This is a genomic window from Marivivens donghaensis, assembly GCF_011806565.1.
GTDB lineage: Bacteria > Pseudomonadota > Alphaproteobacteria > Rhodobacterales > Rhodobacteraceae > Marivivens > Marivivens donghaensis_A.
In genome coordinates this window covers 113,353-168,458 of sequence record NZ_JAATOP010000006.1, presented here as the reverse complement: position 1 = coordinate 168,458, position 55,106 = coordinate 113,353, and the positions used below count along the sequence as shown (strand labels likewise).

The 55,106-nt window shown below is 61.4% G+C and carries 57 protein-coding genes, 1 tRNA gene and 1 pseudogene (2 of these 59 only partly in view); 22 read left to right on the top strand and 37 right to left on the bottom strand.

Annotation, left to right across the window (positions count from 1 at the left end; all coding sequences use genetic code 11):
* The 6 genes from HCZ30_RS10785 to HCZ30_RS10760 form a co-directional block, all read left to right on the top strand.
* Positions 1–1,015: the 3' portion of an OmpP1/FadL family transporter gene (locus HCZ30_RS10785; protein WP_167638297.1), read on the top strand. Its footprint begins 98 nt before the window's first position; 1,015 of the gene's 1,113 nt are visible here — the last part of the coding sequence; its start codon lies beyond the left edge, outside the window; the stop codon is at positions 1,013–1,015.
* A gap of 114 nt (positions 1,016–1,129) precedes the next feature.
* Entirely contained in the window at positions 1,130–1,993 is an 864-nt protein-coding gene (locus HCZ30_RS10780) for an ATPase (RefSeq protein WP_167638296.1), read from the top strand.
* Between the two features lie 43 nt (positions 1,994–2,036).
* On the top strand, positions 2,037–2,960 hold the full coding sequence (metA, locus tag HCZ30_RS10775) for a homoserine O-acetyltransferase MetA (RefSeq protein ID WP_167638295.1): 924 nt from the start codon (positions 2,037–2,039) through the stop codon (positions 2,958–2,960).
* The gene (locus HCZ30_RS10770) at positions 2,935–3,912 is read left to right on the top strand and encodes an alpha/beta fold hydrolase (RefSeq protein WP_167638294.1); all 978 of its coding nucleotides are present in this window, start codon (positions 2,935–2,937) and stop codon (positions 3,910–3,912) included. The genes metA and HCZ30_RS10770 overlap by 26 nt, the downstream gene beginning before the upstream one ends.
* Positions 3,913–3,953: 41 nt before the next feature.
* Complete coding sequence (gene ppk2, locus HCZ30_RS10765; RefSeq protein ID WP_167638293.1) at positions 3,954–4,826, top strand: polyphosphate kinase 2; 873 nt, start codon at positions 3,954–3,956, stop codon at positions 4,824–4,826.
* Entirely contained in the window at positions 4,819–5,436 is a 618-nt protein-coding gene (locus tag HCZ30_RS10760) for a TetR/AcrR family transcriptional regulator (protein ID WP_167638292.1), read from the top strand. Before ppk2 ends, HCZ30_RS10760 begins: the two co-directional genes overlap by 8 nt.
* Here the strand turns inward: HCZ30_RS10760 and HCZ30_RS10755 are convergent, their stop codons facing one another.
* The 4 genes from HCZ30_RS10755 to HCZ30_RS10740 form a co-directional block, all read right to left on the bottom strand.
* Positions 5,437–6,219: a calcium-binding protein gene (locus HCZ30_RS10755; RefSeq protein ID WP_167638291.1), complete on the bottom strand. Its 783-nt coding sequence runs from the start codon at positions 6,217–6,219 to the stop codon at positions 5,437–5,439. It lies immediately after the preceding gene.
* 156 nt (positions 6,220–6,375) lie between these two features.
* A complete protein-coding gene (rpsI, locus tag HCZ30_RS10750) occupies positions 6,376–6,858 on the bottom strand; it encodes a 30S ribosomal protein S9 (RefSeq protein ID WP_167638290.1) in 483 nt (160 codons plus the stop codon).
* Positions 6,859–6,860: 2 nt separating this feature from the next.
* The gene (rplM, locus tag HCZ30_RS10745; protein ID WP_167638289.1) at positions 6,861–7,319 is read right to left on the bottom strand and encodes a 50S ribosomal protein L13; all 459 of its coding nucleotides are present in this window, start codon (positions 7,317–7,319) and stop codon (positions 6,861–6,863) included.
* Positions 7,320–7,472: 153 nt separating this feature from the next.
* A complete protein-coding gene (locus HCZ30_RS10740) occupies positions 7,473–8,852 on the bottom strand; it encodes an aminotransferase class I/II-fold pyridoxal phosphate-dependent enzyme (RefSeq protein ID WP_167638288.1) in 1,380 nt (459 codons plus the stop codon).
* Between the two features lie 89 nt (positions 8,853–8,941).
* On the opposite strand from HCZ30_RS10740, the gene HCZ30_RS10735 reads away from it, so the two are divergent.
* Together HCZ30_RS10735 and HCZ30_RS10730 are read left to right on the top strand one after the other, a co-directional pair.
* Positions 8,942–9,172: a DUF1127 domain-containing protein gene (locus HCZ30_RS10735; RefSeq protein ID WP_167638287.1), complete on the top strand. Its 231-nt coding sequence runs from the start codon at positions 8,942–8,944 to the stop codon at positions 9,170–9,172.
* Between the two features lie 69 nt (positions 9,173–9,241).
* The gene (locus HCZ30_RS10730; RefSeq protein WP_167638286.1) at positions 9,242–9,676 is read left to right on the top strand and encodes a VOC family protein; all 435 of its coding nucleotides are present in this window, start codon (positions 9,242–9,244) and stop codon (positions 9,674–9,676) included.
* Here the strand turns inward: HCZ30_RS10730 and HCZ30_RS10725 are convergent.
* Positions 9,655–10,074, bottom strand: coding sequence for a PaaI family thioesterase (locus tag HCZ30_RS10725; protein WP_167638285.1), 420 nt, complete (start codon positions 10,072–10,074; stop codon positions 9,655–9,657). The genes HCZ30_RS10730 and HCZ30_RS10725 overlap by 22 nt on opposite strands.
* Before the next feature lie 57 nt (positions 10,075–10,131).
* Between HCZ30_RS10725 and HCZ30_RS10720 the strand changes: the two genes are divergently transcribed.
* On the top strand, positions 10,132–10,911 hold the full coding sequence (locus tag HCZ30_RS10720; protein ID WP_167638284.1) for an enoyl-CoA hydratase: 780 nt from the start codon (positions 10,132–10,134) through the stop codon (positions 10,909–10,911).
* Here the strand turns inward: HCZ30_RS10720 and HCZ30_RS10715 are convergent.
* The 3 genes from HCZ30_RS10715 to HCZ30_RS10705 form a co-directional block, all read right to left on the bottom strand.
* The gene (locus HCZ30_RS10715) at positions 10,908–12,377 is read right to left on the bottom strand and encodes a carboxypeptidase M32 (protein WP_167638283.1); all 1,470 of its coding nucleotides are present in this window, start codon (positions 12,375–12,377) and stop codon (positions 10,908–10,910) included. The genes HCZ30_RS10720 and HCZ30_RS10715 overlap by 4 nt on opposite strands.
* A gap of 1 nt (position 12,378) precedes the next feature.
* A complete protein-coding gene (ctaA, locus tag HCZ30_RS10710) occupies positions 12,379–13,539 on the bottom strand; it encodes a heme A synthase (protein ID WP_167638282.1) in 1,161 nt (386 codons plus the stop codon).
* Between the two features lie 66 nt (positions 13,540–13,605).
* Entirely contained in the window at positions 13,606–14,346 is a 741-nt protein-coding gene (locus HCZ30_RS10705) for an RNA methyltransferase (RefSeq protein ID WP_167638281.1), read from the bottom strand.
* A gap of 127 nt (positions 14,347–14,473) precedes the next feature.
* Here HCZ30_RS10705 and HCZ30_RS10700 point away from each other — a divergent pair, with 127 nt between their 5' ends.
* Entirely contained in the window at positions 14,474–15,097 is a 624-nt protein-coding gene (locus tag HCZ30_RS10700; protein ID WP_167638280.1) for a thiamine phosphate synthase, read from the top strand.
* Here HCZ30_RS10700 and HCZ30_RS10695 read toward each other — a convergent pair.
* The 3 genes from HCZ30_RS10695 to HCZ30_RS10685 all read right to left on the bottom strand — a co-directional run bounded on the left by HCZ30_RS10695 (position 15,094) and on the right by HCZ30_RS10685 (position 16,964).
* The gene (locus HCZ30_RS10695) at positions 15,094–15,921 is read right to left on the bottom strand and encodes a lysophospholipid acyltransferase family protein (protein WP_432442764.1); all 828 of its coding nucleotides are present in this window, start codon (positions 15,919–15,921) and stop codon (positions 15,094–15,096) included. The two genes, HCZ30_RS10700 and HCZ30_RS10695, sit on opposite strands and share 4 nt — an antisense overlap.
* A complete protein-coding gene (locus HCZ30_RS10690) occupies positions 15,918–16,676 on the bottom strand; it encodes a GNAT family N-acetyltransferase (RefSeq protein ID WP_167638279.1) in 759 nt (252 codons plus the stop codon). Before HCZ30_RS10690 ends, HCZ30_RS10695 begins: the two co-directional genes overlap by 4 nt.
* A gap of 102 nt (positions 16,677–16,778) precedes the next feature.
* Positions 16,779–16,964 carry a DUF3553 domain-containing protein gene (locus HCZ30_RS10685; protein ID WP_167638278.1) on the bottom strand — a complete coding sequence of 62 codons (186 nt, stop codon included), beginning with the start codon at positions 16,962–16,964 and terminating at the stop codon, positions 16,779–16,781.
* 24 nt (positions 16,965–16,988) lie between these two features.
* Between HCZ30_RS10685 and HCZ30_RS10680 the strand changes: the two genes are divergently transcribed.
* A complete protein-coding gene (locus HCZ30_RS10680) occupies positions 16,989–17,570 on the top strand; it encodes a histidine phosphotransferase family protein (protein ID WP_167638277.1) in 582 nt (193 codons plus the stop codon).
* Here HCZ30_RS10680 and HCZ30_RS10675 read toward each other — a convergent pair.
* The 7 genes and pseudogenes from HCZ30_RS10675 to HCZ30_RS10645 all read right to left on the bottom strand — a co-directional run bounded on the left by HCZ30_RS10675 (position 17,567) and on the right by HCZ30_RS10645 (position 23,359).
* Positions 17,567–18,823 carry a glutamate-5-semialdehyde dehydrogenase gene (locus HCZ30_RS10675; protein WP_167638276.1) on the bottom strand — a complete coding sequence of 419 codons (1,257 nt, stop codon included), beginning with the start codon at positions 18,821–18,823 and terminating at the stop codon, positions 17,567–17,569. The genes HCZ30_RS10680 and HCZ30_RS10675 overlap by 4 nt on opposite strands.
* Positions 18,824–18,840: 17 nt before the next feature.
* Complete coding sequence (gene proB, locus HCZ30_RS10670) at positions 18,841–19,947, bottom strand: glutamate 5-kinase (protein WP_167638275.1); 1,107 nt, start codon at positions 19,945–19,947, stop codon at positions 18,841–18,843.
* Positions 19,935–20,972 (bottom strand): GTPase ObgE, encoded by a 1,038-nt coding sequence (obgE, locus tag HCZ30_RS10665; protein WP_167638274.1) that lies wholly within the window; start codon positions 20,970–20,972, stop codon positions 19,935–19,937. Before obgE ends, proB begins: the two co-directional genes overlap by 13 nt.
* An 83-nt stretch (positions 20,973–21,055) precedes the next feature.
* On the bottom strand, positions 21,056–21,595 hold the full coding sequence (locus HCZ30_RS10660) for a GNAT family N-acetyltransferase (protein WP_167638273.1): 540 nt from the start codon (positions 21,593–21,595) through the stop codon (positions 21,056–21,058).
* A gap of 153 nt (positions 21,596–21,748) precedes the next feature.
* Positions 21,749–22,018, bottom strand: a complete 270-nt coding sequence (gene rpmA, locus HCZ30_RS10655) for a 50S ribosomal protein L27 (RefSeq protein ID WP_167638272.1) — start codon at positions 22,016–22,018, stop codon at positions 21,749–21,751.
* 30 nt (positions 22,019–22,048) lie between these two features.
* Positions 22,049–22,387: pseudogene (rplU, locus tag HCZ30_RS10650) on the bottom strand (50S ribosomal protein L21); the annotation flags it as partial.
* 162 nt (positions 22,388–22,549) lie between these two features.
* Positions 22,550–23,359 carry a hypothetical protein gene (locus HCZ30_RS10645; RefSeq protein WP_167638271.1) on the bottom strand — a complete coding sequence of 270 codons (810 nt, stop codon included), beginning with the start codon at positions 23,357–23,359 and terminating at the stop codon, positions 22,550–22,552.
* Positions 23,360–23,521: 162 nt separating this feature from the next.
* Here HCZ30_RS10645 and HCZ30_RS10640 point away from each other — a divergent pair.
* Positions 23,522–23,611, top strand: a tRNA-Ser gene (locus tag HCZ30_RS10640).
* A 64-nt stretch (positions 23,612–23,675) separates the two neighbouring features.
* Here HCZ30_RS10640 and HCZ30_RS10635 read toward each other — a convergent pair.
* The gene (locus HCZ30_RS10635) at positions 23,676–24,362 is read right to left on the bottom strand and encodes a DUF4336 domain-containing protein (RefSeq protein ID WP_167638270.1); all 687 of its coding nucleotides are present in this window, start codon (positions 24,360–24,362) and stop codon (positions 23,676–23,678) included.
* A 152-nt stretch (positions 24,363–24,514) separates the two neighbouring features.
* Here HCZ30_RS10635 and msrB point away from each other — a divergent pair, with 152 nt between their 5' ends.
* Complete coding sequence (msrB, locus tag HCZ30_RS10630) at positions 24,515–24,961, top strand: peptide-methionine (R)-S-oxide reductase MsrB (RefSeq protein WP_167638269.1); 447 nt, start codon at positions 24,515–24,517, stop codon at positions 24,959–24,961.
* Positions 24,961–25,455: a peptide-methionine (S)-S-oxide reductase MsrA gene (gene msrA, locus HCZ30_RS10625; protein ID WP_167638268.1), complete on the top strand. Its 495-nt coding sequence runs from the start codon at positions 24,961–24,963 to the stop codon at positions 25,453–25,455. The genes msrB and msrA overlap by 1 nt, the downstream gene beginning before the upstream one ends.
* Positions 25,456–25,494: 39 nt before the next feature.
* Here msrA and HCZ30_RS10620 read toward each other — a convergent pair whose 3' ends face one another.
* Positions 25,495–26,247 (bottom strand): RlmE family RNA methyltransferase, encoded by a 753-nt coding sequence (locus HCZ30_RS10620; RefSeq protein WP_167638267.1) that lies wholly within the window; start codon positions 26,245–26,247, stop codon positions 25,495–25,497.
* A 35-nt stretch (positions 26,248–26,282) separates the two neighbouring features.
* The gene (locus HCZ30_RS10615; protein ID WP_167638266.1) at positions 26,283–27,395 is read right to left on the bottom strand and encodes a Ppx/GppA phosphatase family protein; all 1,113 of its coding nucleotides are present in this window, start codon (positions 27,393–27,395) and stop codon (positions 26,283–26,285) included.
* 178 nt (positions 27,396–27,573) lie between these two features.
* Between HCZ30_RS10615 and HCZ30_RS10610 the strand changes: the two genes are divergently transcribed.
* The 3 genes from HCZ30_RS10610 to HCZ30_RS10600 are packed head-to-tail and all read left to right on the top strand — an operon-like array spanning position 27,574 to position 29,896.
* Positions 27,574–27,870, top strand: a complete 297-nt coding sequence (locus HCZ30_RS10610; protein ID WP_167638265.1) for a virulence factor — start codon at positions 27,574–27,576, stop codon at positions 27,868–27,870.
* Positions 27,871–27,901: 31 nt separating this feature from the next.
* On the top strand, positions 27,902–28,837 hold the full coding sequence (locus HCZ30_RS10605; RefSeq protein WP_167638264.1) for a methylenetetrahydrofolate reductase: 936 nt from the start codon (positions 27,902–27,904) through the stop codon (positions 28,835–28,837).
* 9 nt (positions 28,838–28,846) lie between these two features.
* Entirely contained in the window at positions 28,847–29,896 is a 1,050-nt protein-coding gene (locus HCZ30_RS10600; protein ID WP_167638263.1) for a methyltetrahydrofolate cobalamin methyltransferase, read from the top strand.
* Between the two features lie 128 nt (positions 29,897–30,024).
* Here HCZ30_RS10600 and HCZ30_RS10595 read toward each other — a convergent pair whose 3' ends face one another.
* The 5 genes from HCZ30_RS10595 to HCZ30_RS10575 all read right to left on the bottom strand — a co-directional run bounded on the left by HCZ30_RS10595 (position 30,025) and on the right by HCZ30_RS10575 (position 36,786).
* Positions 30,025–31,113, bottom strand: a complete 1,089-nt coding sequence (locus HCZ30_RS10595) for an ABC transporter ATP-binding protein (protein WP_167638262.1) — start codon at positions 31,111–31,113, stop codon at positions 30,025–30,027.
* A 14-nt stretch (positions 31,114–31,127) separates the two neighbouring features.
* Positions 31,128–32,771, bottom strand: coding sequence for an alpha-glucosidase (locus tag HCZ30_RS10590; protein ID WP_167638261.1), 1,644 nt, complete (start codon positions 32,769–32,771; stop codon positions 31,128–31,130).
* 12 nt (positions 32,772–32,783) lie between these two features.
* Positions 32,784–34,109, bottom strand: a complete 1,326-nt coding sequence (locus HCZ30_RS16635) for a carbohydrate ABC transporter permease (RefSeq protein WP_246212749.1) — start codon at positions 34,107–34,109, stop codon at positions 32,784–32,786.
* Positions 34,109–35,350, bottom strand: a complete 1,242-nt coding sequence (locus HCZ30_RS10580) for a carbohydrate ABC transporter permease (protein WP_167638260.1) — start codon at positions 35,348–35,350, stop codon at positions 34,109–34,111. Before HCZ30_RS10580 ends, HCZ30_RS16635 begins: the two co-directional genes overlap by 1 nt.
* An 86-nt stretch (positions 35,351–35,436) precedes the next feature.
* Complete coding sequence (locus tag HCZ30_RS10575) at positions 35,437–36,786, bottom strand: ABC transporter substrate-binding protein (RefSeq protein ID WP_167638259.1); 1,350 nt, start codon at positions 36,784–36,786, stop codon at positions 35,437–35,439.
* Positions 36,787–37,025: 239 nt separating this feature from the next.
* On the opposite strand from HCZ30_RS10575, the gene HCZ30_RS10570 reads away from it, so the two are divergent.
* Complete coding sequence (locus HCZ30_RS10570; protein WP_167638258.1) at positions 37,026–38,051, top strand: LacI family DNA-binding transcriptional regulator; 1,026 nt, start codon at positions 37,026–37,028, stop codon at positions 38,049–38,051.
* A 60-nt stretch (positions 38,052–38,111) separates the two neighbouring features.
* Positions 38,112–39,107, top strand: coding sequence for a glucokinase (locus HCZ30_RS10565; protein ID WP_167638257.1), 996 nt, complete (start codon positions 38,112–38,114; stop codon positions 39,105–39,107).
* Here HCZ30_RS10565 and HCZ30_RS10560 read toward each other — a convergent pair.
* The 3 genes from HCZ30_RS10560 to guaB all read right to left on the bottom strand — a co-directional run bounded on the left by HCZ30_RS10560 (position 39,032) and on the right by guaB (position 43,767).
* Complete coding sequence (locus HCZ30_RS10560) at positions 39,032–41,047, bottom strand: hybrid sensor histidine kinase/response regulator (RefSeq protein WP_167638256.1); 2,016 nt, start codon at positions 41,045–41,047, stop codon at positions 39,032–39,034. The genes HCZ30_RS10565 and HCZ30_RS10560 overlap by 76 nt on opposite strands.
* A gap of 87 nt (positions 41,048–41,134) precedes the next feature.
* Positions 41,135–42,283, bottom strand: coding sequence for an RsmB/NOP family class I SAM-dependent RNA methyltransferase (locus tag HCZ30_RS10555; RefSeq protein WP_167638255.1), 1,149 nt, complete (start codon positions 42,281–42,283; stop codon positions 41,135–41,137).
* A gap of 38 nt (positions 42,284–42,321) precedes the next feature.
* A complete protein-coding gene (gene guaB / locus HCZ30_RS10550; protein WP_167638254.1) occupies positions 42,322–43,767 on the bottom strand; it encodes an IMP dehydrogenase in 1,446 nt (481 codons plus the stop codon).
* Between the two features lie 181 nt (positions 43,768–43,948).
* Here guaB and HCZ30_RS10545 point away from each other — a divergent pair, with 181 nt between their 5' ends.
* Entirely contained in the window at positions 43,949–45,991 is a 2,043-nt protein-coding gene (locus tag HCZ30_RS10545; RefSeq protein ID WP_167638253.1) for an ASKHA domain-containing protein, read from the top strand.
* 320 nt (positions 45,992–46,311) lie between these two features.
* Positions 46,312–46,866 carry a fasciclin domain-containing protein gene (locus HCZ30_RS10540; RefSeq protein WP_167638252.1) on the top strand — a complete coding sequence of 185 codons (555 nt, stop codon included), beginning with the start codon at positions 46,312–46,314 and terminating at the stop codon, positions 46,864–46,866.
* A 68-nt stretch (positions 46,867–46,934) separates the two neighbouring features.
* On the opposite strand, the gene pgi is transcribed toward HCZ30_RS10540, so the two are convergent.
* From pgi to HCZ30_RS10500, 8 genes are all read right to left on the bottom strand, one after another.
* Positions 46,935–48,539, bottom strand: a complete 1,605-nt coding sequence (gene pgi / locus HCZ30_RS10535; RefSeq protein ID WP_175581019.1) for a glucose-6-phosphate isomerase — start codon at positions 48,537–48,539, stop codon at positions 46,935–46,937.
* Positions 48,536–49,207 carry a 6-phosphogluconolactonase gene (pgl, locus tag HCZ30_RS10530; RefSeq protein WP_167638251.1) on the bottom strand — a complete coding sequence of 224 codons (672 nt, stop codon included), beginning with the start codon at positions 49,205–49,207 and terminating at the stop codon, positions 48,536–48,538. Before pgl ends, pgi begins: the two co-directional genes overlap by 4 nt.
* Before the next feature lie 58 nt (positions 49,208–49,265).
* Entirely contained in the window at positions 49,266–50,720 is a 1,455-nt protein-coding gene (gene zwf / locus HCZ30_RS10525) for a glucose-6-phosphate dehydrogenase (RefSeq protein ID WP_167638250.1), read from the bottom strand.
* A gap of 113 nt (positions 50,721–50,833) precedes the next feature.
* On the bottom strand, positions 50,834–51,415 hold the full coding sequence (locus HCZ30_RS10520) for an HNH endonuclease (protein ID WP_167638249.1): 582 nt from the start codon (positions 51,413–51,415) through the stop codon (positions 50,834–50,836).
* 198 nt (positions 51,416–51,613) lie between these two features.
* Complete coding sequence (locus HCZ30_RS10515) at positions 51,614–52,279, bottom strand: alpha/beta hydrolase (protein WP_167638248.1); 666 nt, start codon at positions 52,277–52,279, stop codon at positions 51,614–51,616.
* Positions 52,276–52,899, bottom strand: coding sequence for a DNA-3-methyladenine glycosylase family protein (locus HCZ30_RS10510; protein WP_167638247.1), 624 nt, complete (start codon positions 52,897–52,899; stop codon positions 52,276–52,278). The genes HCZ30_RS10515 and HCZ30_RS10510 overlap by 4 nt, the downstream gene beginning before the upstream one ends.
* On the bottom strand, positions 52,896–53,606 hold the full coding sequence (cobK, locus tag HCZ30_RS10505) for a precorrin-6A reductase (protein WP_167638246.1): 711 nt from the start codon (positions 53,604–53,606) through the stop codon (positions 52,896–52,898). Before cobK ends, HCZ30_RS10510 begins: the two co-directional genes overlap by 4 nt.
* Positions 53,603–54,652: a cobalt-precorrin-5B (C(1))-methyltransferase gene (locus HCZ30_RS10500; RefSeq protein WP_167638245.1), complete on the bottom strand. Its 1,050-nt coding sequence runs from the start codon at positions 54,650–54,652 to the stop codon at positions 53,603–53,605. The genes cobK and HCZ30_RS10500 overlap by 4 nt, the downstream gene beginning before the upstream one ends.
* 97 nt (positions 54,653–54,749) lie before the next feature.
* Between HCZ30_RS10500 and cobA the strand changes: the two genes are divergently transcribed.
* Positions 54,750–55,106, top strand: the 5' portion of a protein-coding gene (gene cobA, locus HCZ30_RS10495) for a uroporphyrinogen-III C-methyltransferase (protein ID WP_167638244.1). The gene runs 495 nt beyond the window's last position; 357 of the gene's 852 nt are visible here — the first part of the coding sequence; the start codon lies at positions 54,750–54,752; its stop codon lies beyond the right edge, outside the window.

The following is a 55,106-nucleotide window of genomic DNA, read 5'->3' as shown; positions in this document are numbered from 1 at the left end:
GTGGGAGGAAGGCGATGCGTTCGAACTGTCGTTCGGCGCCGTAGATCCGAGCATTTCGGGCACCGTCGCCATTCCGGGCGTTGGCGTTCTGGGTTCGGGCGACATGGCCGAAAGCTACAACCAGATTGGTCTGGGCTTTAAAAAGCAGCTGAACGACCAGTGGTCGGTCACCGTCATGTACGACCAGCCGTTCGGCGCTGACGTCGCCTACCCGACCGGCACCAACTACCCGCTTGCAGGCACCACCGCTGACCTGAACAGCGACGGCATCACCGGTGTCGCGAAGTACCAGATCAACGACAACTTCAGCGTCTACGGCGGCGCGCGCATGGTATCGGTCGGCGGTGACGTCGAGATCTACCAGAACGGCGCACTGACCTACACCGGCGAATTCGCCAACACCAGCGGCACGGGCTACGTTGCCGGTGCTGCTTACGAGCGCAAGGACATCGCGCTGCGCGTCGCTCTGACCTATTCGTCGGAAATCGACCTGTCGATCCCGACCATGGAGAACGGCAACCCGAGCCTGAACACCGAAGTCACCCTGCCGGATTCGTGGAACCTCGATTTCCAGAGCGGTATTATGGCCGACACCCTCCTGTTCGGTAGCGTCCGCTACGTGGACTGGAGCGAGTTCGACATCACCCCGTTCGGCTACAACCTCGCCACCGGCGACTCGCTGGTCGACTATGCCAACGACGGCATGACCTACTCGCTGGGTGTTGGTCGCCGCTTCACCGACGACTGGTCGGCAGCGATCACCCTGTCCTACGAAGAATCGAACGGCGGTCTGGTATCGAACCTCGGCCCGACCGACGGCAACTTCGGCGTTGGCCTCGGCGCGACCTATCAGGTTCAGGACAACGCCAAGATCACTTTCGGCATGAAGTGGGTCGACATCGGCGACGCAAGCACCGACCTGACCCCGACGGGCCTGCCGGCTGGCGCCATCCAGGGCAAGTTCACCGACAACTCGGCAACTGCCTTCGGCGTGAAGCTCGTCACCACCTTCTGATCCTTCCCGTGGATCGCGCGAAAGGCCCTGCAACTTGCGGGGCCTTTTTCGTTGGGCAAGCGGGGTAAAAATAAGCTAGATCAAACGCATCACCGCCGTTACTGACGAAGCATCATGATCTACCAGACCGCACAAGACTGGCGCGACGCGCCGCAAAAGCATGTCCTCCTGTTCGGGATGTCCGGACTGGGCAAGACCTATATTTCCAACCTGATGCGCGATCACGGCGACTGGTTCCACTACTCGGTCGATTACCGCATCGGCACCCGCTACATGGGCGAATACATCGCCGATAACGCGAAGGCCGAGGCGATGAAGGTGCCGTTCCTGCGCGAGCTGCTGATGACGGATTCGATCTACATCGGATCGAACATCACGTTCGAGAACCTGAGCCCCGTCTCGACCTACCTCGGTAAACCGGGTGATCCGGCGAAGGGAGGCATTCTGATCGACGAATACAAACGTCGTCAGGAACAGTTCCAGCGGGCCGAGATCGATGCGCTGATGGACACGTCGTATTTCATCCGCCGCGCGCAGGCGCTTTATGGCTATCCGCATTTCATCTGCGATACGGGCGGGTCGATCTGCGAGTGGGTGGACATCGACAACCCGAACGATCCGATCATGGCCGAGCTGTCGAAGCACGCGCTCTGCATCTGGATCGAAGGCTCGGACGCGCATATCGACGAGCTGTGCCGCCGTTTCGACAAAGCGCCCAAGCCGATGTCCTATCAGGCCGAATTCCTCGACCAGTCGTGGAATGCCTACCTCGCCGAAAAGAACGTCGACGCCGACAAGGTGAATCCCGACGATTTCATCCGCTGGACGTACCGCAAGGCACTCGACCACCGTCAGCCGCGCTATGCCGCGATGGCCGAAAAATGGGGTATTACGGTCAAGGCCGAGGACATCTACGCAGTCAAAACGCCTGCCGACTTTGAAAACCTCGTCGCAAAAACCCTTGAGGACCGCCGTTAAGGAGAATACATCTCCGTTCTCAATTCATTCAGGAAACGCGAAAATGCCCATCAAACTGCCCGAAAACCTTCCCGCCTACGACGTGCTCTCGCACGAGGGCGTGATGGTCATGTCGGACGAGCGGGCCGCACGACAGGACATCCGCCCGTTGCGGTTCGGCCTGCTCAACCTGATGCCGAAGAAGATCCAGACCGAAAACCAGTTCGCCCGCCTCATGGGTGCGACCCCGCTGCAAATTGAGCTGTCGCTCATTCGCATGTCGGAGCACGAGACGAAGAACACCGCTGCCGAGCACATGGCGGAGTTCTACCGTCCGTTCAAAGACGTGGCCGACAGCGGCGAAAAGTTCGATGGACTGATTATCACCGGCGCGCCGATCGAACATCTGCCGTTCAACGAAGTGACCTACTGGAGCGAGCTTCAGGAAGTGTTCGAGTGGACGCAGACCAACGTTCACTCCACCTTCGGCGTGTGCTGGGGCGGCATGGCGATGATCTACCACTTCCACGGCGTGCAGAAGCACATCCTCGACCACAAAGCGTTCGGCTGCGTGCGTCACCGCAACTGCGAACCGGCCTCGCCTTACCTGCGCGGGTTCTCGGACGATATGGTTGTGCCTGTGAGCCGCTGGACCGAAATGCGCCGCGACGAGATCGAGTCCAAGGACGGTCTGAACATCCTGCTCGACAGCAACGACACCGGCCCTTGCCTTGTCAGTGATGAGGCGCACCGTGCGCTCTATGTCTTCAACCACTTCGAATACGACAGTGGCACCCTGAAGGAAGAGTACGACCGCGATGTGGCTGCGGGTAAGCCGATCAACGTGCCTGCGAACTACTATCCGCACGACGATCCGTCGCAGAAACCGCAGAATAGGTGGAGAAGCCACGCTCACCTTCTATATGGCAACTGGATAAACGAAATTTACCAGACGACGCCATATGACCTTTCTTCCATCGGCTCTTAAGATTCTACTCGCACTCATAGCACTGCTGGCGGCTTCGGCTGTCCTGACCAGCTGCACGGCCAGCAGTCGCACAAAGGCGTGGGAAGAACGCTGGCCGCCCGAGGGCGAATTCATCGACGTCGCGGGACAGCCCGTTCACTATGTCCGCATGGGGAATAGCGGCCCGCAGATCGTCCTGATCCACGGCGCCAGCGGCAACACCCGCGATATGGAGATCGGTCTGGGTGCGGCTCTGGCCGACCGTTACCAGGTGCTGATCTTCGACCGTCCGGGCCTTGGCTATACGCCGACGCTGGCGGAAGGCACGGACTCCGGCACGCCAGCCGAACAAGCGGACGTATTGCGTCAGGCGGCTATCGCGCTGGGTTTCGAAAAGCCTATCGTGCTGGGCCATTCCTACGGCGGCGCGGTCGCGCTGGCTTGGGTGACGTATCATCCCGAAAACGCGGCGGCTCTCGTGGACCTTGCGGGCGCGATCTACCCGTGGGGCGGCGATGTCAGCACGCTCTATGACGCGATCAACACCTCGGTGGGCAGCGCGCTGCTACCGCCGATGATCAACGCCTTCGCGCCGACCTCTGTCATGGAAAGCGCGGTTGAAGGCGTGTTCGAACCCGAAGCCGCGCCCGAAGGCTATTTTGACGATATCGGTGTGCCGCTGATTGCCCGCAAAGAGTCCATGCGGGCCAACGCCCTGCAAGTCGCGCATCTGGACGCCGCGCTGCAGGTCCAGTCGCAGCAGTACGGCGAAATCACCATGCCGGTCGAGATCATGCACGGCACTGAGGACACGACCGTCTACCTCAAGATCCATTCCCAAGCGCTGGCGGACCTGCTGCCTCAGGCGAATTTCACTCCGATCGAAGGTGCGGGCCACATGATCCACCACACCCATATCTCCGAGGTCGTCGCCGTCATCGACCGCGCCGCAAAGGACGCCGGATTGAATTGATCGCCGCAGGGCACCATATTTAAAAAAGAACGGAGAACCAAATGGATAGCCTGCCTTTTGATGGTGCCATCAGCGCCTACTACAAAGACGAAGCCCCCGCGGCGGTGCGCAAGGCTATCAATGATCGCGGCGACGGTCTGATTTTCGGCGAGGGTTATCCCTACGACGATCAGATGAAAAAGAAGCTCTACAACGAACAAATGGACGCCCTTCAGCGCGAGCTGGTGCGGATGCAGGCGTGGGTCAAGGAAACCGGTCAGCGCGTCGTCATCGTCTTCGAAGGCCGCGATGCCTCGGGTAAAGGCGGCACGATCCAGCGGTTCACCGAGAACCTCAATCCGCGCGGCGCCCGTGTCGTGGCTCTGTCGAAGCCGACCGAGACTGAAGCGGGCCAGTGGTATTTCCAACGCTACATTGAAGAGCTGCCCACCAAGGGTGAAATCGTGTTCTTTGACCGTTCGTGGTACAATCGCGGCGTGGTCGAGAAGGTGTTCGGCTTTGTCTCCGACGACGAACGCGCCAAGTTCTTCGAACAGGTCGGCCCTTTCGAGAAGATGCTCGTCGACGAAGGTATCCATCTGTGCAAGCTGTGGCTCAACGTGGGCCGCGCGGCGCAGCTGAGCCGTTTCCTCGCGCGAGAGCAAGACCCGCTCAAACAGTGGAAACTGTCGTGGGTGGATGTCGAGGGCCTCAAGCGCTGGGACGAGTATTCGGATGCGATCCGCGAGACGCTCGGCTGGACCCACAGCATGGACACACCGTGGACGGTTATTCTTTCGGATGATAAACGTCGTGCCCGCGTGAACGCGATCAAATCCGTGCTCGCCAGCCTCGATTACACCGGAAAGAACGAAGACCTCGTGAACGATATCGACACCAAAATCTGTGGCGGGCCGGATATCTGGAATGGCTAAGCGGGGCTACCACCACGGCAACCTGCGCGAAGCTCTCGTTGCCGCCTGTCTTAAACTGATCGAGGAAAAAGGCCCGACAGGTTTCACCCTGTCCGAAGCCGCGCGCGAAGCGGGCGTGACCCCTGCCGCCGTTTATCGCCATTTCGAAGGCCGCGAAGACCTCATCGCCGAGGCCGCCAAGCAGGGCTACGAGATTTTTGCCGACCTGATGGAGCACGCCTACGAGAAAGGCGCGCCGAGCGCCCTCGCCTCGTTCGAAGCTGTCGGCCGCGCCTACCTCGCCTTTGCCCGCCGTTTTCCGGGTCACTACGTGGCGATGTTCGAAAGCGGCATCTCGTTCCAGCGGAACCCTGACCTGAACGCCGTGGCGACCCGTGCGCTCGGCGTGCTAGAGCGTGCCGCTGCCGACCTCGCCGCCAATATCCCCGCCGACCGCCGTCCGCCGCCGCAGATGTTTGCGGCGCATATCTGGGCAATGAGCCACGGTGTCGTCGAGCTCTTCGCGCGTGGCTCCCCTGGCACGCGCTCGCCCTTCCCGCCCGAGGATCTGCTGGAGACGGGGATCGGCGTTTACCTGCGGGGTCTGGGCCTCTTGCCGCCCGACCAGTGATCAGAGAATGAAATCATCCGCCGTGAGGTCGATCAGACCTTTGAGGCGGATGACCATCTCCGCATCGCCGTCACCGTCGCGATCCACCTGAACATCGGTCCAGTCCTTGTTCTTCGGCACGTCGATCTGGGTATAGGTCACCTCTGGCCCGACATCCGCACCGACATTTCCGGGCGCGATGAAGTCGAAGTCGTCAATCGCCGACAGGTCGATCTTGTCCTTGCCCTGCTTGAAGTCGAGGATCTTGTCGGCCTTTTTGGCGCGCGCACTGCTGTCCTTGATAGAGCTGAATTCAAAGACATCCCGTCCGCCGCCACCGAACAGCACGTCCCTGCCCGTCCCGCCGTTCAGCAGGTCGTCACCAGCGCCCGACGCCAGAAAATCGCGACCTCCGTTGCCGCTCAGAATGTCGTCGCCCGTGTCCGTTATGAACACGTTGTTCTTTTTATCGCCCGAAGCGATGACGTGGAAATTTCCGGTAAAGAGGTAGTTTTCGATGCTGATCAGCTTGTCCTGACCGATCGTGCTATCGGCGCGGCCGTGGATACCCGTCAGGAGGTTGAACTCCACCGCAAAGCTGAATGGTTCGAATTGCGGAAACAGGTCATTATCGAGCGGCGTGTAGAGCGTATCGTTCCCCGAACCGCCATTGAATGTATCGCTTCCGCCCAAGTTAATGATGAGGTCATCGCCGCCAAGCGCACGCACGTCCTCATTCGGCCCATCACCGCCTTCGGTCGTGATTTCGTCGTCGCCGCTGGTGCCCCGTACGATCTGTGCCATGTCTGCTCCCCTGTTCTGTCAGGTCCATCAAACCCCAGAACAACAGAGCGCCCTACCGCGTGTAGCCCTTTGCACCCCGCCCCTAGACGACTGCAACGCCGAAACGAAAAAAGCACCCCGAAGGGTGCTTTTCCGTATTCGAATTCGGGAAACGAATTAACGCTTCGAGAACTGGAACGAACGGCGGGCTTTGGCCTTACCGTATTTCTTACGTTCAACGACGCGGCTGTCACGGGTGAGGAAGCCAGCGGCCTTGAGCGCGCCGCGGAGCGACGGATCGTACAGCTGAAGAGCCTTCGAGATGCCGTGCTTGACAGCGCCGGCCTGACCCGAGAGGCCACCACCGGTGACGGTGGCGAATACGTCGAACTGGCCTTCAACGCCAGCGACGCCGAACGGCTGACGGACGATCAGCTGGAGAACCGGACGAGCGAAGTAAACCGGCATCTCTTTGCCGTTTACAACGATCTTGCCCGAACCCGGCTTGATCCAAACGCGAGCAACAGCGTCTTTACGCTTGCCGGTTGCGTAGGAACGGCCCAGCTCGTCACGAACCGGCTCACGGGGAGCAGCGGTTTCGACGACGGCTTCGCCAGCTGCACCAGCGAGATCCTGGAGCGAATTCAGTTGTTCAGCCATGATTAGACCCTCGTGTTTTTCTTGTTCATCGACTTGACGTCGAGAACTTCGGGCTTCTGGGCTTCCATGCCGTGCTCGGCACCAGCGAAGACGCGCAGGTGGGTCATCTGCTTGCGGCTCAGGCGGTTGCCCTGCAGCATGCGCTTGACGGCCTGGGTCACGACGCGCTCGGGGTGTGCACCCTCGAGGATCTGGCCAGTGGTGCGCGACTTGATACCGCCCGGGTGGCCGGTGTGCCAGTAGTTCGGCTTTTCGCGCTTCTTGCCGGTCAGCTGGATCTTGTCGGCGTTGATTACGATGACGTTATCACCCATGTCCATGTGGGGGGTGAAAGTCGGCTTGTGCTTACCGCGCAGGCGGTTGGCAACGATCGAAGCGAGACGGCCGAGAACAACGCCTTCAGCGTCGATCACGATCCATTTCTTCTCGATGTCTGCCGGAGTAGCAGAGAAGGTTTTCATAGGTCACCAGTTGTTGGTCGGTGTCGGGGCAAGCCCCACAAATTCGATGGGCGGGTTATATAGGCATCCAAATTACAGTCAAGCGCCACGATGCGGATAAAAACGAGCAAAAACAATGCACTGTAATTATGGTATAATAATACCCCACACTTTTTACACAGAAATGCGTTCTGGCGGTCGGGCAAGCAGCCCGTTGAGGGTCATCATCGCGGATTCGAGCCGCTGGGTGGACATCTCTCCGTTCAGGGCGATGCGCACGCCTTGGACCTGACGCCCGTCGCGGAGGCTGAAATCCTCGGCGGTGCGGACAAAGACGCCCTCGCGCTCGGCAATGCGGCAGAACTCTCCCATCCGCCAGCCTTCGGGCAGTTCCAGCCAGATCAACGGCACGTCCTTACGCCAACTGATGCGGTGCGCGCCGAGGCAATTGACTGCGGTCTCTAACATGTGTGCGAGGTGCTGGCGCGCGGCCTCAAGGATCTGCGGGGTCTTCGGATGACGCGCGACGTAGGCGTAGGCGGCGGTCACGGCATCGGGCACACCATATGACGCGGCGGAGGCCGCCCGGATCAGACGGTTGGCCCAGCCGGTCGGAGCGGCGACAAATCCGACACGCAGCGCGGCAGAGAAGGATTTGCAGGGCGACGTCGTATACCACGCCAGTTCGGGGATGATCTGACGGTAGCTCGGCCCGATGAAGGGCCCATTGCGATAACAGTCATCGTCAAGGATATGGACGCCGTGCCGCGCTGCGATCTCTGCGATCTCGTGACGGCGGCGGATAGAGGTCGTGCGATTCATCGGATTGTTCACCTCCGACGAAGTGAGAAAGATCTGCACGCCCTCATCACGGCACAGGCGCTCGAATTCCTCGGGGATCGGACCTTCATCATCCCAATCGACGCCAAGTACCCTCGCCCGCAGCACCTCGGCGGCACGGCGGAAGCCGCCGTAGCTGAGGGCATCGACTAGTACGGTTGGGGACGGACCGCGCAGAACGGTCATGAGGACCAGAGAGATCGCGTTCTGGCCGCCGTGGGTAATGACCACGTCGTCTTCGTGCAGTTCTCCAATCGGGTCGTCGCGGTGCAGATCAACGAAGGCACGGATCGCTTCGGTCTGGGTCGGGCGCACGGGATAGCACAGCAGGCGGTCGCGTTCGACGTTCTTGGCGTAATCGGCGTAGGCTTCGCGCAGCAGGTCGGATTGGCCGACATCCGGCAGGCGCGGACTGATCAGCGTCGCGGCGGGATCGTGGTCAAGCGGCGCAACACGCGGTTTGCGCTGTACTGGTACAAAGGTGCCGCGACCCACGGTGGACTCCAGAACACCCGCATCGACCAGATTTTTATAGGCGCGTGCCACAGTTCCAGGAGTAATGCCCGCCTGCCAGCCTAGCTCTCGCACCGGAGGGAGACGTTCCCCCTCGCCCAGTTCGCCCGAACGGATGGCCTGTCTGATGCTGTTTTCGAGTGTGCGATACTTGGGACCGTTCGATTGTGCGAAGTCTGGTAGCCAAATTGTATCGGTCACAATGTATTCCTCGACAGTTTCTGGGTGAAATGTATCTATACGGATAGGCTGAAGTAGCCGATTGTATCAATACATGTCAAGTGAGTCCCATGACCTACGAAAATGCCTCTGTGCACCCGCTCCGTGTAATCTCGATCCCAGCACCGTCGTCGGTTCTCGTGATGGCGATGGTTCGTGCGGTCGCTGCCGTGGCAACATGGGACCAGCGCCGAACTACCCGAAAACACCTGCGTGACCTACCCGATCACCTTTATCGTGACATCGGCCTGACACGCGATTCCGCCGACCTTGAGGCGTCGAAATTCTTTTGGAGGAGCTGATATCCCCGGCTTCTTCCTGACAACTGGGCGGGTCTATCCCGCCCATTTTTTATTTGTCATAGTTGTTTCATGATCATCGAAGATATCGACCATATCCACATAGAGGTCCGTGACCGATCTGCCGCCGCAGATTGGTACAATCGCGTTCTCGGGTTGGTACAACACGCCAAACTGGCTGTCTGGGCGGACGACCCGATGGGTCCGCTGATCCTCGGCACACCTTCTGGTAAGCCGCTGCTGTCGTTATTTGCCCGCGATGCGAAACCAAGCACCCGTGATGCGACCGTGGCGTTCCGCACCAGCGGGATACAATTCTGCAAATTTGTCAGCTCGCTTGATACAATGGCACTGACCAACCGAAACGGCGAAACGCTGACCGCGGAGCATGTCCGTGACCATGATCTCAGCTGGTCATTGTACTTCGTCGATCCCGACGGAAACCGGATCGAATTGACGACCTACGACTACGATTTCGTCCGCGATCAGCTTCGCGGGATCGAGTAGGTCATATTGGCCCGCGCCACGGGTTCGGGTTTGCCTTCGGAAAAGATCAGGCAGTCGCCCACGGCAAGTTGCTTGCCCAGCTTCAGCAAACGCACCTCGCACAGCAGATCGACGCCCGCCACGGGTTTGCGCATGAAATCCATCGAACAGGACGTGGTGACGGACAGCGCCTTGGGTCCGATCATCGCGAGGATCGCGAGGTAGACCGACACATCCGCCAGCGCGAACATCGCTGGGCCGGAGACCGTACCGCCGGGGCGCAAGTGCTGCTCTCCCGCGATCAGGCGGATCGTCACGCCCGTGTCGCGGACCTCCTCGACGGTGAACATGTCCTTCACCTGCGCGAAATCGGTCACCAGAAACTGCGACAGTGCGTCCTTGTCCATAACGATTGGCATTCTTCCCTCCTGCGGTTCCCCGTTCTAAGCTTTGCGTCGGAGTGAGGAGGATACAATATGGCTCTATTGGAACGTCACGTCAGCGACGGCATTGCGCGGATCGTGATGAACGCGCCCGCGCGGCTGAACGCACTGTCGAACGACATGCTGGCAGAACTGAACGACGCCCTGAACGACATTGCTGAAAGCGATGCGCGGGTGGTCATCCTGTCGGGCGTGGGCAAGGCGTTCTGCGCGGGCCATGACCTCAAGGAGATGCAGGCGGGCCGTCAGGCGGAGGATAAGGGCGCGGCGTATTTCGCATCGCTCTTCGACCGCTGCGCGACGATGATGAAGCTGGTCCAGTCGATCCCGCAGCCTGTTATCGCGCAGGTCCACGGGGTCGCCGTGGCCGCCGGCTGCCAGTTGGTCGCGACCTGCGATCTGGCGGTGGCGGCGGAAGGCACGCGGTTTGGGGTCAACGGCGTGAACATCGGGCTGTTCTGTTCGACCCCGATGGTCGCGCTGACCCGCAACGTGCCGCGCAAGGCTGCGTTCGAGATGCTGACCACGGGCCGTCTGATCGGCACGAGCGAGGCGAAGGACATCGGCCTGATCAATCGCGCGGTTCCGGCGGAGGATCTGGAGGCGGAGACGACCGCCCTCGCCCGCACCATCGCGGACAAGCTGCCGTCTGCCGTGCGTCACGGGAAGCGCGCGTTCTACGAGCAGGCACAGATGACGACCGAGGACGCCTATGCCTTCGCGGGCGACGTGATGGTGGCCAATATGCTCGACCGTGACACCGACGAAGGCATCACGGCGTTTCTTGAAAAGCGGAAACCCGACTGGGCTTAAAGCCCGTAGATACCGCCGAATTTGGTCTCGAGGTAGGCCAGCAGCGGCTCTGCGGTCGGCTCGAAACCGCAGGCTTTCGCGACAGTCTCACGGGGCGTGTAGAGCGCCCCGTGCTGCTGCAGGTTCTCGCCCAGCCATGCCGAGGCGTTCGACAGATCACCCTTCGACAGGTCGTTATCCAGCGACGGCACCGCGTCACGCAGCGCGCTGTAGATGTTGCCCGCGTAGACGTTGCCGAGCGCGTAGGTCGGGAAGTAGCCGAACAGACCTGCGGACCAGTGGACGTCTTGCAGCACTCCGTTGCTCGCGGTGTCGACGGGATAGCCGAAGTCTTTCTCGAACCGCTCGTTCCATGCGGCCTCGAGGTCGTCGACCTCCAACGCGCCACGGATCAGCGCCATTTCGAGGTCGAAGCGCATCATGATGTGCAGGTTGTACTGAAGTTCGTCGGCCTCGGTACGGATGTAGCCCTTCTCGACGCGGTTCACGGCGGCGTAGAAGTCGTCTTCGTTCGCGATGCCGATATCACCGAAGGCGTCGCGCATTTTGCCGAAGAGGTAGCCGGTGAACGCGCGGCTGCGGCCCAACTGGTTTTCGTAGATGCGGCTCTGGCTTTCGTGGACGCCCATCGACACGCCGCGCCCGATCGGGGTGCCTGCGTAGGCGTCTCGCACGTTCTGTTCGTAACAGGCGTGACCGACCTCGTGGATGGTCGAGTAGAAGCAGTTGAACGGATCGGCGGGGTTGGTACGTGTGGTGATGCGCACGTCGAAACCGTGGCCCGCGCAGAACGGATGGACGGCCTTGTCGATGCGGCCGCGCTCCATGTCGTAGCCGAAGGTCTTTGCCAGTTCCTCGGACAGATTCAGTTGGACTGCGGGATCGAAAGTGCCGCTCACGCCAGCCGGTTCGGGCTGGGCGAGGACCTTTTCGCGCAGGTCCACCAGACGCGGGCGCATGGCGTCGAAAATCTCTGCGATCTGGGCAGATGACGTGCCCGGCTCGTAGCCTTCAAGCAGCGCGTCATAGGCGTCGCCGCCATCGGCCAAGGCGGCGCCCTCTTCACGGCGGAGGCGCACGACCTCTTTCAGAACGGGCGCGAAAGCTTTGAAGTCGCCCTCACCGCGCGCTTCGACCCATTTGCCTTGAGCGACCGAGGTCACGCGCGCGATCTCGGTGGCAAGGGCTGCGGGTACCTTGACCGAGCGGTCGTAGTTGAACTGCACCTCGCGCAGGATCGCTGCGCCGGCGGCGTCGGGGGCTTCGGCCTTGGCCAGCCACTCGCCCACGCGCGGGTCGATGTTGCGCCCATGGATGACGGACTCCAGAGCGGCGAACTGGTCGCCGCGCTGCGCTGCCGCTTTGCGGGGCATCATCGTTTCCTGATCCCAGCCCAGCGTTTCGACCACGCCGCTGAGGGCTGCGGTTTCTTTGGAAAACGCCAGAAGCTCTTCGTATGCGGTCATCTTATGCCTCGCGGATGGATTGGGATTTCGGATAGGCCGACAGGTAGCGGGCGCGCAGGATCAGCACCCAGAGCACGATCGCGCCGATCTGGTGCGTTATCGCGATGTGCAGATGTGCCGACTGGAGCGCGGTCACGATGCCCAGCACGACCTGTGCCAGCATCATCACGATCATGGCGGTGAAAGCGCGTCGGACGTATTTGTTCGACGACTTGCGGGCGCGCAGATAGACGACGATCCCGAAGATGAACAGCAGGTAGCCCGCCATGCGGTGCATGAACTGAACAAGGCCTGCGTCTTCGAAGAAGTTGCGCCACACGGGGCTCAGCTGGAACGGGTCCGGCGGGAAGAAACCGTCGCCCATCATCGGCCATGTCGGGAACGCGCGGCCTGCGTCGATACCCGCGACCAGCGCGCCGATCAGGATTTGCAAGAACGCGAAGTGCAGGACGCCGGTGCTCATGGAGAACAGCTTCTTGTTGGCGTTGCGGCGGGATTGCATCAGGTCGGACTCGGTCCGGCCCAGAAGGAAGATGTACCACGCGGTGAAGCCGAAAATCACGAACGCGAGGCCGAGGTGCGTCGCCAGACGGTAGGACGCCACGTCGGTGCGTCCGATTTCCTGCCCCGTGCTGTCGAGGCCCGAGTGGACCATCCACCAGCCGATAGCGCCCTGAAGGCCGCCCAGAACGCCGAGCAGCAGCAGACGCTTGGTCCAGCCCGTCGGGATGTTTCGGGTCACGAGGAAGCCCAGGAAACCGATGGCCCAGACGGCGCCGATCACGCGGCCCAGCAGGCGGTGACCCCACTCCCACCAGAAGATGAACTGGAAGTCGGTCATCGACATGCCGGAGTTCTGGAGTTGGTATTCGGGGGTCGCTTTGTATTTATCGAAGAGCGTGACCCAGTCCGCCTCGTTCATCGGCGGCAGAGCGCCCGAGATCGGCTGCCATTCCGTGATCGACAGGCCGCTGTCCGTCAGACGGGTCAGGCCGCCGATGACGATCATCAGGGCCACCAGCGCGAAGATCAGCATCAGCCAGATGCGGATCGCACCGCGGGCACCGCGACGCTTGGCGTCGATGGCACCGGCGCGCGGGGTGTCCGCCTTGGGCTTATCGTCACCGACTTCTTCAAACAGCTTGCGGGGGGTCTGCGCCATGTATCGCTCTCCGTATTCTTCGGCGGTGAAACTATGCCGCCCTTGGTCGAGCGACAAGGTTGCGAGTTAACCGCGCTCTTTCCAGCGGACCATCTGCCGCATGATGCCGTGCAGGATCTGCACATCGTGGCGTGTCAGCGGCATACGGCTCCAGAGGTTGCGCAGGTTCATCTTCATTGAAGGCGCTTTGTCTTCGGGGAAGAAGAAGCCCGCTTCGGTCAATTGGCCTTCGTAGTGCTCGGCCAATTTCTCGACCTCGACCTGGGTCGCCCACTCGCTCGCGCCATCGGTGCGTTCGTGAACAACCTCTGTGCTGGCGCGGCGCCACTCGTAAGCGGTCAACAGCACGCACTGCGCGAGGTTCAGCGAAGAGAACTCGGGGTTCACGGGAACGCTGATAATAGCGTTGGCCTGCGCAATGTCCTCGTTATCCATGCCCGCACGCTCGGGGCCGAACATCACGGCGACGTTCTGGCCTTCGGCGATACGGCGGGCGGCGTCCTGCATCGCCGCTTCGGGCGAGAAGACTGGTTTGGTCAGGCCGCGCGGACGGGCGGTGGTCGCATAGACATAGGTGCAATCGCCAACGGCATTGGCCGTGGTATCGAACATCTGTGCCTCGTCCAGCAGGCGGCCAGCACCCGAAGCCATCGCGACGGCTTTCTGGTTCGGCCAGCCGTCACGCGGGCTGGTAATGCGCATCCGGTCCAGCCCGAAATTCCACATCCCGCGCGCAGCTGCGCCGATGTTCTCGCCCATCTGGGGGCGGAGCAGGATGAAAGCTGGTTGCGGCAGTCCGGTGGGCATTGAAAACTCCTGTTTGGAATAGTCCGCGTGATACGCGCCGCGCACATAAGAGGCAAGCCGCGCATACCCCCTTTCACATAGGGCGATTGGCCGTTATATCGGCGCGAAACTAGAAATGGGGACGACCATGACCGAAGCAGCCGAACTACCGCAGCTTTATCTGATCACGCCGCCGGAGTTCGAACTTTCGACGTTCCCCGACCGCCTGGCAAAATGTCTCGACGCGACAGAGATCGCCTGCGTGCGTCTGTCGCTCGCGACCCGCGACGAGGACCGCCTGTCCCGCGCTGCCGATGCGCTGCGCGAAGTGACCCACGAGCGCGACATTGCGCTGGTCATCGACAGCCACATGATGATGGTCGAGCGCCTCGGCCTCGACGGTGTTCACCTGATGGACGGCTCGCGCAACGTGAAGAAGGTCCGCAAGGAACTTGGCGATGACGCCATCGTCGGCGCTTACTGCCGCGCATCGCGTCACGACGGCATGACCGCAGGCGAGCTGGGCGCGGACTACGTGAGCTTCGGCCCCGTCAATCTGACCGCGCTGGGCACGGGCGAAAAGGCCGATCTCGAACTGTTCGAGTGGTGGTCGATGATGATCGAAATTCCGATGGTCGCCGAAGGCGCGCTGGACGAAGACACCATCCGCCAGATCACGCCCTACGCCGACTTCTTCGGTATCGGCGATGAAATCTGGAAAGAAGACGATGCCGCAGCTGCGCTGCTCCGCCTCAAGGGCGCAATGTCCTAATCCAGAACGCCCGCTTCGATCAGGGAGCCGCGCACTGCGGCTTCCGCATCGCGGGCCAGCAGTTTGCGATTGTCGTAATCCGCCACACGGATCGGTTCGTGATAGACGACCGTGACCGACCCCTGTTTCGCCGCCGAGAGCGTCTGGACAAGGTGGGTTCCGAAATCCATGTCGCCCCACCAGCCATACTGACGCACGTCCGCGCCCTCCGCATGGCGATAGACCACCGACACGGGCTGGATATTCAGGTTTTCTTTCAGTTCAGGCGTCAGGAATGCCGCGAACAGCGTGGGCTTGAACGGCAACACGCGCCGACCGTCGGTCGAGGTGCCTTCGGGGAAGAAAAGCAGGCGGTGGCCGAGTGACAGGCGCTCGCGGAACATCTTCACCTGCGCCTCCGCCTCGCGCGGATCGCGCTTGATGAACACGGTGCCAGTGGCGCGGGCGAGCCAGCCGATACCGGGCCAGTTCGCGACTTCCGCCTTGGACACGAAGTAGATGCGCTTGCTGGCATTCAGTACGAAAATATCGAGCCACGACGAGTGGTTAGCAACCACAGCTCCAGCGCCGTTGAGCGGCTTTCCCTCGACGCTGAACTTCAGCCCGATGATCCGCAACGCATTGCGGCAGACAAACTGCGTGATGTACGGCGTGACCGGGCGGCGCTGGCCGTAGATCGGACGCTCGATGAGACGCACCAGAAGCAGCAGCGCCAGACAGCCGAAGACCAGAATGGCCAGAGGCAGAGCTTTGAGAATAAAGCGCACCCAACCAGCCAAACCGACCTTGTGGTGCGGTCCCTCCATGTCGGGATTCCAACTCAAGCGTTACGGTCCTTCCGGTAAAGCGCGGCCTGCGCCGGATTGAGCCGCTCTGTATCGAGGATCAGGCACACGTCCGTCGTATTGAATTGATGGTCGATATAAGCACCATCTCCGACAAATCCACCGATCTTGAGGTAGCCTTTGATAAGCGCAGGCACCTGTTTCATCGCCGCCACGCGGTCGATCCCGGCTACATCCAGCAGGTTCATGGGCTGGTAAGGTTTCGCGGTGGCGCTGATCTCGACAGGCGCCAAATGACGCGCATGAAGCAGCGACAGCGACGGCGCAAGCTGGTCGATATCGGTGCCGTGGAACGACGCCACACCGAAGAGAATGTCGATCTCGTTCTGCGCCACGAACTCCGCCAACGCGGTCCAGAGGTGGAACATCCCCGTGCCGCCGCGATATTTAGGCGCGAGGCAGGAACGCCCTAATTCCAACAGCTTACGGCCCGAAGCTTTCAGTGCGGTGAGGTCGAATTCGCTTTCTGAATAGAACCCGCCAGCGGCCTTTGCCGCCTCGCAGGTCAACAGACGGTAAACACCGACGACCTCGTCCTTGGCCGTGTCGATCAGCAGGAGATGCTGGAAAAACGGATCGAAGGCATCGGCCTCGATTTTTGCGTCATGATCCACCAACGGACCGTCGCCACCCAGTTCCTCGACAAACACCCGATAGCGCAGACGCTGGGCCGCGCGGACCTCATCGGGGGTAGATGCGAGCCTGACGATCAGACTATCTGGGGTTGCAGACATAGGCCCTGTTGCGGTTAGGTCGTGGTGCGGGGGGTTCTAGGCCTTTTCGCCCCCGCATGGCAAGCAATCACGCTGCGTTGACGTATAATTAACCTTTTTCCGTCAATGATTTTCGTACGGAACAATGGAGAGGATGACACGGGTGCCATCAATCACGACTTTGCCCTGCTCGCGGAAATTCACGGTGATGCGGCCACCGATGTTGGACTGCACCTGCCCGATTCCCCATTCGGGCTCTTCGGGGTGGCGCACGAGCATTCCGGGTTCCAGTATCGAATTGATATCCATAGTCTTTTCCTTGGGAGAGCACACATGAAGCATACTCCCGATATTGCGGCCCTCATCGGGTCGCGGATTTGTCACGATCTTATCGGACCACTTAGCGCGATCGGCAATGGCGTCGAACTGCTAAGTTTGGCCGGACTGCCCGAAACGCCCGAAATGGCGCTGATTGCGGACAGTGTGACCAGCGCGAACGCGAAAATCAAATTCCTGCGGATTGCCTTCGGCGCTGCCTCTGCGGATCAACTGGTCAATCACTCCGAGGTTGTGGCGATCCTCGATGTGATGAGCAAAAACAGCCGGATCAGCTATGACTGGCAGGTCGATGGCGACCTGAACCGCGTGCAACTCCGCGCACTGTTTCTGGCGATCATGTGCGTGGAAACCGCACTGCCACTGGGTGGAGAGATCACGATCCGCGGGTCGGGCATCTTTGCGGCGGGACGCAAGCTGAACATCGTGCAGCACCATTGGGACGCCGCCCAAAACAAAGCGGCAGCCGATCTGGCCGCCGCTCATGTTCAGTTTGCCGTTCTGCCGTGGGCGGCGAGCGAGGCGGGCATGATCCCTGCCCTCAGCGTCGCCGACGGATCGCTCGACCTCGCGCTTTAAGCGCGAAGCGAGCCGTTTGACGTCACGAGGTATTTGAAGCTCGTCAGCTGCTCTGCACCAACCGGACCGCGCGCGTGCATCTTGCCCGTCGCGATGCCGATCTCCGCACCCATGCCGAACTCTCCGCCATCCGCAAACTGGGTGGAGGTGTTGTGCATCAGGATCGCGCTGTCGAGGCGCTGGAAGAAACGGGCAACAACGTCCGCGTCCTCGGCAATCACGCAATCGGTGTGGTTCGAGCCGAACTTGCGGATATGTGCAATCGCGCCGTCCACGTCGTCTACGATCTTCGCGGCGATATCCATGTCGAGGTATTCGCGCCCCCAGTCGTCCGAAGTCGCGGCGACGGTGCCGTTGATGCCTTCGCCCGCGTGGACGGTAACGCCAGCCTCCATCAGCATATCGACCAGTTCAACGCCGAGGCTATCCGCAACATCGCGGTGTATCAGCAGACACTCGACGGAACCGCAGATGCCGGTGCGGCGGGTTTTGGCGTTTTTTACAACGGCCAGCGCCTTCTCGCGGTCGGCAGATTCGTCGATGTAGACGTGCACGATGCCTTCGAGGTGCGCGAAAACAGGCACGCGGGCTTCGCGCTGAACGAGACCAACGAGACCCTTGCCACCACGCGGCACGATAACGTCGATGTAGTCCGTCGCGGTCAGCATTTCCGACACAGCCGCGCGGTCGCGGGTCGGGACGAGCTGGATCGCGTCCTCGGGCAGGTTCGCTGCCTTCAGACCCTCGACCAGCGCGGCGTGGATCGCTTTGCTCGAATGGAAGCTCTCGGACCCGCCGCGCAGAATGACGGCATTGCCGGCCTTGAGGCACAGCGCACCCGCGTCGGCGGTCACGTTCGGGCGGCTTTCATAGATCACACCGATCACGCCAAGCGGCGTGCGGACGCGCTGGATGTGCAGACCCGTCGGGCGGTCCCATTCGGCCAGCACGGCACCCACGGGATCGGCTTGTTCCGCAATCGCGCGGAGGCCGTCGACGATGCCCTGAATACGGCCTTCGTCGAGCTTCAAGCGGTCCATCATCGCAGCCGTGAGGCCCTTGTTGCGGCCAAACTCCATGTCCTGACCATTAGCTTCGATGATGGCGGCGCGGCTGTTCCAGACCGCATCGGCAGCGGCAACCAGCGCGGCGTGCTTACGCTCGGCCGAGGCGTAGGCCAGTTCAGCCGACGCAGCGCGCGCACGAACGCCGATGTCTTTCATCAGCTCTGCAATGTTTTCAATCTCGGTCATAAAAACCTCCTCAAACCTTAAACAACCATGTCGTCGCGGTGGACGAGCACAGCGCGCCCCTCGTACCCGAGCGCCTCTTCAATATCTGCGGTGCGGCGTCCTTGAATGAGCCGCGCCTCTTTGGATGTGTAACGCGCAAGGCCCGCAGCGAGGCGTTTGCCCGCGCTGTCGACGACCAGAACCGGATCGCCGCGGCCAAAGTCGCCCGACACACCCGTGACGCCCGCAGGCAGCAGGCTTTTACCCTTTGCCAGAGCGGACGCCGCACCGTCGTCGATGGCGATCTGGCCCTTTGGCTTCATCGCCGCGATCCAGCGTTTGCGGGCCGCTTGCGGGTCTTCTTGCGCCACGAACCAAGTCGCCGGAGAGCCTTCTTCGAGCTGTTTCAACGGGTTGATGCGCGATCCTAACGTGATTGCCATCGCGCAGCCTGCCTCGGTCGCAAGGCGCGCAGCCATCAGTTTGGTAATCATGCCACCTTTTGAGAGGCCGGAAACACCGTCTCCCGCCATCGCCTCGATCTCGGGCGTGATGCGGTCGATGACATCATAGCGGGTCGCGCTGGGGTCGAGGTTCGGGTTGCCGTTATAGAATCCGTCCACGTCCGATAGCAGGATCAGCTGGTCGGCACCGACGGTCACGGCGACCTGCGCGGCCAAGCGGTCGTTGTCGCCGTAACGGATTTCGTCGGTGGCGATGGTGTCGTTTTCGTTGACGATCGGCGTCACGCCAAGGCCGATCATCGTTTCCATTGTCGCGCGGCTGTTCAGATAACGGCGGCGGTCGGTGGTGTCGTCGAGCGTCACCAGCACCTGCCCCGTGATGATGCCATGCGGCGCGAGGACTTCTTCGTACGCGCGGGCCAGACGGATCTGACCCACGGCAGCAGCGGCCTGCGATTGTTCGAGGGGCAGCGCCTGACGGGGCAGCCCCAGCACCTCGCGGCCCAGAGCGATCGAGCCGGAGGAAACAAGAATGACGTCCATGCCGCGCTTACGCAGAGCGGCCACATCTTCGGCCAGAGAGGCCAACCATTCGGACTTCAGAGTGCCGGTGTCACGATCTACCAGCAGCGCCGAGCCGATCTTGACGACCAGCCGCTTGGCAGCACTCAGGGTTGCCAAGGCTCTTCCTCCTCTTGGGACTTCTTGTAGCGCAGGCGATTGTCGTCGATTTCGGCACGCAGCGCGCGGAGGACATCCTGAACGCCTTCACCGGACACGCCGGACATCAGCATGACGGGACCGCCGGACGCCTCTTCGAGCTCTTCCTTGAAGAACCCGCGCTCTTCGTCATCGAGGGCGTCAATCTTGTTGAGCACCGTCACGCGCGGCTTGTCGGCCAGTTCACCACCATAGGCTTCGAGCTCGCCGATGATGGTCTCGTAGTCCGCAATCGGATCCTCGCCCGAGCCGTCAACGAGGTGCAGCAGCACAGCGCAACGCTCGACGTGGCCGAGGAACATATCGCCGAGGCCGCGGCCTTCGGATGCGCCTTCGATCAGCCCGGGAATGTCGGCCACAACGAATTCCACACCGTCAACGCCAACGACGCCGAGGTTCGGAACGAGCGTGGTAAATGGGTAATCGGCGATCTTTGGGCGTGCGTTCGAAGTCGCCGCGAGGAAGGTCGATTTGCCAGCGTTCGGCATACCCAGAAGACCCGCATCGGCGATCAGCTTCAGACGCAGCCAGATGGTGCGCTCGATGCCTTCCTGACCGGAGTTCGCGCGGCGCGGAGCCTGGTTGGTGGCCGACTTGAAATGAAGGTTGCCGAAACCGCCGTTGCCGCCCTTGGCGAGCACGAACTGCTGGCCAACCTCGGTCATGTCGGCGATCAGGGTCTCTTCGTCTTCGTCGATGATTTCGGTCCCAACGGGCACGCGCAGGACGATGTCGTCGCCGCTTTCACCGGTACGCGCGCGGCCCTCACCGGGGCGGCCGTTCTTGGCGAAGAAGTGCTGCTGGTAGCGGAAGTCGATCAGGGTGTTCAGGCCCTCGACCGCTTCGATGATCACGTCACCGCCGCGACCACCGTCGCCGCCGTCCGGACCGCCGAATTCGACAAACTTTTCGCGGCGGAACGAGACACACCCGTTACCACCACTGCCGGAGCGGGTGTAGACTTTTGCGAGGTCGAGAAATTTCATCGGAACGGCTTTCAGGTTTACAAGCGCGTGACCTAAGGTATCGCGCCAATCTTCTCAAGAGGATTGCCCGAAAGCCGACCCTCTTATCGTTTTAATTTCAGCGTATACGTCCACGTGGGGACGGTACTTTTGCGGGCAACCGAATATGCCTCGGCGTCGCCCAGATAGACGAAACCGCAGTTGGTGAGGACACGGGCGGAACCCGGGCTGTCCTGAAACACCTCGGCAAAGAGGGTGTCCGCGTTATGCGGGTTGGCGTCGATCAGGGCCTGAACGGCTTCGGATGCGACACCGGTGCCCCAGAAGTGCGGCGCAACCCAGAAGAAAACTTCGCTCTGGTTGCGGTCCATACGTTCGAGGCTCGCGATACCGACCACTTCGGAGAGGTTGGCATTGGTGCCGTCGATCGCCCAGACATCTTCGGTGCGGTCGGGGTCTTGGGCACGCGCGATAAACGCGTCGGTCGTGCCGGGTGGCAGTGGATGCGGGATAGAACGGGTGCCGCGCGCGATACGTTCGTCGGCCGCATACATGCCGATCGGACCCGTGTCCGATTTGCGGAGCGGACGAAGGACGAAGCGATCTGCGGTGATCGTTGGCTGCCCAGTCATTTTATCCAACATTTAATGGTCCTCCTCGAACCAGAACATGAAAACCGGGTTCCCCCTTCCCGTCTTTCACCAGATATTCGTTACAAAATTTTGCCTCTGCCGGAAAACAAGAAGGGGACCGGCTTGCGCCGATCCCCCTTTGTGACTTTTCGGTCAGGTCTCGGCTTACTCGGCGGCCTCCGCTACCGGAAGCACGGAGACGAAAGTACGGCCTTTGAGGCCGGTGTAGAACTTGACGTTGCCCTCGGCGACGGCGAACAGGGTGTGATCCTTGCCCATGCCTACGCCTGCACCCGGATACATCTTGGTACCGCGCTGACGCACGATGATGTTGCCCGGAATAACGACTTGGCCACCGAATTTCTTAACGCCAAGGCGACGACCTGCGGAGTCGCGACCGTTACGGGAGCTACCGCCTGCTTTTTTGTGTGCCATTGATAGTTCTCCTTAAGCCTTGGTGTTGGAACCGACAGCGGTCTTAACGCCCGACTTGTCAGCACCCTTTTCGAGGATCTCGGTGATGCGAACCAGAGTCAGTTGCTGACGGTGGCCGCGGGTACGCTTCGAACCGTGCTTACGACGACGCTTGTGGAAGGTGATGACCTTCTCGCCCTTGATCTGGTCGATGACTTCGGCTTTGACGCCAGCGCCTTCAACCAACGGAGCGCCGATGGTCGAACCAACCATCAGAACATCGTTGAACTGGATTTCTTCGCCAGCTTCAGCAGCCAGCTTTTCGACGCGCAGAACGTCGCCCTTGGCGACCTTGTACTGCTTGCCGCCGGTTTTCAGAACCGCAAACATAGTCTTATCCTTCATGAACCGCGTCGTAGGGTCCCCGTAGGCGTTACTGGCAAAGCCACCCGTTAACAGCGCGCCCTTGTATGGGCTGTAATGAATCATTCTCCGGGACAGACTCGCCCCTAGAGAGTGCCGCTTATTCTAGAGTAACGACTCGGAGTCAAGTTATAGTTGGGTCGCCATTGTCATTTCCATCAACGTCTTACCCAGCCTCCGCGCCGCGACCTCGCTATAGGCGGCGTAGGCGTCGAACAGGGCCGTGTTATAGGCCTGCCCCGCCTCCGTCACGCTGAATTCGAAAATCTCGCGGAACTGGTCTTCGGGCACGTCGCCATAGGAGTACGCCAGATAGCTCTCCAGCCAGTCGGTGATGTCGGCGCGCATCCATTCCGCTTCGCTCTGGAGTTGCGACGCGAGCAGCGACGGATCGGTCTGAAGCTCGGGCGGTAGCACCTCGCTCGCGCCCGCGTTCAGCGCCATCTCGAAATTCAGCCCGATCACGAGGTTCTGCTCGATCAGGTCGTTCACCTCGATATAGTCCGACAGTAGTTCGTATTTCTCGGGCTCGGTGAACACCATCGCGGTGAGCATCGCCCTGCCCTCTTCGAGCGCCGAGTCGTCGTAGAATTCCTTGCGACCTTCCAGTTCGTGCGCCGTCATCGCCTGTCCGGGTTCGGAGCGGAGGAATGCGAGGATCTCTTCGGCGTGGTCCTCGTCCAGAGCGGCGATGAAGGCCGCGTGAATCGCATCGCGCACCGTCGGCGCGATGTAGAGCGCCTCCACGTTGGTGAAGTCCGACTCGTAGGGAAGCCATGCCGCAGCGATGTTTTGCGCGCTCGCGATGTCTTCCATGCGGGTGACGGCGGCGAATTCGTCCATCCGGCCAGCGTCCCAGACCTGTTCGGCGAGGTCCTGAGCTGCGACAGGAGCCGCGCAAAGCAGGGTTAGAAAAGAAATCGTTAAGCGTTCGAACACGGGTCAGCCCTCTTGAGTTGCCATGAAAACTAGGGCTCCCGCGAGGCAGAGCCAACCCTTTGCGAACAAAGAGGTTAATGACTTTCGCAATTTTTTCGATTTTTCCTCTTGTGCCTCTCTGAAACTGTTTTTATACGGCCCCCACACAACGACCACCGACGCGGAGAGGTGCCGGAGCGGTCGAACGGGGCGGTCTCGAAAACCGTTGTAGGTGCAAGCCTACCCAGGGTTCGAATCCCTGTCTCTCCGCCACTTTCCTTCAAGTTTTGAACGACTTAGCCTGAACAAGGCCACGGGAAGTGTGCGTTGTGCCGCCCTACATCAGCCAGTCGAATGCCCGCTTGAGCAAAGCCGCGCCGCCCGACTGAACCGGTGCGCCGTGAGCGCAGATGACCCGCCGGGTGGGCCAGTCCAGAATCTTTGCGACCGCGGTGCGCGCTTTCTCTTTATCGCGGGTCATGAGGCGGAATTTGCGGGGAACGTGGGGTTCGTCGCCGATCATCAGATCGAACCGCGCGACCCACTTGCGCCAGCCCGAAAAATGCTCTGCGTCGAACTGCTGGAGGAAGTCGGTAAAGATCGCCGTGGCGCTCGGGCGGTGGAAGAACACCGCCTCCTGCGTAATGGCATTGCCTTCGATGACCACCTGTTCGATGTCGTCGCCCCAGACCTGAATGGGCGAGTTGCCCAAAGTCACGTCAATCCGCAGATCAGGCTGCTTCTTGGCTACACCCTCGGCGGCGGAGACGGTTGCTGCAGGATACGCTGCCGCCCACTCCGCCATAAACATATGATGCAGGTTATTCGGCGCGACGAGGTGCGCCACCTGCCCCAGCGCATCGACCGCAGCGCGCAAATCCTCCGTCATCCGCACGGGCGACCAGAGCCACAGCGTCCCGTCGGCCAAGCGCACCACCACCATCCGCGTCGGATAAACGAAGCCAGCGGTGGAGACATCCGAGCCATCCGCGATCCAGATGTGTTCGGCGAACGTATGCAGCATGGGACCTCGCAACCGTGAAACGCAACTGCCGCCACCCTAACACGTTTTCCCCTGCGCCAAGGCACAGACCGCTCGCGCAGATGTTTGCTGGTGGATAGTCGCTTTTTTGCGCGAAGTGCCCATATTTGACCCAAACAGAAATGGGTGGACCAATGGCTCAATATTTCAAAGACCCCGATGCGATCGCCGCTCTCGACCCCGAGCAGTTCTATGTGACGCAGGAAGCGGGCACCGAACGGCCCGGTACGGGCAAATACCTCGATAACAAGCGCGCGGGCATCTACGTGGACATCGTCTCGGGCGAGCCGCTGTTCGCCAGCGCCGCGAAATACGAATCCGGCTGCGGCTGGCCGTCCTTTGTCAAACCGATCGAGCCCGAGAACGTCGTGGAACTCAGCGACAGCTCGCACGGGATGATCCGTACCGAAGTGCGCTCCAAGCACGGCGACAGCCACCTCGGTCACGTCTTCAATGACGGCCCGCCCGAAATGGGCGGCCTGCGCTACTGCATCAACTCCGCCTCGTTGCGCTTCGTCGCCAAAGAGGACATGGAAGGCGAAGGCTACGGCCAGTACATCGACCAAGTGGAGGACATCTAATGGCTGAAGAACGCGCAGTTCTCGCGGGTGGTTGTTTCTGGGGTATGCAGGACCTCATCCGCCGTATGCCCGGCGTGATTTCGACCCGCGTGGGGTACACGGGCGGCGACGTGCCGAACGCGACCTACCGCAACCACGGCACCCACGCCGAGGGCATCGAGATCATCTTTGACGACAGCCAGATCAGCTATCGCAAGCTGCTGGAGTTCTTCTTCCAGATCCACGATCCGACCACGAAGAACCGTCAGGGCAACGACATCGGCCTCTCGTACCGCTCCGCGATCTACTACGAGTCGGAGGCGCAGAAAGAGATGGCGCTGAAAACGATTGAGGACGTGAATAACTCCGGCATCTGGCCGGGTAAGGTCGTCACCGAAGTGGAGCCCGTCGGCGATTTCTGGGAGGCGGAACCCGAGCATCAGGACTATCTGGAGCGGTTCCCGAACGGCTACACCTGCCACTTCCCGCGCCCGAACTGGCAGCTTCCGGGCTAAAGAAAAAACCGGCACTTCCAAGGGAGTGCCGGTTTTCTTTTATTCTTCTTCGTCGCCTTCGATGTTGTCCGATGGTCTGCCGCGATAGCCCCGCGCGACGACGAACTTCTCCGAACTATCCGACCGCGACGACGGCGGTTTGATGTTGGCGACGGAGTCGAACTGGTTCTTGAAAACCTTCATCAACTCGCCCTCGGCGCCGCCTGCCAGAACCTTGGCGATGAACGTACCGCCCGGCGTCAGAACGTCGAATGCGAAATAGGCGGCGGCTTCGCACAATGAGATGATCCGCAGGTGGTCGGTCTGTTTGTGACCCGAAGCAGAGGCGGCCATGTCGGACATGACCACGTCGGCGTCACCGCCGAGCCATTCCTTTACCTTATCGTCTGCACCTTCGCTGAGGAAGTCGAGCTGGTGGATTTCGGCGCCCGCCAGCGGTTCAACCTCTTGCAGGTCGACCCCCAGAACTGTGCCGATACGCTTGTTCTTCTTGTCGCCGAGCGCATTGACGCGCTGCACGGCGACCTGACACCACCCACCCGGCGCACAGCCAAGGTCGACCACCCGCGCACCCGGCACGAGGAAGCGGTATTTGTCATCCAGCTCGAGGATCTTGAACGCGGCGCGTCCGCGATAGCCCTCGGCCTTGGCCCGCTTCACATAGGGGTCGTTGAGCTGGCGTTGCAGCCACTTCGTCGACGACGTGGTCCGGCCCCGCGCGGTTTTCACCTTCACGTGGAGATCACGCTGGCCGCGGCCACTGGTATTTTTGGTTCCGGGTTTCTTTGCCATCACGAACGGTTCCTCTTCAGGCCGCCTCTCTAACCTTAGAAAGGTGTGTCCTCAAGTACGCCATCGACGCTCATTTGCGCATAAAGCAAGCCTTCCCGCAAACCGCGGTCCGCAACCGACATCCGGTCGGTCGGCCAGATGCGCATGAGCGCCTGAAGGATTGCCGCGCCCGACATGATCAGTGCCTGACGGTCGCGGCCGATACGGGGGTCCGCTTTGCGACCACTGGGGCCAAGCGACAGATAGGCGCGAATGACGGAGTCGATCTCGTCACTGGTCATGCGCAACCCGTCAACCTTGGTCCGGTCGTAGCGTTTCAAGCCAAGGTGGCTAGCTGCGACCGTGGTCACGGTGCCCGAGGTGCCGATGATCTGGAAGTTCTCGCGGTTCTGCTCGGCGCTATAAGGGCTGAACTGGGCGAGTTGTTCTTCGAAGAACCAGCTCATCAGCGCGAAACGCGCCGCATCGTCGTCCACGTCCTCGAACTGGTCGCGCAGGGTTGCAACGCCGAGCGGCACCGAAATCCAGTCAACCACACGGGCCGCAGCAAACGGACCGGGGTCCTGCGAGAACCCGCGATGCAGGCGCATGATCGAGCTTGGACGCTCGCGGCGCGGCACGTTGCTGAGGTCCATCCACACCAGTTCGGTCGAGCCGCCGCCGATATCCACGACAAGCAGTTGCTCGGTCTTTGTCGACACCAGCGGCGCGCAGGAGATCACGGCAAGGCGTGCTTCTTCTTCGGGACGGATGATCTCCAGTTTGAGGCCAGTTTCACGGCGCACCTGATTGATGAACTGGTGTCCGTTTACCGCACGGCGGCAGGCTTCGGTTGCGACAAGCCGCATCCGTTTGACCTTGTGGCGCTGGAGCTTCTGTTTGCAGATACGCAGTGCATTGATCGTCCGCGTCATCGACGCACGACTAAGCCGGCCTGTGGACTCCAGACCTTGACCCAATTGCACTGATTTCGAAAAGCTGTCGATCACATGGAACTGGCTACCCTTGGGCTGGGCAATCAGCATTCGGCAACTGTTCGTTCCCAAGTCGAGCGCAGCATAAAGCGCGTCATCGACGGGATTCTGGGGCGCGGGGCTTTCGACCGCTTTCGGGAACGCGCCCGCACCTCGGGGACGCTTGGGCGTCATAGTCTACGCCCTCCATATCAAGTTACCCCCAATGTACGGCGCACACCTTGGCCGCGCAAGGGCGTTCGCGGAAACGTCAGGTCATGGCTGTCGCACCTACTCTGTGCAATGTCGAAATCCGACCACGTGTCGGAATTTGGCTGACGTACAAGGGGCATAACTTGGAGTGAGGAATCAAATGCCCGACGTCACCATTGTTTACTGGCGTGATATTCCGGCGCAGGTCATCGTCGGCAAAGGCCGCCGTGGCCACAAGGTGCAACTGCCCGAACGTTTCGAGCAGGGCATCGACCGCGCCGCGATGAAGGCCGATATGGCAGGCACCGACGAATATCTGTCGGAATGGCGCAAGGGCGAACCTTACTCTGTCGAGGGCGATGACGCCGAAGTTGCCGAGGCCGAAGCAAAACGCCTCGATACCGAATACGACCAAGAGCGCCTTAAGGCGCTGATCGAAAACCTGGGCCGCGCGTAAACCGGCGCCCGCGATGATAAAGGACAAACTCATGGCCCTGCTTTCGTTCAAGAAAAAAGCCGCTCCGGCGGACAACATCAACAACGCCGCTCTCGAGGACTTCCTGAAGGGTTACTCGATCGAGGTCATGCCGCGCACCGCAGAGAAGGTCGAAAACTTCCGCGACCTGCTGCCCGCCGGCACCCGCGTTTACATCGCCCACATCGAAGGCACCCCGATCGAAGACATGGTCGCCACCGCTGCCCGTCTGCGCGACGAGGGCTTCGACCCCATGCCGCACTTCCCTGCCCGCATCATCAAGGACGCCAACACGCTCGAAGAGTGGGTCAACCGCTACGCCGGTGACGCTGGCGTCAATCAGGGCCTGATCCTTGCTGGCGGCGTCAGCCAGCCGCACGGCGAATTCCACTCCTCGATGCAGCTTCTGGAAACCGGCATCTTCGACAAGGCAGGCTTCAAGCGCCTTCACGTTGCCGGTCACCCCGAAGGCAACAAGGACATCGACCCCGACGGTTCGGACAAGAACGTCTCTGACGCGCTGCGCTGGAAGCAGAAGTTCTCGGAAACCACTGACGCCGAAATGGCGCTGGCGACCCAGTTCTGTTTCGAGGCCGGTCCGGTCATCGAATGGGCCAACGCGCTCAAGGCAAATGGCGTCGATCTGCCGATCCACATCGGCGTTGCAGGTCCGGCCAAGCTCCAGACCCTGATCAAGTTCTCGATGGCCTGCGGCGTCGGCGCTTCGCTCAAGGTCCTGCAAAAGCGTGCGCTCGACGTCACCAAACTGCTGCTGCCCTACGAGCCGAACGAGTTCCTGAACGAACTCGCTGCCCACAAGGCCGCAAACCCCGACTTCAACATCACCCAGGTGCACTTCTTCCCGCTCGGCGGGATCAAGGCCAACGCCAACTGGGCCATCGAAAACGGCGGCGCTTCGACTGTTCCCGCTGCCACCGCCCAACTCTGAGGACTACCTATGACGCGCACTATCGTCGAATCCGCGACCAAAACTGCCATTCTCGGCTTTGACCAGCCGTTCTGCGTCATTGGCGAACGCATCAACCCGACCGGCCGCAAGAAGCTGGCTGCCGAGCTCGAAGCCGGTGACTTCTCCACCGTCGAAAGCGACGCGCTGGCTCAGGTCGCCGCTGGCGCCAACATCCTCGATATCAACGCAGGTGTTGTCTACAACTCGAACCCGAACCCGAACGAGACCGAGCCGCCGCTCATGGTCAAGATGATCGAACTGGTTCAGGGCCTCACCGATACCCCGATCTGCATCGACAGCTCGGTGCCTGCCGCTCTCGAAGCCGGTCTTCAGGTCGCCAAGGGCCGTCCGCTGCTGAACTCGGTCACCGGCGAAGAAGAGCGCCTCGAGTTCGTTCTGCCGCTGGTTAAGAAGTACAACGTTCCGGTCGTCGCGATCTCGAACGACGACACCGGCATCTCCGAAGATCCGGACGTCCGCTTCGCCGTCGCCAAGAAGATCGTGGAACGCGCTGCCGACTTCGGCATTCCGGCCCATGACATCGTCGTCGACCCGCTCGTTATGCCGATCGGCGCGATGGCGACCGCTGGCCAGCAGGTCTTCACCCTCGTCCGCCGCCTGCGCGAAGAGCTTGGCGTGAACACCACCTGCGGCGCCTCGAACGTATCCTTCGGCCTGCCGAACCGCCACGGCATCAACAATGCCTTCCTCCCGATGGCGATGGGTGCGGGCATGACCTCCGCGATCATGAACCCCTGCGCCCTGCCCGTCAGCCTCAAGAAAATCGAGGAAAAGAAGGGCGAACTCGCTGCCGCTGGCATCATCGTTCCGGACGACATCGACCTCGAAACCTTCTGCAACATCACCGGCCTCGGCTCGACCAAATCGCGTCCGGGTAAGGAAATGGAAGCGATCCGCGCCGCCAACCTACTGACCAACAACGACCCGCACGGTTCGGACTGGATCAACTTCAACAAGCCGCCGAGCGAGCAGACCGAAGGTGGCGCAGGCCGTCGCCGCGGTGGCCGTCGCCGCTGATACGAGACCACGCTCCCCCGCCTTTGTGCTGCAAATATCCCGGGGGAGCGGCACAGCCGCGGGGGCAGCGCCCCAAACAAAACGGGCCCGTGAGGGCCCGTTTTTCTTTGTCCATCCCGTGCTGAAACTCAGCGGTAGTAGAGCGACTTTCCTTCGTGGAAAATCTGCACCTTCGCCGGATCGCAGGCCAGCGACACGGTCTTGCCGCGCATGTCGCGGTGGATACCGGGCAGCTTGGCGATAACCGGATCGACGCCCGCTTCCGCTTCGAAATACAGCAGCGTGACTTCGCCCAGTGCTTCGGTGATCGCCACCTTGCCATTATAACAGGCGTTGGTCTCGGCCAGTACCATGTCCTCCGGACGCACGCCGATATTCACCTTCATGCCCATATCCGCATCCGTGGTCGGAACGGCGGACATTGCGGTTTCTCCGGTCGCAAGGCGTACGGTGGTCTGGGCGCCGGTGCCGACGATCTCGCCCGGCAGCAGGTTCATTGACGGAGAGCCGATGAACTGCGCGACGAACTCGTTTTCGGGGCGCTCGTACAGCTCCAGCGGCGTGCCGACCTGCGCGATACCCTTGTTCGCCAGAACGACGATGCGGGACGCGAGCGTCATGGCTTCGACCTGATCGTGCGTGACGTAGATCATAGTTGATTCAGGCATCGCTTCTTTCAGCTGCGCGATCTCGATACGGGTTGCCACACGGAGAGCCGCGTCGAGGTTCGAGAGCGGTTCGTCGAACAGATACACCTTCGGGTCACGGACGATCGAGCGGCCGATGGCGACACGCTGGCGCTGACCACCCGAAAGCGCCTTGGGCAGACGGTCCAGATAAGGCTCCAGCTGAAGGATCTTCGCGGCCTTGTCGATGGCAGCGTCGATCTCCGACTGCGACTTCTTCGCGATCTTCAGTGCAAACGCCATGTTCTCGCGCACGGTCATGTGCGGATAGAGAGCGTAGGACTGGAACACCATCGCGATGCCGCGCTGTGCGGGCGGCACGTCGTTGACGACTTCGCCGTCGATCTCCAGCGTGCCCGAGCTGATCTTTTCCAGACCGGCGATCATACGCAGCAGGGTCGACTTACCGCAGCCCGACGGGCCTACGAAGACGATGAGTTCGCCCTGTTGGATATCCAGATCGATATTCTTCAGAACCTCGACGCTGCCGCCGTATGTTTTGGCGACGTCCGTCAGTTTCAAATCGGCCATAACGCCCCTCCCCGTTAATCCCGTTTAATCGCAAAATAAGGCTGCCAAGGCCCGAGGTGCAGCTTGCCGTCCGCCGAGGCATGCGCCCCGCCCAGCTCCTGACCGATCAGCTCCCAGTCCCCTGCGGGCAGGTCCAGATCGGACGGCGTGTCACTCAGGTTGATCGCCACGAACATATGCTCGCCGTCCAGCGAGCGCATGAAATGGATGACATCGCCGGCAGTGCCGAGCGACGAATGTGTGCCGCGCTTGAGCATCGGGTGATCCTGACGGAAGCGCAGCGCACGGCGGTAATGGTGCAGAAGCGCAGCCGGATCGGTTTCCTCTGCCTCAACGGCGAGGTGGTAGTGCTCCGACGGGACCGGCAGCCACGGCTTGGCATCCGAGAATGCGCCGTTCTGGTGGGTCGAGTCCCAGACCATCGGCGTGCGGCAACCGTCGCGGCCTTTGAATTCCGGCCAGAATTCGATGCCGTAAGGGTCTTGCAGGTCTTCGAACGCGATCTCCGCTTCGGGCAGGCCAAGCTCTTCACCCTGATAGATGCAGATCGAGCCGCGCAGGGTCGCCAGCAGCGTGGTGTAGGCGCGGATGCCCGAGGGCGACAGATCCCAGCGGGTGATATGGCGCACCACGTCGTGGTTCGAGAACGCCCAGCACGCCCAGCCTTCGGGTGCCGCAGCATCGAGGTTGTTCAGAACTTCGACAATGCGCGTTGCCGACGGACGCTCGGGCGCGAGGAATTCGAACGCGTAGCACATCTGCATGCGGTTATCGCCCGAGGTGTACTCACCAAGGATTTCCAGACCGCGCTGGCTGTCACCGACCTCGCCCACGGCGGCAGCGCCGAAGGGCTCCATGACCGCGCGGAGGCGTTCGAGGAACTTGACGTTGTCGGGGTGGTTCTTGTCGTAGAGGTGGCGCTGGTGGTTGTACGGGTTGACCGCAGGCGCGGTGTCCGCGTTGCGCTCTTCCTTCGGCAGCGGCGGGTTATCGCGAAGCTGCTCGTCGTGCATGTAGAAGTTGATGGTATCGAGGCGGAAGCCGTCGACACCGCGGTTCAGCCAGAACTTCGCCACGTCGAGCAGCGCGTTCTGAACGTCCGGATTGTGGAAGTTCAGGTCAGGCTGCGAGACGAGGAAGTTGTGCATGTAGTACTGCTCGCGGCGCGCATCCCACTGCCAACCAGAACCGCCGAAGATCGACAGCCAGTTGTTCGGCGGGGTGCCGTCGGGCGCGGGCTCGGACCAGACATACCAGTCGGACTTGTCGTTGTCCCGGCTCGAACGGCTTTCCTTGAACCACGGGTGCTGGTCCGACGTGTGCGACAGCACGAGGTCGATCATCACGCGGATGCCGTGGCTGTGCGCGGTCTCGACCACGGCGTCGAAATCGGCAAGCGAGCCGAACATCGGGTCGACGTCGCAATAGTCCGAGACGTCATAGCCGAAGTCGCGCATCGGCGACGTGAAGAACGGGCTGATCCAGATCGCGTCGACACCCATCGACGCGATGTGGGGCAGACGCTCGACGATACCGCAAAGGTCGCCGACGCCATCGCCGTTACTATCCTGATAGCTGCGCGGGTAGATCTGGTAGATCACGGCACCGCGCCACCAGTCCTTGTCCGCTACATTCGACAGGATCGGAGCTTCGCTCATCTGGAGGTTTCCTTATTTCACAGACCCGGCGAGGAGGCCCCGCACGAGATATTTTTGCATAGAGAAGAAGACGACGAGCGGTACGGCAATCGACACGAAGGCCGCCGTCGCAAGAATTTCCCACTGACCGCCGCGCGAGCCCATAAGCTGCACGATCTGGTCGGTCATCACCGTGGTGCCCTGCGTCGGGTCGATCAGGAACACCTTGGCCACGAGTAGGTCGTTCCATGTCCACAGGAACTGGAAGATCGCGAACGAAGCCAGCGCGGGGAACGACAGCGGCAGGATGATCTTGGTGAAGATCTGGAAGTCCGTCGCGCCGTCGACCTTTGCGTTCTCGATGATGTCACGCGGCAAACCAGCCATGTAGTTACGCAGCAGGTAGATCGCCAGCGGCATACCGAAGCCAGTGTGTGCGAGCCAAACACCGAGGTAGCCTTTGCCGATGCCGACATTCAGGTGGAAACGCAGCAGCGGGATGAGCGCGAGTTGCAGCGGCACGACCAAGAGGCCAACGATGGCCGCGATCAGCAGCGCACGACCGGGGAAGTCCATCCACGCCAGCGCATAGGCCGCGAAGGCGGCAACGACGATCGGAATGATGGTCGCAGGCACGGTGACGGTGAGCGTGGCAAAGAACGCCTTACCCATGTCGTCGCTGCCCGCGCCGGTGCGGATGCCTGTGCCGATGCCGTAAATCCACGTCAGCAGTGCGAAGGCGAGGATACCGACGATGAAACCCACGCCCTTCGGACCGGCAAATCCGATCTGGCGCGCGATCCAGAAAGCCGCGAAGCCCACGACGATCGAACCGGCGGCGAAGGTGATCAGCGATTGCAGAACGCCCTGCCCCAGAACAGTGTCGTAGTTGGCAAGCGTGAACTCGGGCGGGATTTCGGCGGTGACGAAGACGCGCTGACCGCGGCCCGACAGTTCCTCGGTCGAGGTCCAGCGGTAGTCGCCGTTCGGCAGAACGGTCATCGTCTCACCGTCCCCCATGTCGAAGGTCGCACCGGGTTCGGCGGCTGCGGGGTCACGCGACGAAGTGCCGAAAGCACCAATGTCGAGCGACCCTTGCTCGGTGAACAGGTTGCCCTCGACCACGTAAACGCCGTCGATTTCCTGCATCGCCTCATCGGGGCTTGCGGTGCGCAGCGTGATGACCTGCTCGCTCGGCAGCATGGCTTTCCACCAGCCCGAGGTCGCAATCTGGTCGCCCGTGCGGAACGAGGACACGAAGAGACCCACGGTCGGGAACACCCAGAGGATGACCAGCAGCAGGGTCGAGATATGGACTGCCCACGTCAGCGAGGACTTGGAACCGGCGATGTTATCCATCAGCGCATCTCCTTACGGGCGTTGTAGACGTTCCAGACGAGGATCGGGGTCACGAGCAGCATGATGACCATGGCCGCTGCGGAACCGACGCCCCAGTCGAAGGCACGGAACAGTTTGTCGTACATATAGTTGGCAAGAACCTGCGTTTCCCACTGACCGTTGGTCATGGCGAACACGATGTCGAAGACCTTGAGAACGGTGATCGTGATGGTCGTCCAGACCACGACGATGGTGCCCATGATCTGCGGAACCTTGATCTTGAAGAAAATCTGGAACGGACCCGCGCCATCGACGATGGCCGCTTCGACGGTTTCCTCGGGGATACCGCGCAGCGCGGCCGAGAGGATCACCATCGCGAAACCGGTCTGGATCCAGATCAGCACGACCATCAGGAAGAAGTTGTTGTAGAACGGAACCGTGAGCCACGTCTGCGGCTGACCGTAGGCCAGCGTTGCCGACAGAAGGCTGATCAGGCCGGTGACCGACTTGAACGCCAGCAGCAGCGCCAGCACGGCAAGGATCACGCGGACGACCTTGATGAACGGACCTTCGGGACGGCTGCCCTTCTGGATCATCGGGCGCACCAGCAGCCATGCGATCCACACGCAGACGATGCCGAAGGCGACGATGATGAACGCAGGCACGACTTTGAGCGTGATGGTCGACCAGATGCCACCGTCGAACTGGAGCCAGATCGCGTTGAGGATGCCGATCTGCTCAAGCGCCGCCGGACGGGTGTCGTAGATCAGTTTGAAGATCACCGACGCACCCACGAACGAGATCGCCATCGGCATGAAGATCAGCGACTTGGCCGCCGAGCCCCACGAAATGCGGTCCGTCAGCTGCGCGACCAGAAGGCCTATCGCGGTCGATGCGGCAGGCACCACGGCGAGCCACAGGAAGTTGTTGCGCAGCGCTTCCCAGAATTTGCTTTCGTTCAGAAGCTGGCGGTAGTTGTCCAGCCCGACGAATTCGTAGCCACCACCCGGCAGGCGCGCACTGAGCGACAGGCGCAGCGTCTCGAACACCGGATAGGCCAGATAAAGTCCCAGCACGAGCAGCGCCGGAAACAGGAACAGCCACGGACGCACCATATTGGCGCGGTTGATATTGCGCCCTGCGTTCTTTCCCTTGGCCGGAAAAATGAATGTATCAAGAACAACGTTCGATAGGAAAAAGTAGGCCAGACAGCCACCTACACCGAACACAATGGTCATCAGACCTTGAATCGCGGGATTCATCGTCTCCCCCCTCCGACAATACCCCTTAAGGCGACAATCCGGACCATGGGGCCCGGATTGCCAAGTCTCTCAATCGTCAGTGACGATTAGTTCGCAGGCCAGGACGAGTCGATCTCGGCTGCGACTTCTCCAGCCGACTTGCCGCCGGTGTAGTCGACCATGCCGGTCCAGAACGAACCTGCACCAACTGCGCCCGGCATCAGGTCCGAACCGTCGAAACGGAAGGTCGATGCGTCCAGCAGGATGTCGTTCATCTTGCCGAGGGTCGGGTCGGAGAACAGTTCGGTGTTCACGCCGTTGTGCGGGGTGAGGAAGCCCTTCTGAGCCATCCACAGTTCGTGAGCGATCGGCTGTTCCAGCCACTCGATGAAGGCAGTCGCTGCGTCGCTTTCCTTGGTGATGAACGCAAGGGTGCCAGCGCCGAGAACCGGAGTGCCGAGGTCTTTGCCTTCGTAAGCCGGGAAGTAGAAGAAGTCTGCGTCTTCACCTACGACAGTACCTTCCGGGAAGAAGGCCGGGATGAACGAAGCCTGACGGTGCATGTAGCACTGCGGCGGGCTCGAGAAGAGGCCCTTCGGCGAGTCGCGGAAGTCGGTGGTGGCTACAGCGCCAGCGCCGCCAGCAACGTAAGCGTCGTTACGTGCGAACCAGCCGAATTCTTCGATAGCAGCAACAACTGCCGGATCGTCGAAGCCGATCTCGTGGTTGACCCACTGGTCGTACTGCTCCGGAGTCGCAGTGCGCAGCATCATGTCTTCAACCCAGTCGGTTGCCGGCCAGCCGGTCGCACCGCCCGAACCCAGACCGATACACCACGGGGTTTCGCCGTTGGCTGCGATTTCTTCGGTCAGCGCCTTCAGCTCTTCCATGGTTTCCGGAACTTCGTAGCCAGCGTCTTCGAAGTTCTCCGGCGAATACCAGACGAGCGACTTGACGTCGGCCTTGTACGGGAATGCGTAGAAGCCTTCTTCACCGTCCGGACCAGCATAGGAGCCGAGGCTCACCCAGCTGTCGCCAGCGGCGTAGTTTTCGCTCATCCATTCTGCGGTGCCTTCCGGCAGCGGCGAAACGAAGCCTTGCGACACGAGGTTCGCGATCAGGCCCGGCTGCGGCAGGATGGAGATGTTTGCGGGGCTGCCGCCTTCGAGGTCGATGACGATCTGCTGCTCATAGCTTTCCGAGGAGCTGTACACGACATCAACGCCGGTCGCTTCTTCGAAGTAGGCCAGCATGTTCTCGACCTGGGTCTGGTCCTCACCGCGCCACGGACCGAAGATGGTCAGCGTTTCGCCCGACAAATCGTGCGAGTCAGCGAACGCATTGTAGCTGTCCCAGTGGAAGCCGCCTTCGCCCATCGGGAATGCCAGGTCCTGCGCCTGAGCCATACCGGTGGTCAGAGCGAGCAGACCTACGCCAGCGTAAAAATGTTTTTTCATGGTTTCCCTCCCATTCGCGCCAAGAGGCGCACTCTTGAACGAAGCGCCTCGGAATCATCCCCAAAGCGCTTTGATGTTTTGCACTTTCGTTTAAATCGCCGCCGGCTGTCAATCGCAGAAATTGGTACATTCATATTATGCTAATGCAGCATTTATTGATGCTTTACATATGTTTGACGGCACCTACCCGCAGAGCTATGTTCCCAAACGGTGCTAAAAGCGCTTTGGAGGAGACCCCTATGAACCTCAAGGAGTTGGCAGGCATTCTGGGCCTGAGCCAGACCACTGTTAGTCGGGCGCTGAACGGCTATCCGGAGGTCTCAGAGGAAACCCGCGAGCGTGTGCGCCTCGCTGCGGAGCGGCATAATTACCGTCCCAACCACCGCGCAAAGAGCCTTGCGACCGGCCGCGCGATGGCTATCGGTCACGTCATTCCGATCTCCACCAAGCACGAGATGGTCAACCCGATCTTCGGTGACTTCATAGCTGGTGCCGGTGAGACCTACGTCAAGCAGGGCTACGAAATGGTTCTGACCGTGGTCGAGGATAACAAAGAGGACGAGGCTTACCGCCAGATCAAATCGCGCGGCAACGTCGATGGCGTCGTGGTCCACGGCCCTACCCTCAATGATCCGCGTATCGCGCTGCTCAATGAGATTGGCCTGCCTTTTGTGGTCCACGGACGGTCTTCGGGATCGAACCAGCGATATTCGTGGGTCGACGTGAACAACAAACGGGCCTTCGAGCGCGCAACCGACTTCCTTCTCGACCTCGGACACAAACGGATCGCACTGATCAACGGTCTGGAAAATATGGACTTCGCCATCCGCCGCCGCGCCGGTTACGAGACCGCGATGACGAAACGCGGGATCGAGATCGACACCTCTATCATGCGCTCGGCCGAAATGACCGAAATCTACGGCTACCGCGCCGCGCGCGAGATCCTCGCCGCCGACAATGCCCCGACCGCGTTCATCGTGTCCTCGATGATCTGCGCCATCGGTGTGCGCCGCGCGCTGTCGGACCTCGGTCTGCAAATGGGAAAGGACGTGTCGATCGTCACCCACGACGACATGCTGTCCTACCTTCCCAACGGCGACGACGTTCCGATTTTCACCGCGACCCGCTCTTCGGTGCGCGAGGCGGGAAAACGGGTGTCCGACATGCTGATCCGCTGTATTAACGGCGAAATCGAATCCAGTCCCACGCTGTTGCTGGAAGCCGAGTTGATGGTGGGCCAATCTACCGGCCCTGCCCCTCGCTAGAGCTTGCAACACGCGATCTAAAACGTTTTAACTACGCCAAACGGTATTGTCGGAGCCTTTATGAAATATCCTGCCAACACTTTGTCGCTCGTGGCCGATATCGGCGGAACCAATACCCGCGTGGCCCTCGCCGACGGTCGGACGATCCTTCAGGACTCGATCAAGCGCTACAGCAATGCCGACCATCCCGGTCTGGAAACCATCCTGCGCAAGTACATCGACGAGGAATGCGGCGTCGATCCCGCTGCGACCTGCGTTGCCGTTGCCGGCCCCGTGCGCGATGGCCGCGCGACGATGACCAACCTCGACTGGACGATCGACAAGAACACCCTGCTCCGCTCCACCAATGCCGAGCGAGTTGCGATCCTGAATGACCTTCAGGCGCAGGGTCACGCGATCGGACACATCGCCTCCGAAAACCTGCGCGTCGTGCTGGAGGGCCCCGAAGCCCACGACCACGCCGCCAAGATGGTGATCGGCGTTGGCACCGGTTTCAACTGCGCACCCGTGTTTGAAACCGAGGTCGGACGTCTGGTCCCGCCATCGGAATCGGGCCACGGCAACCTGCCGATCCGCACTGAAAAAGAACTCCGCCTTTGCGAATACGTGTCAACGGCGCACGGCTTCCCGTCGGTCGAGGATGTGCTGTCGGGCCGCGGTCTGACCCACGTCTACGCCTTCCTCGGCGAAGAAGAAAACGACCCCCGCCAGAAGAGCGCCGCAGACATCATGGCCGCGGTCGCCGACGGCTCCGACGAGCGCGCGGTCGAGGCCGTGAAGGTCTTCGTCCGTATGCTCGGTACCGTTGCGGGCAACCTGTCGCTGATCCAGTTGCCGTTCGGCGGCGTCTACCTCGTCGGCGGCGTGGCCCGCGCGATGGCGCCCTACCTCAACGAATACGGTTTCGGCGATGCGTTCCGCGATAAGGGCCGCTTTGCAGGCTTCATGAAGAACTTCTCGGTCACCGTGGTCGAAGACGACTACGCCGCGTTGACCGGTTGCGCCGCGCACCTCTGCGCCTCTGCCACGCAGCCCATCACCGACAAGGCTGACTGAACCGCCTCCGTCAGCTCCGCCAACGAGAACGGTTTGGGCAGAAACGCCGTGTTGTCGAGCTCCGCACGGTGCTCGGCAAAGGTTTCCTCGGCATAGCCCGACATGAAAATCACGTGGGTCGCGGGATGCGTTTTGCGCGCTTCCCGCACCCAAGACGGGCCGTCGAGACCGGGCATCATCACGTCGGTCACGATCAGGTCGATGTCCCCGTGGCGGCCGAGCTGTTCGAGCGCCATGGTGCCACTATCCGCCTCGATCACCTCAAACCCCTTGAGCCGAAGCGCCCGCGTTGCAAACGCTCTCACCGGAGCCTCGTCATCCACCAAGAGCACCTTGGCGGCGCTGGCAATCTGCGGCGCGGCCTGCTCGGCAACGACCTTCGGCGTGCCGTTGTCATAACGCGGGAAATAGAGCGAAAACGTCGAGCCGCGCCCGAGTTCGCTGTCCACAAAGATGAAACCACCGGACTGTTTGACGATGCCGTAAGCGGTCGATAGGCCGAGGCCGGTGCCCTCACCAACCTTCTTGGTTGTGTAAAACGGCTCGAAAATTTTACGGAGTTTTTCGGGCGAAATACCGGTGCCCTGGTCGAACACTTTGATCTGAAGGTAGTCCCCAGCCTGCAAAGTCGCACGATCCCTGACCTGTGTCCGGTTCAGGGTGACGTTCGCGGTCTCAATCCCGATCCGCCCGCCATTCGGCATCGCGTCACGCGCGTTCACGACGAGGTTTACGATGACCTGCTCGAGCTGCCGCTTGTCTGCTCGGAACGCGAAAGGCGACTCGACCGAACGGCAGTGGACCTGCACTTTTTCACCCACGAGACGGTTCAGCAATTGCGTCAGATCAGCCATCGCAGCGTTGGCGTCGATCACCTCAAGTTCGAGGTTCTGCTTGCGGGAAAACGCCAGCAATTGCCGGACCAAAGCGGCAGCGCGATCCACGTTCTGCTCGATTTGCGAAAGGTCCTCCTGACCTTCGGGCCTCTCGGCCAATCGCAGCAGCTCGCAGTGCCCTTTAATAGCGGTCAGCAAATTGTTGAAATCATGCGCGACTCCGCCAGCAAGCTGACCGATGGCCTGCATCTTCTGGCTCTGCACAAACTGCGCTTCGAGGGCTTTGAACTCGGTCATGTCGTGCAGCACTGCGACAAGATGGGTGTCCGCGCCCGTTCCCATACGGTGCAAGGCGACCTGCACGAAAAAGTCCTGCCGATCGCCCGTGCCGCGCAAGAATTCACGGCTGCTCCCGCTTCGACCGGAGGCGATGTCCTCAATCCAGTCGGTCACGGGCCGACCAAGCCCCTCCAGCAGGTCGGACAGTTTCACCGGCTTAGCAAACGTCTGACCGAGCAGTTGCCGCGCCTCGCGATTGCCATTGGTCACATGCCCCGATTTGGCGATGCGTAGCAGCGGAACGGGCAGATCCTCGATGGAGCTCCATTTCGACTCCGGCTCAGCCACGAGCTCCACTGGCGCGGATTTGGGCGCGAGTTCGGTTACTTGCCAGATGAAAAGGTCGAAGCCGGCTGGGGTAATGTCGAACCGGAGACGATCGGTTTCATGGGTCGTGCCGTTCGCGTTAGCCTGACTTTGCAGACGGCGGACAAAATTGGCCGGATCGGCGAAATTGGCATCGAGAACGGTCCTCAACCCATTGTCGGCGCTTATAATTCGCCCGTTACCGTCGAGCAGGGAATGCGTCCCACTTGCCTCGACAAATGTCCGAAGCGCGTCGATTTTCCAGCGCCGATGCTGCCGCTGCGCGAGTAGCACAAGTGCGTAGAACGATCCCGACAGGCTCATGATGCAAGCCACGAGCGCGCTGCCCACGCGGTAGTCGAGCGACGGGGACAGGAGAAAAACGGTCAGTCCGGCGGCAGCAAAGATCAGGATACCGATCAGCGTCAGTAAATCCGCGCGCGTGTTCTGCTGCTCCATCTCGGGCTCCGTCGTTTTCTCCCTTTAAACCGCGCAATCGTTAACGACGGGTTAAGAATGGCGGGAGAAAACGGCTGAGGCAACTACTTAAGGTAGTTTACGTAGCACCGAGAGGTAGAAACCGTCCCAATCGGCGGACGGGATGAGCGACATTTCGTCGGTGACTTCCCAGACCTCGGCCTCGCAGAACGCGTTCACAACGTCGCGGTTTTCGCAGGTCAGGACGGAGCACGTCGCGTAGGCCAGCGTGCCGCCCGCCTTGACGAAGGGCGCGGCATTGCGGAGGACGGAAGCCTGAATGCGCATCAGATCGGCGAGGCGTTCGTCAGTCAGGCGCCATTTGGCGTCCGGCGTGCGGCGCCATGTTCCGCTGCCCGAGCAAGGCGCGTCGCAGAACACCAGATCGAAGTTCTGGTTGCCGAGCTTCGGGGCAACGTCGATTTTCACGCCAGCGCGTTCGGCGCGCACGGGGATGTCCTTCATGCGGCGTTCATCGATGTCGTGGGCGGTGACTTTGGCACCGCGCGCGGCCAGAGCGAGGGACTTGCCGCCGCCGCCAGCGCAATAGTCGAGAACAGTATCGCCTTCGTTGATCGGGAGGCGCAGGACGGCGGCTTGGGACGCGGCATCCTGCGGCTCGAACAGACCATCGGCGAAGGCTTCGGAGTTCGTCAATTTCCGCGCATTGTCAGTGACTTCCAGCGCGGTACTCACACTGGAATGAAGCTCTGCGCCGATGCCCTGGTTTGCCAGAATGTTCCGGAGCGCCTGCGCGGTCACCATGTCGGTGTTGGTGCGGATAAATACGGGTGCGCGGTCACGCTGGGCGCCTGCAACCTCGGTAGCTTTCTCGCCCCAATCGACCTCCAGCATGGGCCAAAGCCATGCGGGCCAGTCGACGGCATCAGGGCCTTCGGGGGTGCCTGCCGCCTGCTCGCTTTCGGCCAGCGGAACGGGTGCGTGGCCGATGCCGGTGAAGACCTCGCTCGGGTCCAGACCATCCTGACGTAGCAGGCCCAGAACGATGCCGCGACCGGACAGCGAACCGCCAACCGCAGCGGCGCTCATCTTCCGCCGCAGGCCGTCAAAGACGATATCGCGCACGGCGGCGCGATCCTTGGATCCGGCAAAGCGGGAATTGCGGGACCAGCGCAGCAGCGCGGGCTCGGCAGCGTCACCGCCAAGGATTTCGTCGAGGATCGTGATTGCGGCGGCGTAGCGGGCGGCTGGTGTCATATCAATGAAAAGGCCCGCCGGAGCGGGCCCTGTTCCTTTTATCCGATGCGGTAGTTGGGGCTCTCGCGGGTGATCTGCACGTCGTGCACGTGGCTCTCCTTGAGGCCCGCGCCGGTGATGCGGACAAAGTTGCAGTTCTTGCGCATGTCAGCGACGGTGCCGTTGCCGGTGTAGCCCATCGAAGCGCGAAGACCGCCGACCATCTGGTGTAGGACGGTCGAAACCGGACCCTTGTAGGCTACCTGACCTTCGATGCCTTCGGGCACGAGCTTGTCGTTGGCCGCGTCCTTCTGGAAGTAGCGGTCAGCCGAGCCGCGCGCCATCGCGCCGAGCGAACCCATGCCGCGGTAGGCTTTGAACGAACGGCCCTGATAGAGGATCACCTCGCCCGGAGACTCGTCGGTGCCAGCGATCATCGAGCCGACCATCGCACAGGACGCACCAGCGGCGATCGCCTTGGAGAAGTCGCCCGAGAACTTGATGCCGCCGTCGGCGATGACAGGCACGTCGCCCGCTGCCGATGCGCAATCCATGATCGCGGTGAGCTGCGGAACGCCAACGCCTGCGACCATGCGGGTGGTGCAGATCGAGCCCGGGCCGATGCCGACCTTGATGCCGTCCGCGCCAGCTTCGATCAGCGCTGCGGTTGCAGCGGCGGTGGCTACGTTACCGGCGACGACCTGAACGTTCGATTCCGCCTTGATGCGCTTGACCGCGTCGATCACGCCCTGACTGTGGCCGTGGGCGGTGTCGACAACAACGATGTCCACGCCCGCGTCGATCAGTTCCATCGAACGCTCGTAGCCCGCATCGCCGACCGACGACGCAGCAGCTACGCGGAGGCGGCCCAGCTCGTCCTTGCAAGCAGTCGGGTTCAGGACGGCCTTTTCGGTGTCTTTGAGCGTCAGCAGACCGGTCAGAACGCCGTTCGCGTCAGTGACCAGCAGCTTTTCGATGCGGCGGGCCTTCATCAGGCTAATCGCTTCGTCGCGGTCGACCGGCTCGCGCAGAATGGCGAGGTCTTCGGTCGTCATCATCGTCGAAACCGGAGCGTCGTCACGCTCGGCAAAGCGCATGTCGCGGTTGGTGACGATGCCGACAACGCGGTCTTTCTCGTCGACAACGGGGAAACCGGTGAAGTTGTAGCGTTCGACCAGCGCCTTGGCGTCTGCCAGCGTCTGATCGGCGCGGAGCGTGACGGGGTTGTAGACAACGCCCGATTCAAAACGCTTCACGCGGCGCACTTCGCGCGCCTGCTGTTCGACCGTCAGGTTTTTGTGGATGACACCCATACCGCCGGCTTGCGCCATGGCGATTGCCATGCGGGCCTCGGTGACGGTGTCCATGGCCGAGGACAAGAGCGGAATGTTCAGAGCGATCTGTCTGGTTACATACGTGCGGGTGTCCGCGGTCGCAGGAAGGACCGACGACGCCGCCGGCACAAGAAGAACGTCATCAAAGGTGAGGGCCTCGCGAATCTCCATCTGCGTCTCCGTGGATTGCTTCGTTTGGCGCGTCCCTATCGCATGGAACTGCCCGAGGGGAAAGGCCAAATGCGACCTATACTTTGTGCAATGCCGCATACCGTTCAAAAGATGACGGTAAGACGCTACTTGTGCTACCGCGCTTCGCGTTATCCAAGGTCAAACGAACAGGTATACCCCGATGACGACCGATCCCCTTGTGATCTTCACGCCCTCCGGCAAACGGGGGCGTTTTCCCGTTGGCACTCCCGTCCTGACTGCTGCGCGCCAGCTTGGCGTTGACCTTGATAGCGTCTGCGGCGGTCGCGGCATTTGTTCCAAGTGCCAGATCACGCCCTCCTATGGCGAGTTCCCCAAACACGGCGTTCATGTCGCCGACGACGCGCTGTCCGAATGGAACGCGGTCGAAGAGCGCTACGACCGCGTGCGCGGTCTGACCAAGGGCCGCCGTCTGGGCTGTCAGGCGACCGTGCAGTCCGACATCGTGATCGACGTTCCGGCCGAGAGCCAAGTTCACCGTCAGGTCGTCCGCAAGGCCGCGACCCAGCGCGATATCGTGATGGACCCCGCAACGAAGCTCTACTACGTCGAGGTTCAGGAACCCGACATGCACGAGCCGTCGGGCGATCTGGAACGTCTCTGCAAGGCGCTGAAGGACCAGTGGCAGATCGAAGGCGTCGCGGCCCCGCTGTCGGTGATGCGCAAGCTCCAGCCCGTTCTGCGCAAGGGCGGCTGGAAAGCCACCGTCGCGCTGCACAAGGACCACCACAGCAAGGACCACACGCTGGTCGATATCTACCCCGGTTTCGACGAGACGCCCGTCTACGGCCTCGCCATCGACCTTGGCTCGACCACCGTTGCCGCGCACCTTTGCGACCTGCGCACGGGCCTCGTTGCGGCCTCTGCCGGCATCATGAACCCGCAGATCCGCTTTGGCGAAGACCTCATGTCCCGCGTGTCCTACGCGATGATGAACAAGGGCGGCGATCAGGAGATGACCCGCGCCGTGCGCGAAGCCATCGACCAGCTGACCAAGGACATTGCGCTGGAAGCGGACATCGACCCTGCCCGTATTCTTGAGGCCGTGTTCGTCTGTAACCCCGTCATGCACCACTTGCTGATCGGCCTCGATCCGGTGGAACTGGGTCAGGCACCGTTCGCGCTGGCGACCTCGGACGCGATGTCGCTGACCTCGACCGAGCTGGGCCTCGGCGCGATGAACGCTGCCGCACAGATCTATATCCTGCCGTGTATCGCGGGTCACGTCGGTGCCGACTGCGCTGCCGTTGCCCTGTCCGAAGAGCCGGGTAAGTCCGAAGACCTCGTGCTGATCGTGGACGTGGGCACCAACGCCGAACTGCTGCTGGGCAACAAGACCCGCGTTCTCGCGTGTTCCTCGCCCACGGGTCCGGCGTTCGAAGGCGCGCAGATTTCCAGCGGCCAACGTGCCGCTCCCGGCGCGATCGAACGGATCGAGATCGACCCCGTCACCAAAGAGCCCCGCTTCCGCGTGATCGGCTCTGACCTGTGGTCGGACGACGAAGGCTTTGCCGAGGCGACCAAAGGCACCGGCATTTCAGGCATTTGCGGCTCGGGCATTATCGAAGCCGTCGCGGAAATGCGTATGGCAGGCATCCTCGACGCATCGGGCCTCATCGGCTCGGCCGAGATGACGGGCACTCCGCGTTGCGAAGCCAGGGGCCGCACCCACGAGTACGTCATCTATGACGGCATTGCGAACGGCGGGCCGCGCATCACTGTGACCCAAGGCGACATCCGCGCAATCCAGCTTGCGAAATCGGCCCTCTACGCAGGCGCGCGCCTGCTGATGGACGAGATGAACGTCGAAACCGTGGACCGCGTGGTTCTGGCCGGCGCGTTCGGCGCGCACATCAGCGCCAAGCACGCCATGGTCCTCGGGATGATCCCCGACGTGCCGCTGGAAAAGGTCCAGTCCGCAGGCAACGCCGCAGGCACCGGCGCGCGTATCGCGCTGTCGAACATTGGCGCGCGGTCGGACATCGAACAGATCGTCCACCAGATCACCAAGGTCGAAACCGCGATCGAGCCGAAGTTCCAGGAGCACTTCGTCAACGCGAACGCGATCCCGCACGCCACGGACACGTTCCCGAACCTGTCGGGTATCGTGACGCTGCCGGTGGTGGACTATAATCAGAAGAACCAAGGCGACGGCGGCGGCGGTCGCAGACGTCGCCGCGGCTAAAATCCCGAAATTCGGATCAAAGGGGCGCTCTCGGGCGCCTCTTTTTGCATTCCGACCGCCCGATTTTCCACCGGATCAGTCCGGATTTCGAAAAAATCAGGCCGGATCATCATTTTTCTGAAAAAATTTCACGGCGGTTACAGCGCGGTTTTCCCACCCCTTAAAGCCAAAATCCCTACGCACATACGCACCGCTTCGGGAATAGTTGCAGCTTAATTCCTCACGTTATCGTTTGGATTTCGTGAAGAAATTCACAGATCCAACCGAGATCGACCCCCGTAAACCTCAGCACTACCAACGCAAACCCATGAGGTTACGAAATGAATAAATTTGCTACTATTGCCGCCCTTTCGATCGCTACTCTGACTGCTCCGGTTGCTGCCCTCGCTGATAACCCGATGGTTGGCGGCGCTGCGATGTACGAAGACAAGAACATTGTTGAAAACGCACTCAACTCCGAAGATCACACCACGCTCGTCGCTGCAGTTCAGGCCGCCGGTCTGGCCGAAACGCTGATGGGTGAAGGCCCGTTCACCGTATTCGCTCCGACCAACGCTGCATTCGACCGCCTGCCGGAAGGCACCGTTGAATCGCTCCTGATGCCGGAAAACAAGGACATGCTGGTCCAAGTTCTGACCTGCCACGTTGTTGACAAGGCAGTCATGTCGGACGCCCTGCGCGGTATGATCGCCGATGACGGCGGCATGCACGAAGTCCCGACCCTCGGCGGCTGTGTCCTCGACGCTGCTTATGACGACGGCGTTGTGACCCTGACCGACGAAAACGGCACCATGGCCACCATCACCATCGCTGACGTGAAGCAGTCGAACGGCGTCATCCACGTCATCGACAACGTCATGACCCCCGTAATGTAATCTCCCAGAGATACAAACGGAAAGGGCCGCCCCATCGGGCGGCCCTTTTTGCGTTCTTTGATGGAAAATCAGAGGCCGTTGCCACGCAGGAAGCCGACCAGCGCAGCGGTCGAGCCGTCCTTGCCCGCCGCATCTTCCTTGCCCTCGACGACCGGCTGAAGCGCGGTTGCGAGCTCTTTGCCCAGCTCGACGCCCCACTGGTCGTAGGAGTTGATGCCCAGAACCACGCCCTCAACGAACACGCGGTGTTCATAGAGCGCGATGATCTGACCGAGCATGAGCGGCGTCAGCTGCGGGTAGGCCAGCGTGGTCGACGGGCGGTTGCCGACGAACACACGGTGCTTGGCCTGACGTTCCAGCTCTGCGCCTTCGAACTTGTCAGCGACCTTACCGCGCGCTTCGTCCAGCGAACGACCCTTCATCAGCGCTTCGGACTGCGCGAGGCAGTTCGCGACGAGCAGCTGGTGCTGGTAGTGCAGTTCCGGCTCGTGGCCCTTGGCGGCAACGAGGAATTCGCACGGGATCACGCGGGTGCCTTGATGGATCAGCTGGTAGAAGGCGTGCTGACCGTTGGTGCCGGGTTCACCCCAGACAACCGGACCGCTGTTGAACGCGAGGTCTTCGCCGTCCATGCTGACGCCCTTGCCGTTCGACTCCATCTCGAGCTGCTGGAGGTATGCCGGCAGGCGCGCGAGGTTGTTGTCGTAGGGCAGCACGGCGCGGGTCGCGTGACCGCAGACCTGATTGTGCCACAGACCGACCAGAGCCAGCATCGCGGGGACGTTCTGCGACCACTCGGTGGAGCAGAAATGCTTGTCCATTTCCTGACCGCCGCGCAGGAACTCGCGGAAGTTCTGCGGACCGACGGCGATCATCAGCGACAGACCGATCGGACCCCACATGGAGTAGCGGCCACCGACCCAGTCCTCGAAACCAAAGACCCGGTTGGCGGGGATGCCGAAGGCGGCGGTCTTGTCCATCGCGGTCGACAGCGCGGCAAACTGGGCCGACGCGTCGGTGACCTGCTCGCTCATCCACTCTTTGGCGGTGCGGGCGTTGGTCATCGTTTCGATGGTGGTGAAGGTCTTCGACGCGACGATCACGAGGGTCGTTGCTGGATCGCACTTTTCCATCGTCTGGAAGATGTCGGCGGGATCGACGTTCGATACGAAGTGGCAGCGCGGGCCGTCAGCGTAAGGCGCCAGCGCGAGGTAACCCATCGCCGGACCGAGGTCGGAGCCGCCGATGCCGATGTTGATCACGTCGGTGATCTTGCCGCCCTGACCTTCGAAGATGCCGTCGCGGACTTCGGTCGCGAACTTCTCCATGCGGGCCAGCGTTTCGAGCACGCCCGGCATCACGTCTTCGCCGTCAACGACGACAGGCTTACCGTCGATGTTGCGCAGCGCGGTATGGAGCACGGCGCGGCCTTCGGTTTCGTTGATCTTCTCGCCCGAGAACATCGCGTCGCGCTTGGCGGCAACGCCGGTCTGTTCGAGCAGGTCGATCAGCAGCGCGCGGCCTTCGCCGTCGATGTTGGTCTTGGAGTAATCGAACAGCAACTCGCCTGCCGAAGCCGAGAAATCCTTGGCACGGCCTGCGTCCAGCATGGTTTCGATCCGGCGATCCGCAACGGTCGCCTGATGCGCTTTCAGTGCGTCAAAAATGGTCATTTATCTGCCCAATGAACGGTTGTCCCCTGGAGGATCGAGGCCACGGGTGCCTCTTGCGGGGAAAGGTGACGGGCTTTCTCCAGCGCCTCGCGCTTTTCCTGCCCGATGATGAGGATGTGACGGCGCATCGCGTTGTTCAGCACGTGAGCCGAGAGGGTAATACGCGGTTCCGGCGCACCGGGAGCACGCATCGGATAAAGGGTGTCGGTGCCGGTCAGCGCGTCATTCAGACGGTCGGCACCGGGGAAGATCGAAGCGGTGTGCATGTCGGCACCCATGCCCAGAAGGCAAACGGAGAGCGGCAGGTTCGCTTCGATCGGGCCAGCGACTTCGGGCAGCTTTTCTTCGGCGGTGCCACCTTCGGCGAACAGCGGAAGGTGGGTCGCGGCAGCGGCGCGGTCGGTCAGCAGGCGCTCTTTGATGAGGCGGGTGTTTGAGCGGTCCGAGGTTTCGGGAACCCAACGTTCGTCGGTCAGCATGACCTTCACACGCGACCAGTCCAGTTCGGCGGCGCAGAGCGAGTCGAACATCGGACCGGGGGTGGTGCCACCCGGAACGGCGAGCGTGGCGAAGTCTTCCGATTGCAGGCTTTCGCGAAGCTGGCCCGCGATCTTGTTCGCGAGCTGGATCATCAGCATGTCGACGTCTGCGTATTCGATTAGTTCCATAGTCTTTTCCTGCGTTTAGGAGCAGAGAGGCGGGGAAGTCCCCGCCTGCTTTGTTTTCTTAGCCTTTGATGTCACGCCAACGACGACCGTCGCGATGCATAAGCATCAGCGCATCGTCCGGCCCAGCCGAACCTTGGTCGTAGAGCTTCGGCACGTCGTTGCGGGCTTCCCAGCCGTTGATGATCGGATCGGTCCAAGCCCAAGCAGCCTCGACCTCGTCACCGCGCATGAACAGCGTCTGGTTGCCACGGATCACGTCCATGATCAGGCGCTCGTAAGCATCCGGCGCCTCGTCGGCCTCAAGCTGGAGAGCTTCCGAGAAGGTCATGTCGAGCGGAACGTCGATCAGGCGCATACCGCCCGGACCCGGTTCCTTGATCGTGACCTGAAGGTCGATGCCTTCGTTCGGTTGCAGACGGATCGCGAGGATGTTGCGGTGACGGGCCTCGTCGCCTTCGAAGATCGAGTGGCCGAGGTCCTTGAACACAACGGCGATTTCCGACGCGCGCGACTTCAGCTTCTTGCCGGTGCGCATGTAGAACGGCACGCCGGCCCAACGCCAGTTGTCGATGCCGACCTTCATGGCGACAAAACTTTCGGTGAAGGATCGCGGGTTTTCCGCGTCTTCGCGATAGGACGGCTCGTCGCCGTCCTTGTCGTACTGGCCGCGCACGATATGGTGGTGATCGACCGGCTGGAGGGCACGGATGACCTTTAGCTTTTCGGTGCGCACCTCGTCGGCCTCGAACTTGTTCGGCGGCTCCATCGCGATGAGGCAAAGGAGCTGCATCAGGTGGTTCTGGACCATGTCGCGCATCGCGCCCGCTTTGTCATAGTAGGACCCGCGACCGCCCACGCCGACGGTTTCGGCAACGGTAATCTGGATGTGGTCGACGTAGTGGTTGTTCCACAGCGGCTCGAACAGAACGTTGCCGAAGCGGATCGCCATTAGGTTCTGGACGGTCTCTTTGCCCAGATAGTGGTCGATGCGGTAAATCTGCGATTCCTGGAAGTGCTCTGCCAGCGACTGGTTCAGTGCGCGGGCACTTTCGAGGTCACGGCCGAACGGCTTTTCGACCACGATGCGCGACTCGGCGTCGGCGATGTGGTGCAGGTGCAGACGCTCTGCCAAATCACCGAAGAGGCTCGGCGCGACCGAGAAATAGAAGGCTTTGACGACGCCGTCGCGGACCTTGCCGGCCAAATCGGACCAACCGCCCTCGCCTTTCGCGTCGATCGACACGTAGTCGAGGCGCGCAGCGAACTTGTCGATCGCTTCGGCTTCTTTCGATTCCGCGCCGCCGAACTCGGCAATCGCGTCACGGACCAACTGGCGGAAGCCGTCGGCATCCATGTCCGAACGTGCGGCACCGATGATGCGCGAATCCTCGGTCATCTGACCGGAGAGGAAACGGCGGAACAAGCCGGGGAGGATCTTGCGGCGGGCAAGGTCGCCTGTGCCGCCAAAAATAACGAGGTCGAAAGCATCGACCGGAATGACTCGCGAAACCATAGAAGTTCTCCGCTGTTGGTCATATGCGCTCGTTAGCGCTAACGACTGTTACCTATTATGACAGCAGGAGAAAGTCTAGCGCAGCAGCCGGATTATTAAAGCGAATTTGAATATCAGGCTTCCAGCTCGGCATCCCAATAGAGGTAGTCCATCCACGTATGGTGAACGTGGCTTGGCTGAAATTTACGCCCCACCTGCCGAAGTTGCTCTGCGGTAGGCTGACGGGGTGGTTTGCGCAAATTCAGACCCGACTGGCGCAGGCTTTTCGACCCTTTGCGCAGATTGCACGGAGAACAGGCAGCCACCACGTTTTCCCAGCTCGTAATGCCGCCGCGGGCACGGGGTACGACGTGATCGAAGGTCAGATCGCCCCGCGATCCGCAATACTGGCAGCAGAAACCGTCCCTCAGAAAAAGATTAAAGCGCGTGAAGGCCACGCGCTTTTGAGGAGCTACATAATCTTTGAGGACGACAACCGAGGGTATGAGGAACTCGGTCGAGGGACTGTGGACCATCTCGTCGTAGGTGGCGACGACATCCACACGGTCCAGCCAGACGGCTTTCACGGCTTCCTGCCAAGGCCAGATCGACAGCGGATAATACGAAAGCGGCCTGAAATCCGCGTTCAGAACCAGCGCAGGGTGACTTCGCCCCGAGCCTTCTCTGACAAAGTTTGTCCTGAAATCACCGTCCATGGGACCAAATCTCCCCTGCCCTGACTGCTAGATAGCACCAGAGCGGGAGCACCCGCTCCGACCATAACTCGACTATATATCTCGTGGACACTGTGACAAGTGGTACAAGATGCAGAGCCGCGCTGACTGAACGGATAAAACGGTAACGTGACGCCTATATGACGTCACGCTGTATAGAGTGCTGAAAAACGTGGCAGCTTAGTAGCCGAGGCGCTCGCGCATGAAGGCCAGCGCCACCTGAAGACCGTCCGGCGCGATGCCGTGGGCGGTGCCCTTCATGATGTGGGCGTAAACCTCTTTCCAACCGGCCTTTTGCAGCGCTTCGGCGGCTTCGGGCAGCGATTGGGGCGGGACGACATCGTCCATGTCGCCGTGAACCAGCAGGACCGGCGGCTTGCACTGGACCTCGTCCTCCAGCAGTTCCGGCTCAAGCAGACGGCCCGAAAACGCGACGATGCCTGCCACAGCGTCCTCGCGGCGCGGGGCGACATGCAGCGACATCATGGTGCCTTGGCTGAAACCGAACAGCATGACCTGCTCGGGCAGCAGATCGTAGTCGACCATGATGCCATCAAGGAAAGCATTCAGATCGCCAGCGGCGCGATAGAGACCCTCGCGCGATTCCTCTTCGCTCGATCCGTCGATCCACGGGATCGGGAACCACTGGAAACCGAAGGGCGCGCCGTTGCAGTTCTCGGGGGCATCGGGTGCGATGAACATGGTGTCGGGCATGTGCTCTGCCAGCGGATCGGCAAGGCCTAGGAGGTCGGCACCGTTGGCGCCGTAGCCGTGCAGGAACACCACTGCGGAGCGGAGTTCGCCCGAAAGCGGATCGCGTTTGTCTGCCTGAAGTGCGCGTGTCATCGGATACCTTCTCTCTCTTTTGCCACAGCGTAGTAGGCCCACAGAAGCCGCGCTGCAACGGATCTCCACGGTGCCCAAGCGTCGCCCATGGTGCGGAACGCCTTTTCCTTGGGCCGTTCGTCATGTTCGAACAGAATACGGGCAGCTTCCTGAAGCGCCAGATCGCCCGCAGGCAGCACGTCCGCGTGGCCGAGCGCGAACATCGCGTAAATCTCTGCCGTCCAGATACCGATACCAGGCACGGCTACGAGCGTTTTCACCACGTCATCGGTCGGCATTTCGCGCAGCGCGATGTAGTCGATGTCCGCCTCGGCCAAGGCGCGGGCATAGCGGGCCTTCTGCCGCGACAGCCCAAGTGCGCGGAGGTCTTCGTCGCTGGTCTGGAGGATCAACGCGGGCGAGGTCATCCCCGCCACTTCGAGCTTGTTCCAGATCGCGGTGGCCGACGCCACGCTGACCTGCTGACTTACGATCGCGGACAGCAAACGGTCGAACCCGTCGGGCCGAAGGCGCAGCGGCAGCGGGCCCGTCTGTTCGTAGGCGTAGGCAAAGCGCGGCTCGGACTTTGCCAGCCATTCGACGCCTTCGAGGACGCAGTTATCGCTCTCGATCAGCCTCATAGGTCAAGCAGCCAATCGAGCACATCCTGCACCCGCTCGCGGCACTGCGTCACGGGCGCTTTGGGGCGGCTCTGCATCAGAACGGGCATGTGGAGTTCGCGCGCAGCCAGCAGTTTGCCGTCAGTCGCCCCGCCGGAGTTCTTGGCGATCAGCCAGTCGATACCGAGCGATTTGAACAGTTCCACCTCTTCGGCCTGCGCAAACGGCGGGCGACCGGTGATGAACTTGATGGTGTCGGTGTCTTCCTGCGGATCAACGGTGCGCACGTAAAGCTCGCGGTTCGGCAGATCGAGCTCTTCTGCGGCCTTACGGCCCACAGCGGCAAACACCTTTGCGCCTTCGGGAATGTGCTTTCCCGCCTCGGCCAGATCGCCAACGAACCACCATTCGTCGTCGGGCTCGGGCTCCCACATCGGGCGTTCGAGCTGCATGTAGGGAACGCCCTTTTCCTCGCAAATACGGGCAGTGCGGCGCGTGATGCTGACGGCAAACGGATGCGTGGCGTCGACAACCGCGCTGATTTTGTTGTCGTCGAGGAAAGCGCGAAACGCCATCGCGCCGCCAAAGCCGCCCACCCGCGTGGGAATGCCGAGTTTCGCGGGTTCGGACGTTTCACCAGCGAGCGAGGCCATCGCCTCAAGCCCGTAGTCGTTCAGCAGCCACGACAGTTTTCTGGCCTCGGTCGTTCCGGCCAATAGCAGGATCATGGATTGCTCCGCGCTAGGATATTTCCCGCGCGGTCTATCACGACGATATCCACGGCGGTAGGCGCATCGCCGAGCATTTGCGCAGCCTGCTTCCGCGCCTTGTCCGCGATGGTCTGCGCCAGCGGAGCGCCCGCGATCTGGTAGGCTTCGAGCGTGGTGTTGGCGGTCCGCAGGCGGTCGTCGCCCATCCAGTCGGCAAGCATATCGAAATCGACCTGCGAACGGCCCGAGTGCAGATCGACCGCACCCTGCGCCAGCTTTGCCAGCTTTCCGATACCTCCGCCGATAGTCAGGCGCGGCACATCGTATTTCCTGAGGTACTTCAGCATCCCGCCCGCAAAATCGCCCATATCGAGCATCGCGAAATCGGGCAGATCATAGAGCCCCTGAACCACCGTCTCGGAGGTCGCGCCCGTGCACCCCGCCACATGCGGAATGCCGTTCGCCACGGCCACATCAACCCCGCGATGGATCGACGCAATCCATGCGGCGCAAGAGAACGGCCTCACCACACCCGTCGTCCCGAGGATCGAAATCCCGCCGACAATCCCGAGGCGCGGGTTCCATGTTTTCTTGGCCAGTTCTTCGCCCTTCGGCACGGAAACGGTGATCTGGATGTCGGGCGACTGCCCGTACTCGCTGGCCATCTCGGCGACAATTTCATCCATCATGGCGCGGGGCACGGGATTGATCGCAGGCTCGCCGACGCCGATGGGCAGACCCGCCTTGGTCACGGTGCCGACGCCCTGCCCGCCTTTGAACTGAACGCCGCCCGAGGACGCCTCGACCCGCGCGATGATCAACGCGCCGTGGGTCACGTCGGGGTCGTCGCCCGCGTCCTTGATGATGCCCGCTTCGGCCCAGCCGTCACCTGCCTCGGTGTGGGCCAGTTCGAACACCGGCGTCTCTCCGCGCGGCAGTGTAATCCCGACGCTGGACGGCCATTCACCGCCCCACAAACGCATCAACGCCGCCTTTGTGGCGGCGGTTGCACAAGCGCCCGTGGTCCAGCCACGGCGCAACGGTCCATCGGGTTTGCGCGTCATGAGGCGGACTATATGCATTGTGCGAGCCGCCGCCAATCCGGCGAATTGCGTCGTTTGTCGACTTTTCCAAACCGATCTGTCGGGGCATAAGCACCGCATGGATGAATCGCTCAAACTTCCCGGCCACGACTGGCCCGAAATGAAACCCGGTTGGGTATGGCTTTGCGGCGCTGGTCCGGGTGATCCGGGTCTGCTGACGCTCCATGCCGTCAACGCGCTGCGTCAGGCAGACGTGGTGATCTATGACGCGCTGGTTGATGAGGCGATCCTGAGCTGGGCTCCGCAGGCCGAGCACGTCTACGCAGGCAAGCGCGGCGGCAAGCCGTCGGCCAAGCAGCGCGACATCTCCCTGCGCCTCGTGGACCTCGCCAAAGAGGGCAAACGCGTTCTCCGCCTCAAGGGCGGCGACCCGTTCGTTTTCGGTCGCGGCGGTGAGGAAGCCCAGACGCTCGTC

Bases quoted from the DNA above. Each gene is read 5' to 3' on its own strand.
- HCZ30_RS10500 (WP_167638245.1), bottom strand. From the start codon at position 54,652: ATGACGCGCAAACCCGATGGACCGTTGCGCCGTGGCTGGACCACGGGC.
- rpmA (WP_167638272.1), bottom strand. From the start codon at position 22,018: ATGGCACACAAAAAAGCAGGCGGTAGCTCCCGTAACGGTCGCGACTCC.
- HCZ30_RS10560 (WP_167638256.1), bottom strand. From the start codon at position 41,047: ATGGAGCAGCAGAACACGCGCGCGGATTTACTGACGCTGATCGGTATC.
- HCZ30_RS10615 (WP_167638266.1), bottom strand. From the start codon at position 27,395: ATGACGCCCAAGCGTCCCCGAGGTGCGGGCGCGTTCCCGAAAGCGGTC.
- HCZ30_RS10580 (WP_167638260.1), bottom strand. From the start codon at position 35,350: ATGAATCCCGCGATTCAAGGTCTGATGACCATTGTGTTCGGTGTAGGT.
- msrB (WP_167638269.1), top strand. From the start codon at position 24,515: ATGGCTCAATATTTCAAAGACCCCGATGCGATCGCCGCTCTCGACCCC.
- HCZ30_RS10705 (WP_167638281.1), bottom strand. From the start codon at position 14,346: ATGCCCACCGGACTGCCGCAACCAGCTTTCATCCTGCTCCGCCCCCAG.
- ppk2 (WP_167638293.1), top strand. From the start codon at position 3,954: ATGGATAGCCTGCCTTTTGATGGTGCCATCAGCGCCTACTACAAAGAC.
- HCZ30_RS10620 (WP_167638267.1), bottom strand. From the start codon at position 26,247: ATGGCAAAGAAACCCGGAACCAAAAATACCAGTGGCCGCGGCCAGCGT.
- HCZ30_RS10555 (WP_167638255.1), bottom strand. From the start codon at position 42,283: ATGACACCAGCCGCCCGCTACGCCGCCGCAATCACGATCCTCGACGAA.
- HCZ30_RS10570 (WP_167638258.1), top strand. From the start codon at position 37,026: ATGAACCTCAAGGAGTTGGCAGGCATTCTGGGCCTGAGCCAGACCACT.
- HCZ30_RS10515 (WP_167638248.1), bottom strand. From the start codon at position 52,279: ATGACACGCGCACTTCAGGCAGACAAACGCGATCCGCTTTCGGGCGAA.
- ctaA (WP_167638282.1), bottom strand. From the start codon at position 13,539: ATGGCGCAGACCCCCCGCAAGCTGTTTGAAGAAGTCGGTGACGATAAG.
- HCZ30_RS10690 (WP_167638279.1), bottom strand. From the start codon at position 16,676: ATGTCTGCAACCCCAGATAGTCTGATCGTCAGGCTCGCATCTACCCCC.
- HCZ30_RS10700 (WP_167638280.1), top strand. From the start codon at position 14,474: ATGACCGAAGCAGCCGAACTACCGCAGCTTTATCTGATCACGCCGCCG.
- HCZ30_RS10610 (WP_167638265.1), top strand. From the start codon at position 27,574: ATGCCCGACGTCACCATTGTTTACTGGCGTGATATTCCGGCGCAGGTC.
- HCZ30_RS10575 (WP_167638259.1), bottom strand. From the start codon at position 36,786: ATGAAAAAACATTTTTACGCTGGCGTAGGTCTGCTCGCTCTGACCACC.
- HCZ30_RS10600 (WP_167638263.1), top strand. From the start codon at position 28,847: ATGACGCGCACTATCGTCGAATCCGCGACCAAAACTGCCATTCTCGGC.
- guaB (WP_167638254.1), bottom strand. From the start codon at position 43,767: ATGGAGATTCGCGAGGCCCTCACCTTTGATGACGTTCTTCTTGTGCCG.
- HCZ30_RS10715 (WP_167638283.1), bottom strand. From the start codon at position 12,377: ATGACCGCATACGAAGAGCTTCTGGCGTTTTCCAAAGAAACCGCAGCC.
- metA (WP_167638295.1), top strand. From the start codon at position 2,037: ATGCCCATCAAACTGCCCGAAAACCTTCCCGCCTACGACGTGCTCTCG.
- HCZ30_RS10760 (WP_167638292.1), top strand. From the start codon at position 4,819: ATGGCTAAGCGGGGCTACCACCACGGCAACCTGCGCGAAGCTCTCGTT.
- HCZ30_RS10590 (WP_167638261.1), bottom strand. From the start codon at position 32,771: ATGAGCGAAGCTCCGATCCTGTCGAATGTAGCGGACAAGGACTGGTGG.
- HCZ30_RS10675 (WP_167638276.1), bottom strand. From the start codon at position 18,823: ATGACCGAGATTGAAAACATTGCAGAGCTGATGAAAGACATCGGCGTT.
- rpsI (WP_167638290.1), bottom strand. From the start codon at position 6,858: ATGGCTGAACAACTGAATTCGCTCCAGGATCTCGCTGGTGCAGCTGGC.
- HCZ30_RS10730 (WP_167638286.1), top strand. From the start codon at position 9,242: ATGATCATCGAAGATATCGACCATATCCACATAGAGGTCCGTGACCGA.
- pgi (WP_175581019.1), bottom strand. From the start codon at position 48,539: ATGACCATTTTTGACGCACTGAAAGCGCATCAGGCGACCGTTGCGGAT.
- HCZ30_RS10545 (WP_167638253.1), top strand. From the start codon at position 43,949: ATGACGACCGATCCCCTTGTGATCTTCACGCCCTCCGGCAAACGGGGG.
- HCZ30_RS10520 (WP_167638249.1), bottom strand. From the start codon at position 51,415: ATGGACGGTGATTTCAGGACAAACTTTGTCAGAGAAGGCTCGGGGCGA.
- pgl (WP_167638251.1), bottom strand. From the start codon at position 49,207: ATGGAACTAATCGAATACGCAGACGTCGACATGCTGATGATCCAGCTC.
- HCZ30_RS10540 (WP_167638252.1), top strand. From the start codon at position 46,312: ATGAATAAATTTGCTACTATTGCCGCCCTTTCGATCGCTACTCTGACT.
- obgE (WP_167638274.1), bottom strand. From the start codon at position 20,972: ATGAAATTTCTCGACCTCGCAAAAGTCTACACCCGCTCCGGCAGTGGT.
- HCZ30_RS10720 (WP_167638284.1), top strand. From the start codon at position 10,132: ATGGCTCTATTGGAACGTCACGTCAGCGACGGCATTGCGCGGATCGTG.
- HCZ30_RS10735 (WP_167638287.1), top strand. From the start codon at position 8,942: ATGACCTACGAAAATGCCTCTGTGCACCCGCTCCGTGTAATCTCGATC.
- HCZ30_RS10780 (WP_167638296.1), top strand. From the start codon at position 1,130: ATGATCTACCAGACCGCACAAGACTGGCGCGACGCGCCGCAAAAGCAT.
- HCZ30_RS10770 (WP_167638294.1), top strand. From the start codon at position 2,935: ATGACCTTTCTTCCATCGGCTCTTAAGATTCTACTCGCACTCATAGCA.
- HCZ30_RS16635 (WP_246212749.1), bottom strand. From the start codon at position 34,109: ATGGATAACATCGCCGGTTCCAAGTCCTCGCTGACGTGGGCAGTCCAT.
- cobK (WP_167638246.1), bottom strand. From the start codon at position 53,606: ATGATCCTGCTATTGGCCGGAACGACCGAGGCCAGAAAACTGTCGTGG.
- HCZ30_RS10660 (WP_167638273.1), bottom strand. From the start codon at position 21,595: ATGTTGGATAAAATGACTGGGCAGCCAACGATCACCGCAGATCGCTTC.
- HCZ30_RS10680 (WP_167638277.1), top strand. From the start codon at position 16,989: ATGAAGCATACTCCCGATATTGCGGCCCTCATCGGGTCGCGGATTTGT.
- HCZ30_RS10685 (WP_167638278.1), bottom strand. From the start codon at position 16,964: ATGGATATCAATTCGATACTGGAACCCGGAATGCTCGTGCGCCACCCC.
- HCZ30_RS10755 (WP_167638291.1), bottom strand. From the start codon at position 6,219: ATGGCACAGATCGTACGGGGCACCAGCGGCGACGACGAAATCACGACC.
- HCZ30_RS10605 (WP_167638264.1), top strand. From the start codon at position 27,902: ATGGCCCTGCTTTCGTTCAAGAAAAAAGCCGCTCCGGCGGACAACATC.
- rplM (WP_167638289.1), bottom strand. From the start codon at position 7,319: ATGAAAACCTTCTCTGCTACTCCGGCAGACATCGAGAAGAAATGGATC.
- HCZ30_RS10635 (WP_167638270.1), bottom strand. From the start codon at position 24,362: ATGCTGCATACGTTCGCCGAACACATCTGGATCGCGGATGGCTCGGAT.
- HCZ30_RS10595 (WP_167638262.1), bottom strand. From the start codon at position 31,113: ATGGCCGATTTGAAACTGACGGACGTCGCCAAAACATACGGCGGCAGC.
- HCZ30_RS10725 (WP_167638285.1), bottom strand. From the start codon at position 10,074: ATGCCAATCGTTATGGACAAGGACGCACTGTCGCAGTTTCTGGTGACC.
- HCZ30_RS10510 (WP_167638247.1), bottom strand. From the start codon at position 52,899: ATGAGGCTGATCGAGAGCGATAACTGCGTCCTCGAAGGCGTCGAATGG.
- HCZ30_RS10565 (WP_167638257.1), top strand. From the start codon at position 38,112: ATGAAATATCCTGCCAACACTTTGTCGCTCGTGGCCGATATCGGCGGA.
- msrA (WP_167638268.1), top strand. From the start codon at position 24,961: ATGGCTGAAGAACGCGCAGTTCTCGCGGGTGGTTGTTTCTGGGGTATG.
- zwf (WP_167638250.1), bottom strand. From the start codon at position 50,720: ATGGTTTCGCGAGTCATTCCGGTCGATGCTTTCGACCTCGTTATTTTT.